This window comes from Legionella maioricensis, assembly GCF_023618015.1.
Classification (GTDB): domain Bacteria; phylum Pseudomonadota; class Gammaproteobacteria; order Legionellales; family Legionellaceae; genus Legionella; species Legionella maioricensis.
In genome coordinates this window covers 57672-115342 of the sequence record NZ_JAJKBJ010000001.1, presented here as the reverse complement: position 1 = coordinate 115342, position 57671 = coordinate 57672, and the positions used below count along the sequence as shown (strand labels likewise).

Here is a 57671-nt window from a genome sequence, read left to right as displayed (position 1 = left end):
CAATTTCAGGTGGTCTTAAAACCGTCTCCATTGGACATTCAAGACAAATACTTGGATTCATTACGCGCTTTAGGCGTTGATCCCCTGGCTGATGACATTCGTTTTGTTGAGGACAACTGGGAGTCTCCTACTTTAGGAGCGTGGGGACTAGGTTGGGAAGTCTGGCAAAATGGTATGGAAGTCTCTCAATTTACTTATTTTCAGCAAGTCGGTGGTTTGATTTGTAAACCCGTTACTGGTGAATTAACTTATGGTCTTGAGCGTATTTCCATGTTTGTTTTAGGGGTAGATAATTTATTTGATTTACCTTGGTGTAAAACCCCTAATGGAGTAGTTACTTATGGTGATGTATTCCATCAAAATGAAGTAGAGATGTCGGCTTATAATTTCGAACATGCAAATGTTGACGAATTATTTAAGCAGTTTGATTATTATGAGTGTGAAGCGCAAAAGTTAATTGCTTTGCAGTTGCCACTTCCTGCCTATGAGATGGTAATGAAAGCATCTCATTCATTTAATTTACTCGATGCTCGTAAAGCGATATCCGTTACCGAGCGACAACGTTTTATTTTACGGGTAAGACAACTGTCAAGAGCAGTGGCACAAGCTTATTATCAGGCGCGTGAGGCTTTAGGCTTCCCTATGCAAAAGGTGTGTGATGGTCAATGATTTTATATTTGAATTAGGTTGTGAAGAGTTGCCTTCAGGAGCAGTCTGGCCCTTGGCTAACGAATTTGCCAATCAATTATTAGCGGCTTTAGATAAAGCACAGTTGCATTATGGCGAAGTAAAACGCTTTGCTACTCCAAGACGCTTGGCTATTATGATTTGCGATTTGCAAACTGAGCAGGAAAGTCAAATTGTAACTCGTCGCGGCCCAGCTGCTGTGGCTGCTTATGATCAGGAGGGAAAACCTACTCCCGCTCTGTTGGGGTTTGCCAAATCATGCGGCGTGGAAATTGATCAGCTGTTAAAGATACAAACAGATAAAGGCGATTGGATGGTTTGCGAAATAAAAAACTCAGGAAGCCAGACAAAAGAAATACTTCCTGGGTTGGTTAGTCAGTGTATCGCTTCTTTACCTATTGCTAAACCCATGCGCTGGGGGAATGGTGAAGAAGAATTCGCCAGACCAGTGCATTGGGCAGTGATGATCTATGGTAATGAACTGCTTGAGCATAACATTCTTGGTGTTAAAACTGGTCGTCAAAGTAAAGGACACCGCTTCCACCATCCCCAGGAAGTTACTATTGAATCCGCTCAAAGTTATGAGTCTCAAATGCGTGACTCTTTTGTAATTGCCGATTTTGCAGCCAGACGCCAAATGATTAAAGAGCAAGTGCAACAATTGGCGGTTCCTTATAATGCAACAGTGATTATGCCAGAAGAGTTAGTTGATGAAGTTACTTCAATCGTGGAATGGCCTCAGGCGTTGATTGCTAATTTTGAAGAAGAGTTTCTTGAAGTCCCCGCAGAGGCTTTAATCGCTTCCATGCAATCTCATCAAAAAACATTCGCCTTAAAGAATCAACAGGGTAAGTTATTACCTCATTTTATTACAGTTGCCAATATAGAAAGCACTAATCCACAGCAGGTGATTCAGGGGAATGAAAAAGTAATGCGGGCACGTTTAAGTGACGCCGCATTCTTTTTCCGACAAGATAAAAAACACCCCTTAAGTCAACATATTCCTGCAACGGAACAAGTGGTATTTCAGGCTCGTCTTGGCAGTTTGCAGGATAAAGCCAGACGAGTAAAAGAGTTAATGGTTTACTTAAGCCGGTCACTGGGTATTTCCCAGCAACAGGCAGAACGAGCTGCTTTATTGAGTAAATGTGATTTATTAACAGGGATGGTTGGGGAGTTCCCGGAGTTACAGGGATTGATGGGATATTATTATGCTCTGAACGACGGTGAAGATAATGCTGTTGCACACGCATTAAATGAACAATACATGCCTCGTTTTTCCGCAGATAATTTACCTGAATCACCATTAGGTATGGCACTTTCATTAGCGGATCGAATAGATACTTTAGTGGGTATTTTTGCAATAGGCCAAAAACCTTCTGGAGTAAAAGATCCATTTAAATTGCGTCGACATGCTTTGGCGGTTGTTCGTTTATTGATTGCAACGCCTGCGACTTTAAATATCGCTACATTGATAGAAGAGGCCATAAAGAATTATGGCGACACATTACCTGAAGATAAGGCATTAATTCTTGAATTAAAACCGTTTATTCTTGAGCGATTACAATCTTATTATCAAAGTTTGGGTATTAGCGTCGATTTAATTCATGCGGTGAGGGCTCGCCAGGATGAATGGCTCTATGACTTAGACAAACGATTAAATGCATTAAAATCCTTTGTTACTATGCCTGAGGCAGCCTCTCTTTCGGCAGCATGTAAGCGCGTTAATAATTTAATAAGCCAGGCAAAAATAACTTCAGCAATGGATATTAATGAACAATTGATAGAAGAGGGAGCAGAGCAAAGTCTTTACGACCATCTGAATAAGGTGACTCAATCAATAGAGTCTTTATATGTTGCGGAAGATTACGGCTCGGTGTTGAAGCAATTGGCCAGTCTTAGAGAGCCTGTAGATGCATTTTTTGATCAGGTGATGGTTATGGTTGATGACGAGCAAGTAAAAAAGAATCGCTTAGCCATTCTCGCCCGTCTACAGAAATTATTACAAGGGGTTGCAGATATTTCTATGCTACAGCTGATATGACTCGTTTAATTCTTTTGGATAGAGATGGGGTGATTAATCAGGACTCTCTTCATTATATCAAAAATGAAGATGAGTTTATTTTAATTCCTGGGGCTGTAGAAGCTATTGTTCGTTTAAAAGAGGCAGGGTATCAAATCGGTATTGCAACGAATCAATCAGGGGTCTCAAGAGGTCTTTATACTGAGGCAGAGCTCAATGCAATACACGATAAAATGATCTTGGCAGTACAAAAAGCAGGTGGTCAAATTGATGCTATAGAATATTGCATTCATTTACCTGAAGAAAGATGTCTGTGTAGAAAACCGCAACCTGGAATGTTATATGCTTTAGCGAAACGGCTTGGTTGTTCGCTAAAGCATGTCCCTTTTGTCGGAGATAGAGTTTCTGATATTCAAGCCGCTCTTGCAGTTGAGGCAGATCCTGTTATGGTGCTTTCCAGCATGACCGATGTTGTCGACCTAAAAGCATATCCCGAAGTACCTGTGTTTCACTCTCTCGCGGAATATGTTGATCAGCTCTTATTAGTGCAATCATGAGTTTTATTACTTCCATTGGATATGAAAACGACACCTTGCGGGAGAAAGCACGTCTGCTTGCAGAACGATTAAATTATCTTTTGGATAAGGATGCTAATCCTTGTTTATTTGTCACCGCTGAAAAACTTGCTTTAAAAATACCGACCTTTTCTCTACTCTTTGCGGATTTTACCCTTGCCGCATGGAATCAAAGACGAGCTGAAGGAAAGACACAAGGCTTGGTTCGAGCCTGTAAACCGACTAAAGGTCTTAAAATAATTGATGCAACAGCTGGGTGGGGGAGGGATGCGGCGATTTTAGCAAGTTTTGGTGCTGAAGTGACCATGCTTGAGCGTCATCCGGTGATGGCCACTTTGCTTGCTGATGCCTTGGAACATAGAGGTATTTTGGATAAAGAAAAAATGCAATTGTCCTTAAAGGAAACAGATGCCTATTCTTATTTAAATCATTTGGCTAGGGAAGATTATCCAGATGTAATTTATATCGATCCCATGCATCCAGAGCGCAATAAATCGGCTTTAGTGAAAAAAGAACTGCAGGCATTACAGCAAATGATTGGGGCCGATCAAGATGCCCTGGCGTTGCTAAATCTGGCCACTACTCGGGTCAAGCAAAGAGTTGTGGTTAAGTGGCCGCAAAAGGCTACTGCTTTATTACCAGCTAACTCTTGTATCGAAGGTAAAACCGTCCGCTTTGATATTTATTTGCCTAAAATCTAGAAACCTTCCCAATAATTCTGAGGATTTGTCATTTCGAACACAGTGATCTTCAAAATGTTCGCGGGGAATGCCTATTTCGTCATGGCGAGCTTTGGCGAAGCAAAACGATGCTTCGTTGACATCCGAGCTGGATTGCTTCACTTTGTTCACAATGACGACTGTTTTTTATCTGGCTTTCAAAATAGTGACATATGCCGCGAACACTAACATTTCCAAATGCAGGCTCCACGCCAGTTGCATTTTGAGATGGGTGCTTCACGGAGTTATTGAGAAGTCACATTAGGTGCGTTTAATTAACCAAATTCTTCAAGCTCTTCCCTTAAGCGTTTTTCTTCAAATAAATCTTCGATTTTTCTTCTTCGTTCTAACTTGGTAGAGGGACTTGATTCAGGGACAATTGTTTCCTTATCACTAAAATCTTCAATTTCATTTTCAAACTCATCAAAACGACGTGCACTCATAGCCATCTCCTTAGCCAAACCAGTCGAATTCCATTTTAGATCAAAAGAATTACATTGGGTTTTTATTTGTCATTGCATTTATAAAAAGCGTATAAAAATTAATGACATACGCATCCTACTATAGTTTTTTGAACTGTGGTTTTCCTATTTAAAATAACAGAAATTAGGCGCTAGGAATAGTGGAATTTTTTGAGCAGTAAAAAAGAGCAATAAGGTAACTTGGCAATGAATACATTGCCAAGTTACTCACAAACTGGTGTTATTGCATTGATAGGGATGTAGACGTATCCAATTGCTCGTCTTCTTGGTTCTCCGCCTCTTGTTTTGCTTGCTTGTTTGCTGCTCTTATTTCATTCATTGTGTTTTTAATTGGAGCGAGATCAACAGCCCCTTTAGGTATCTGAGATATGCTTTTTAGCTCCTCGGCGACTCTATTTGCATTTCCATGAATTCTTTGCAACTCGCTTTCATGACCTTTAAAGAGCTCGTCTGCCCTCATCTCTTTTCCATTGACCATAATCACTATATTATCTGGATTTTTATCAGATTTTGGCGATACTTGGCGCGGAAATCCAGTATTAATAGCTGCTTCGTATGCTTGTCTTGCTCGCTCCTTAGCTACTTCTTCAGGTTCAAAATCCATTTCCAGTTTAATTTTTTCATAACCAGAAGCACGCACCGCCTGTGCCATCAGGGTAAAATCAGCCAGAACATTTTGGCGAGGATCCTGATAATAACCCGGATTGAAAAGAGTTGCACCAAAAAGAGCACTTGAACCCATGTCCATTGTATAAGAACCTGCCTGTCCTGGAACGGGTACGATATCGTATTTTCCAGAAAGAGTTTTTATTGTGCCTATGTCGGCCATAGTAATGCCAGAAAGAACTAATCCATTCGCACTTGCTCCAATGGTTGCAGTAACTGCTGGAGGAGATGGAGGAGGTGTCTCTCCTTTAGCTATTGCATCTTGAATGGCTTTTTGTCGTTTCTGTTCCGCAATATCTATAATTCTTTGTCGCATTTCCGCATTATTTTTATGCAAATTAGCAATAAATAGTAATTCGCTCTGCTCTGCAGCAGCTGCTTTATGCAGGGTGGTTTCAGACTTGGTAGTAGAGTCTTCAAATGCTTTCAGTTGTTTTTTCTGGTTCGCTTCCAGGTCCTTGAGCATATTGCCTTTAACAACATCAATATCTGATGGACTGTTGAGACTTAAAACCTTGGATAAATTGGCTTTGAAATTCTCATCTTTAAATTGCTCTTCTAATAATGCTCGTTCATTTTTTTGTTGTAGTTTGATTGCTTTTATTGCATCGTCTTTTAATTCAGCCATCAGGTCTATCAGGGCTCGTGCTTTGAGTTCACCTGGTACTTTATCTGCCAGCTGTCTAAAAGTAGCTACCGACTCAGTATAGTCTGTTTGGGCTTTATTAAATTCGGGAGAGGCTTTTAAGGCTTTATCAATAGCATCTCTGACTGCTTTGGCCGCCTCTTTATCTTCTTCGGTTGTCAGTTTCTCGCCAGTGAGTTTCTTATGAATGTCTACATTACCAGGGCCTTTGGTTTTTTCAAAAAGATGAACGTCTCGAATGCTGCCCTTAGCCAGGGTATCAAACGCGTCAGCGCTGAAGGTAGTATTTTTGCCAATACCCAAGGCGTCTCTATAATCTGCTTGTAATTTTTTTTGTTCCTCAACAGAGAACATTTTCAAGCGACTGTCTGATTTTAAATGTGGGCCGAAAAGAGGTAAACCATTGTAGAAAGCCATAATACTTACCTATAGATTTGCTTATTTAAAGTATAACACCTTTTTATTAAGTAAAAATTAAATTTAAAAAGATGGTTTATAAAAAAAATTACTGCTTATCTGAAAAAAATGAGAGCAAAGATTGGACTGCTTTATAAGTCAAACTACACAATATTATGAAGGAGTTATAGGCCATAGCCGTCAGAACAAGGGAAAACCCTTGGACGGCTATGGGCTAGTACTTTTACCAGGCAGGGATTGCTGAATCACCAAAGAGGGTTTTGGCTTTTTCTTTTACTTCATCTGAATTGAGTGCTTTAACAAATAATTCCAATTGAGGTCTTTTTTGAGTATCACGTCGAATAACGATAATATTGGCGTAAGGCGAATCTTTATTTTCGGTAAATAAGGCATCGCGCGTAGGGATTAATCCAGCAGGTAATGCGAAGGTAGTATTAATTACTGCTGCGGCAACATCGGGCAGTGCTCTTGGTAATTGTGCGGCATCCATTTCTTTAAATTGGAGTTTCTTAGGATTAGACTCTATTTCAGGAATACCGCTATTGGTGGTATTTTTTAAAGTAATTAAATGGGATTCTTCTAATAATAAAAAGGCACGCATTTCATTAGAGGGATCATTGGGAACAGCTATAACTGAACCCTCGGGCAAGTCTTGAAGTGATTTAAATTTTTTGGAATAAATGCCCATAGGGTAAACAAAGGTTCTTCCTATTGCTTGTAAATTATAACCATGAGAAAGAATAGCTGCTTTTAAATAAGGTAAATGTTGGTACACATTAACGTCCAGGCTGCCATCTTGTAAAGCTTCATTAGGTAAATTGTAATCATTAAATTCTACAATTTTAATGGTTAATCCATATTTTGCTTCAGCGACTTTTTTTGCTGTTTCTATAAGTTCAGTTTCAGGTCCGGCAATAGTTCCTACGACTAAAGTATTAGGTGAGGGTTTATTACTACAAGCGACCAGGCTGACTATTAAAAGTATATAACTTAAAATTCGCATCTTTTAGACTCCAACATTAGTGATGTATGAAACGTTTTGCTAAATAATCTCCCAACATTTGCATCAGTTGGACCATTAGAATTAAAACAATAACTGTTGATATCATGACTCCGGCATCAAAACGTTGATAACCGTAATTAATGGCTAAAGTGCCCAGGCCGCCGGCTCCAACAGTCCCCGCCATTGCTGAGTAATTGACTAAAGTAATGGCAGTTACAGTGACCGCATGAATTAATCCTGATGTTGCTTCGGGAAGTAAAATATGGAGAACAATTTGGCGGGTATTTGCACCCATAGCATAACCAGTTTCTATAAGACCAGTGGATAAACTTTGAAAGACATTATCAACCAGTCGAGCAAAAAATGGTGTCGCGCCGATACTTAAAGGCATAATAGCTGCGTTCATCCCTATAGAGGTACCTACTAAAAGTCGAGTGAAAGGAATGATAGCAACCAATAAAATAATAAAAGGTATGGAACGAAATATATTAATCAAAGCGGACAACATTTTGTGTAGCTTGGGATTGGGCTTAATATATTTGGATGAATAGAGTAGGGTACCTAAAGGCAATCCTAACAAAATAGCAAACAGGGTACTAATGACTACCATATAAAGAGTTTCGCCTGTTGCACTAAGTAAGTTATATACCATCTGGTAGGACATAGCCTAAAATCTCCACAGTTAATTCGGCTCGTTTACAACGTTCAAGGAATGCTTCAAGTAACAATTGATGTGCCGTTAATTCAATAACCAAAACTCCGCAAGTGACTCCATCATAACGATCAATATTAGCTAATAATATATTGATATCTATATTGAGTTCACGACTTGTTTGACTAATAAAGGGAACAGTAGCTTCTTCTCCCTGGAAAAATAAACGAAGTAGTGGATTTATTGTTGCATAATTTGCGAGTCTGCTGGTGAGACATTCCGGCAACTCTGGGCTCAGTTGCGCGTACAGCATATTTCTCGCGAGACTGTCTGGTTTATTAAATACATTCGATAAAGCAGTTGTTTCTACCACTTCTCCATTAACCATTACAGAAAGTCTTTGACAAATTCGCTTAACGACGTCCATTTCATGAGTAATAAGGACTATAGTAATTCCATATAAGGAATTAATTTTTTTTAGTAAGACCAGGATGGCGTCTGTTGTTTCGGGATCCAGGGCCGACGTTGCTTCATCGCAAAGCAAAATTTTAGGAGAACAACTGAGGGCGCGAGCAATTGCTACTCGTTGTTTTTGACCACCACTGAGTTGTGAGGGATAAGCCTCTTTTTTATCGTTTAATTCAACGACGGGGAGCAGTTCTTCAATTTTTTGTTTAATCGACGCCTCATCTATGCCTTGAATCCTCATGGGAAGTGCAATGTTGTCATAGACATTTTTTGAATTTAATAAATTAAAATGCTGGAAAATCATTGCTATTTTATGACGAGCCAAAGCCAAATCTTTTCTTGAAAGATTCATTAGAGATTGACCATCAATGATGACTTCGCCTTCATCAGGGCGTTCTAATAAATTGATACATCTTAATAAAGTCGATTTTCCTGCACCACTTTTTCCGATAATGCCAAAAATTTCGCCTTCTTGAATAAATAAATTAACATCTTGTACTGCTGGCTTGCCTGAAAAGGATTTAGTTAATCCACTCAATTCTATCATTGTTCTAACCTGGGATTGTAGCTGGCGGAAGACTAAGAGGGGATAAGTATCAATGCCCGCTTTAGCCGTATTTTCAAAAAAGAGAACTCTTTTGAGCGTCCGCAAGCTGAGTTTTCAAATCGACGCTTTGTAACAGTATACACAAAGTGCTTTGGTAAACAAAGAGGGTGGTTGCTGTTTTATCCTGAGAGTTTCTGTCTGGGTTATGACAATTGACAATTCTTATCCTAATTGGCACCCTTAGTCCTAATTTTAATACAAGGAGTCGTGGTGATGAAAAAAATCGTTTTGTCTGTTTTTACTTTATTCTCGTTTGCCGTTCACGCAGACGAGTTATCCACTTTTAATGATATCGCTTCAGTAGTAGCAGAAGGTAAGCCGGTTACTTTTGTTATTAATTTCAAAGAGTGTCGCTCCCAAATGCCACTGCCCCTTGTTTCTGCTTCAATAACACCTAATGCGGTAATGATTGTAGCTAATAAAAGAATCACTGCCTCAGACAGGCATTTTACGCTTGATGATCCTATTGCACCGGGTACTCCTGTATTCGATTACAGCAAATTTAATATTGATTCTGAAGGCGGGGCGTCAATAAAAATGACCATGATGAATGCCAGTAATTATGAGGTATTAGTCAGTCATTTGATTCACTGTGAATTGGGTGAAGGATTTAAGGTTTTTGGTTGAAACGAAAGTAGCTCTGTGTAATGGGCTACAGGGTAAGGGGAAAGCGTGGTAGCCTGGATTATATTCAGTTGTAACTCGGAGATTTAGTCCATTAATCTCGGGTTTCAGCTGTCATTTTCACCCGGTCTACAGCAACCATAGCTAAGGAAAAAATCCCGTCGTTGCGAGCATAGCGAAGCAATCCAAACGGAGTTTTATTTGAAATATCGTACTGCTTCGCTATGCTCGCAACGACGGTTAATTTATAGCAGATTTCTCTGCATGTAGTGTTCCTCTTCGGCTTACCTTGACCTGAACGGCATTCATCCAACTAGCTCTTCAACTCTTCCCGATTTTTGAAATGCTCCAACGCCTGAGGATTGGCTAGGGATTGTAAATTGTTTACCTGTTGATTATGAACCACTTGTCTCACGGCTATTTCAACTATTTTGCCGCTAATAGTGTGCGGAATATCTGCCACTTGCAGAATTTTTGCTGGTACATGTCTTGGGGATGCATTTTGTTTGATGGTTTGCTTGATGGTATTGATTAGTTCCTCACCAAGCGTCACTCCTTCGCGTAATTTAACAAATAAAACAACTCGCACATCATCCTGCCAATCTTGTCCAATAACAATGCTATCAAGGACTGAATCTATCTTTTCTACCTGTCTATAGATCTCAGCAGTACCAATACGTACTCCACCAGGATTTAATACGGCATCTGAGCGTCCATAAATTATTAAGCCATGATGAGCAGTTATTTCAGCAAAATCACCATGGGCCCAAACTCCTGGAAATCGCTCAAAATAGGCACGGGTGTATGCTGTTTTCTCTTTATCATTCCAGAATCCTACTGGCATGGAAGGAAAAGGTCTGGTACATACAAGCTCACCTCGTATTTGATGCACTGGCTGCCCGTCTTCATTAAATACATTAACATCCATTCCTAAGCCAATGCACTGCAATTCGCCTCTGTATACAGGAAGAATTGGATTGCCTAAAGCAAAGCAGGAAATGATATCGGTACCTCCTGATATAGAGCTTAGCTGTAACTCAGACTTTATTTGCTCATAGACAAAATCATAGTTTTTAGGTAACAAGGGTGATCCAGTCGAAAGGATGCAGCGTAGATGAGCCAATTTAAATTCGGATTTTGGTTTAACTCCTGCTTTTTCTATGGCCGATAGAAATTTAGCGCTGGTTCCAAAAACGGTAACCTTTTCTTCCTCTATCAAGCGAAACAAACGATTATTTTCCGGGTAAGTAGGGGAGCCTTCATATAAAGTCAGAGTGGCACCTAATGCCAGGGCGGAAACAGTCCAGTTCCACATCATCCAGCCACAGGTTGTGTAAAAGCATAAATTGTCCTGGTCTGTTAAGTCAGTATGTAAGCCTAATTCTTTAAGGTGTTGGATTAAAGTTCCCCCTGCGCCATGAATAATGCACTTGGGTTTTCCCGTGGTACCAGAGGAAAATAAAATATAAAGAGGGTGATCAAAAGGCAAAGAAACAAATTCACAATGATTAGCTGGTTTGATGAAGTCTTTCCAATATAAGGCTTTGGGCATAGCGGACAGGTTGATTTCTTCATCAATATTAGGACAAATAACAATTTGTACTAATGATGAAATTTCATCATTGAGTTGCTTTATTTTCTGCGCCCCATTGTGTTTTTTACCTTGATATTGGTGACCATCACAAATAAAAAGTACTTTGGGATCAATTTGTCCAAGACGATCCAAGGCGGCTTGTGCACCAAAATCAGGAGAGCAAGAGGACCAAATTGCTCCTAAAGAGGTAGTTGCCAGCATTGCAATAATAGTAAAGGACGTGTTAGGCATCAATGCAGCTACTCGGTCTCCCTCCATTACCCCAACTGCTTTTAGTCCCGCTGCGCATTGAGCCACTTCAAGATACAATTGTTCGTAGCTGATAATGTGTTTATTATCATTCTCATTTAAGCTGATTAAAGCAGGGTGATTATCTCTTCGCGATAATAGTTTTTGGGCAAAATTAAATCGTGCTCCTGAGAACCAGCGTGCCTCAAGCATTTCTTTATAATAATTTAGAATCTGATGAGGAGGGGTATCAAAACTTAAATGAAAAAAATCACAGAGAGTCTTCCAGAATGAATCGGGGTGTTTAATGGACCAGGTATGAAGATCTTGATAACTCTCAAAAATTTGCCCATTTTTTTCTGCGGCATAGACCATAAATTGCCACATTCTGGTTTTTTCCGGATGTTTGGGTGTCCATACTATATCGTTCATCAATAGTTCTCTCTTGCAATTTGCTCCCCTTGGTTTGATTTTTTAAGATAAAAGGGAGGGCGGTGATTAATAATATTCAATTACATGGGTTAGCCAGCATTGCATTAGCAACTTTAGACTGATTTTTGCGTCCCAATATCTTACAAATCATGTCTCCAGCGGCCACGATTTTAAATATATCAACCTCTGTATTTATTCCTAAACCATGCATCAAATAAAGTACGTCTTCAGTAGCCACATTACCACTAGCCCCTTGAGCGTAAGGACAACCTCCAAGGCCGGCGACAGAACTGTCAAAACGGTGCACACCATAATGTAATGAAGCATAAATATTAGCTATTGCCTGACCATAAGTATCATGAAAGTGCATGGCTAATTGATTTAGGGGTAATATTTTCAACACTTTATCAAGTACGTTTTGAGTTTGTTTGGGAGTACCTACACCTATAGTGTCTCCTAAAGAAATTTCATCTACGCCCAGATCGATAAGCCGTTGAGTGACATCAGCAACTTTTTGGGGATCGATTTCACCTTGGTAAGGGCAGCCCAGGACGCAGGAAATATAACCGCGGACTTTTACATTATGGGCTTTAGCCAGATCAAGAACCGGTTGAAAACGAGCAATGCTTTCTTCTATAGAGCAATTTATATTGCGTTGATTAAATAACTCACTGGCGGCAGTAAATACAGCGATTTCTTTAGCTCCTACTTCCAGTGCTTTATTCATTCCCCGCTCGTTAGGGACCAATACTGAATAATGAATGTCTGGCGCTTTATCTATGGCGGAAAAAACTACCTCATTATCGGCTAATTGAGGAATAGATTTTGCTGAAACAAAACTGGTGACTTCAATGTGTTTTAAACCTGTTTCACTTAGCAAGTTGATAAGCTCAATTTTGTGATCACTGGATACAAAAGAGGATTCATTTTGCAGACCATCACGAGGGCCTACTTCTATTATTGTCACGTGTTGAGGATAGTCCATAATTATCTCTTGATTGTCCTACGTCTCTAGGAGTCTGTTTCACTTAGCGACAGTAACTCCGCTCCCTCGCTGACTTGGGCACCTACAGCGTAAAATATATCCAATAAGACCCCATCAGCAGGTGCATGAATGGTGTGCTCCATTTTCATTGCTTCCAAAATAATGAGACGTTCCCCAGCTTTAACTTGCTCACCAATTTTTTTAAGGACAGCCACTACTGTAGCGGGCATTGGCGCGGTGAGTTGTCCTTTATGTAATGTGGCTTGAGCGTCTAGTTTATTCCAATGAAAACGTTCAATAGTTATTTGACCTTGCTCGGTATATAAGGTCAATGATTGGTTTGTATTTTCCGTCAGGGCTTTGTAACTTTGATTTTCTATTTCAACTTTCAGGGTGTCATTAGATAGATTTACACTGATTTTATGTTCTTTATTTTTTAATTTGACGCTAAACTGATTTTTAGTTAATGGGGTAATTATTGCCTCTATTAACTCACCGTTATCTTGATATCGCCATGTCCAATGACCTAAAACATGCATTTGCCAGGAGAAGGTTGCTTGCAATAACGGATCTTTAATACTGTCCACGGCGCTCAGGTAATCAAAACCTATAGTCATCAGTAACGCCACTTCCTTATCCGGAGTGGTTAAATCAATTGTTTCTTTGCTTAAAAAATCAGTGCTCAGTTGCGCGTGATAGAATTTAGGATGTTTGCAAATCGCTTTTAGAAAAGGAATATTAGTTTTTACTCCGCCAATAAAGTAGTGGGTCAGGGCTTGTTGTAATCGTTGTAACGCCTCTTCTCTGTTTTGTCCCCAAGCAATAAGTTTAGCAATCATAGGATCGTAATACTTGGTTATTTGTGATGAAAGGGTAACTCCGGTATCAATACGAATCCCTTCCAAGGAGGGTTCTCTTAAAAAATGAAGTTGGCCAATTGAAGGAATAAAGCCATTGAACGGATCTTCTGCATAGATACGACACTCTATGGCGTGACCATTGGGCTGAATCTGCTCCTGAGTCAAAGGAAGTGGTTCATTTGCAGCAATTTTTAATTGCCAGGAGACCAGATCAAGGCCGGTTATCATTTCGGTTACCGGGTGCTCTACCTGAAGTCTTGTATTCATTTCCATAAAATAGAAGTGTTCATTACCATCAACCAGGAATTCTACCGTCCCTGCACCTCTATAATTAATGGAGCGCGCTACTTCACAGGCTGCATCAGCTAGATTTTGGCGCATTGAAGAAGATAAATCAGGTGCTGGGGCTTCTTCAACAATTTTTTGATGTCTGCGTTGAATAGAGCAGTCCCTTTCAAAGAGATGAACGACATTTCCATAATTATCCGCCATGATTTGCAATTCAACATGGCGTGGATTAAGAACCAGTTTTTCGATAATCATGGTGTCATCAGCGAAGCTGGCCATAGACTCTCTTTTAGCTCCAGCAAGGGATTCGCTAAACTCTGCTTCATTATGAACGGCACGCATTCCTTTACCACCGCCACCATTTGCGGCTTTAATTAAAACAGGGAACCCGATTTTTTTTGCGGCGGCCAATAGTTCATCTTCCCCTTGTTCACTGCCGTGATAACCCGGCGTTAAGGGAACTTTAGTTTGCTCAAGAAGTTGTTTGGCTAACTGTTTTGAAGCCATTGCTTCCATGGCCTCAATCGATGGACCAATAAAAATAATACCGGCCTGCTCGCAGGCTTTTGCAAACTTAGGATTTTCAGATAAAAATCCATAGCCAGGATGAATGGCTTGAGCGCCACTTTCCTGAGCCACTTTGATAATTTGCTCTATATTCAAATAGCTGTCTTTGGCTTGTGCCTCTCCAACACAGTAAGCGCTGTCTGCAAGTTGCACGTGGAGACTTTCTTTGTCTACAGAAGAGTAAATGGCGACAGCGTGTATGCCCATGGAACGCGCCGTTTTGATGATTCTACAGGCTATTTCACCTCGGTTAGCAATAAGAATTTTATTAAACATGCAAGCCTCTAGTTCCAGTTGGGGGTTTCTTTATTTAAGAATGCTTTGAGCCCTTGTTGCCCTTCAGCGGAAACTCTTTTACGAGCGATTAGGGATGCGGTATAACGCACTAACTCTTCGTTTATCTTTTTATTCGCTACATCATGAACCAATTGTTTCGCAATTTTAACTGCTTCAGGTGCATTGTTGCCTATTTGTTTTGCATATTTGAGAGTAAATTCTAATAGCTCTTCTTCTGCAACGCAGTGTTGTACTAAATTTAAGTCCATAGCACGCTTCACGTCAAAAATCTCGGCGCTCATGAACAGCATCTTAGCGGCTCGCTCTCCAATGGCCTTAACGACATAAGGGCTAATCACTGCAGGAATCAGGCCTAATTTTACTTCTGAAAAACAAAAACGGGCTGAGGTGGCCGCTATAGCAATGTCGCACGCAGCAACCAGACCTGCACCGCCACCAAAGGCAGATCCCTGAACCATCGCTATGGTGGGCTTGGGGCTTTGATTTAAGGAATACATTAAATTTCCAAGCACCATAGTATCTTCTAGGTTTTCTTCCTCGGTAAACTGAACCATGTTTTGCATCCAGGTCAAATCCGCGCCAGCAGAAAAATGTTTTCCATTGGCTTTAAGGACTATAACTCGAACGTCGGGATTACTAATGGCAGCATCAAGTTGCTGCCGCATTTCAGCTAAAAGATAATTATCAAAGGCATTGTGTTTACTGATACGGTTTATGGTAAGTAAACATATTCTTTCCTGGACTTCGCTGAATAAATCGCTCATGGGAGTATTCCTTACATACGAAACACGCCAAAGCGTGTTGATTTAATTGGTGCGTTTAGCGCCGCAGATAAACTAAGTCCTAAGATCATGCGTGTGTCTTCAGGTGCAATAACGCCATCATCCCAGAGCCTCGCGCTGGCATAGTAAGGATTACCTTGAGCCTCGTATTGAGAACGCATCTCGGTTTTAAAGAGCTCTTCTTCATCCGCCGGCCAATTTTTGCCCTGCTTGGTACATTTATCTCTATTAATCTGAGCCATAACGTTAGCCGCCTGCTCACCACCCATTACTGAAATCCGCGAATTAGGCCAAGTCCAGAGGAATCGGGCATTATATGCTCGTCCACACATGGCATAATTGCCAGCACCGAAACTTCCTCCTACAATAACTGTTAATTTGGGGACGTTGGCGTTGGCGACCGCGGTTACCATTTTTGCTCCATTCTTGGCAATGCCTGATGCTTCATATTTAGAGCCAACCATAAAGCCGGTAATATTTTGCAGGAATATCAGGGGGATTTTACGTTGACAGCATAGCTCGATAAAGTGACTTGCTTTTAAAGCGCTTTCACTAAACAGGATGCCGTTGTTGGCAATAATGCCAATCGGATAACCATACAGGCGAGCAAAACCACAAACCACAGTCGTTCCATAGAGTGCTTTAAACTCGTCAAATTCCGAACCATCAACTATGCGTGCAATAATTTCCCGGATATCAAAAGGCTTTCTTAGATCGGTCGGAATAATGCCATTAAGTTCTTTACTATCATAGAGTGGCTCTACAGTCTCTATACGATGAAGGGGATCAATTTTTTTTCGGTTTAAGTTACTCACAGCAACACGTGCTAAATGGAGCGCATGGGCATCATGTTCTGCATAGTGATCTGCAACACCGGAATGTCTACAGTGCACTTCCGCGCCACCCAGTTCTTCTGCACTAATTACCTCTCCTGTAGCTGCCTTAACCAGCGGGGGACCGCCAAGAAAAATAGTGGCCTGCTTTTTTACCATAATGGATTCATCTGCCATCGCAGGAACATAAGCGCCACCCGCTGTGCATGAGCCCATAACGACCGCAATCTGAGGGATATTTTGAGCTGACATTTGTGCCTGATTATAAAAAACACGGCCAAAATGCTCGCGGTCAGGAAATACTTCATCTTGAAGAGGTAAAAATGCACCACCTGAATCCACCAAATAAACACAGGGCAGATGATTCACTAGGGCAATTTCCTGTGCCCTTAAATGTTTTTTTACTGTTAAAGGATAGTAAGTTCCGCCTTTGACTGTGGCATCGTTTACCACGATGACGCATTCAGTACCAGCAATGCGGCCTATCCCCGTAATAATCCCGGCAGCTGGAACCACATCTTCATAGACTTCATAGGCCGCAAGTTGAGAAAACTCGAGAAAAGGGCTTCCTGGGTCTAACAATTGCTGTAACCGCTCCCTTGGGAGTAGTTTGCCATGCTGGAGATGTCTGGCTCGAGCTTTTTCATCACCACCTAAGGCAATTTGATTGACTCTTGCACGCAGCTCGTCAACCAGGGCTTGCATGGCCTTTTGATTGTCTTTGAACTCCTGGCTGTTCGTATTGATTTGACTAATTAACGTGGCCATTTTTGTATCCTTACCGTATCAATATATCGCTCAAAACGATGACAGTCCAGATTACCCAAACAATAGCGATAAAATGGGGCATATCATGACCTTTAATCACCCTGTAAAGAAGCGCAGGGATTCCAGTGATGACTATTGGCATTAGCATCAGAACCAGAATTTTTCTAATGATAAGTCCCCAGCCTGTTTGGCTGAAAATAGGCGTTAAGTGGTAATTGACATAAGTGAAAAACATATCGATATAAACGATAAGAAGATGCGCGTATCGCGCAAAAATTACTACCAAAATACTGAGTAACAGGTAAATGAGACTGTGTCTTAACATGTACATCCTTTCTTATTATTTTATTGTTCGCGCCTTTTTATCTTATTTCCATAGCCTTTATGTAGCAAAGCGTAATACGGGAGCGATACAACCTTATTCCCGTATTACGCCAGGTAATGCTTCAGTTATTACCTCAATCTATAACAATTCAATTGCCATAGCCGTGGCTTCACCGCCGCCTATACATAAAGATGCGACGCCGCGTTTTTTACGTTGCTGCTTTAATGCATGGATCAATGTGACCAGGATACGTGCACCCGAAGCACCTATGGGATGGCCTAATGCGCAAGCACCACCGTGAATATTAACCTGTTCTGGATTTAATTCAAGCTGAGTTATTGCTGCCATAGCAACAACCGCAAAAGCTTCATTAATTTCAAAGAGATCTACATCATTTTGATTCCAGCCTGCTTTATTCATCACTTTGCGAATTGCATCAACTGGAGCAGTAGTGAACCATTCAGGAGCTTGTGCATGGCTAGCATGAGCAACGATTCTTGCTAAAGGTTTTACCCCACGTTTTTGCGCATTTGCTGCACTCATTATTATTAAGCTGGCAGCTCCATCGGAAATAGAACTGGAGTTCGCTGCGGTGACTGTTCCGTCTGATTTAAACGCAGGTTTGAGCTGGCTTATTTTAGCCAGTTTTGCTGCATCAGGCCCCTCATCCATACTGACAGTAACATCGCCTTTGCGAGTATTGAATGTTACGGTAGCAATTTCTTCAGAGAACGAGCCATTTTCCATCGCTTTAAGTGCTTTAGTCATCGATTGAACAGCATATTCATCTTGTTGTTCTCTGCTGAACTTAAAATGACTGGCCGTAGTTTCTGCAAAACATCCCATTAGCTGCCCTCTGTTGTAGGCATCTTCAAGTCCATCAAGGAACATATGATCTTTTAATTCGCCATGGCCCAATCTATAGCCCGAGCGCGCTTTAGCTAACAAGTAGGGGGCATTACTCATGCTTTCCATCCCACTGGCCAAAACGACATTAGCGGAGCCTGCAAGAATTAAGTCATGAGCCAGCATGACTGCTTTCATTCCAGAACCACACATTTTATTAATGGTTGTAGCGCCTGTAGAGTTAGGGATGCCGGCTTTAATTGCAGCCTGTCTGGCCGCTGCCTGACCAATACCAGCTTGTAATACACAACCGCTGATTACTTCATCTATTTCTGCGGGTGACATTCCTGATTGGGATAATACGGCTTGATGTGCTACAGCACCTAATTCCGGGGCTGAAAGAGAAGATAAACTTCCTAACATTCCACCCATAGGCGTTCTTTTTGCCGCAACGATTACTATATCATTATGTTCCATATCCCTATTCCTTATGCTGTTTCTTTAAAAAGTTCACGTCCAATTAGCATTCTTCTGATTTCAGAAGTGCCAGCTCCAATTTCATACAGTTTTGCATCCCGCAACAATCGACCGGCAGGATATTCATTAATATATCCATTACCGCCCAATATTTGTATTGCCTGTAGTGCCATTTGCGTTGCTTTTTCAGCCGTATATAAAATAACTCCTGCTGCGTCTTTGCGACTGACCATACCCTGATCACAGGCTTTAGCAACGGTATATAAATAGGCTCTACACGCACTAATCTCCGTATACATATCAGCTAATTTGCCCTGAATGAATTGAAATTCACCTATAGGCTGGTTAAATTGTTTTCTCTCATGCACATAGGGTAAAACAAGATCCATACAGGCTTGCATGATACCCACAGGGCCTGCAGCGAGGATGGTGCGTTCGTAGTCAAGGCCGCTCATGAGTACTTTAGCGCCTCGATTTATTTCGCCCAGTATATTTTCTTCTGGAACTTCACACTCTTCAAAGACTAATTCACACGTATTTGAACCACGCATTCCCAATTTATCCAGCTTTTGAGCTGTTCTGAATCCAGCCATTCCTTTTTCAATAAGAAAAGCGGTAATACCTTTACTTGCAGCGTGCTTATCCGTTTTAGCATAAACTACCAATACATCAGCATCTGGACCATTAGTGATCCACATTTTAGTGCCGTTCAGAATGTATTTGCTTCCTGATTGACGTGCTTGCAATTGCATGCTGACTACATCAGATCCTGAATTAGATTCACTCATTGCCAGAGCGCCAATATAGGCTCCACTAATAAGTTTAGGCAAATATTTCTGTTTTTGCGAACTGGTACCATTTAAATAAATTTGATTAACACATAAATTGGAATGTGCTCCATAACTTAAACCTACGGAAGCAGACGCTCTGGATATTTCTTCCATAGCTATTGCATGAGCCAAGTAGCCCATGTTAGCGCCGCCATATTCTTCGCTGACCGTAATACCCAGTAATCCCATATCCCCTAATTTTTGCCACAGGTGATTAGGAAAGGCATTCTTCTCATCGATTTGAGCTGCAATAGGCGCGATTTCTGCTTGGGCAAACTGATAGACACTGTCTCTTAACATGTCGTATGTTTCGCCTAATTGATAGTGTAACCCTGAGTGCATGGATGACTTCCTGTTACTTATTGATAAATAACGTTAGACTATACCCAATCGAATTAAACTTGCAACCCCAAACTGCCATTGAAGGCCAATCTCGCAAGAAAAAGCCTCCCGCAAAATGCTCATGTACCTGGTGTACACCGCGCTTTTTCGGGAGGCTTTTTTGTTCGACCTTGGCTCTTCCCCTGGCAGTTTGGTTTTCGTTGTTGAAGAATGCTTATGTACCTGCGGCTCATAGTGCTTTTTCGTGAGTTTTATCTTTCGATTTTGCTTCATTAACCGTTCACGAGTATGCATTTTGTCGATGACGACTGTTTTTTAATCTGGTTCTCAAAGAGTGCCATATCCTGACGACTTACGTTTGGTTCTATCTTGATGTTTCTATTTTTAATAATGATCCTTTACCTGATTTAAAAAATCACCTAATCTAAGGTCAAAAGCTTAATCCTTATGGATTGCTGTTGGTGCTATCCTGGATTCACTGCGGTTGTGATTGGTAATCGATTTAACAGTGAAATCAGGTTTATATATAAGGAGAGTTGCTCATGCGTAAACTGGTACTCTGGGGGCACGGTGTAGAGGAATATCGTGAAATGTTTGATTTATCTCAAGATGAGATGAATTCCAATATTTTAGAATATGGCTGTGGACCTAGCGCGGTTAATTACCAGCAAACCCAAAAAGATCATAAGGTAGTCAGTTGTGATCCTTTCTTTGTATTGGATAAAGATACCTTGTCTTCTAAAGCCATAATGATTTTTGCTGATATGGCTGAACAGGTAAAAAAAGAACAGGAGCGATTTGATTTTACCCGCAGTGGTAGTTATGAAAATCTGGTAGCAGAAAGAAAAGAGGGTATGAAGCAATTTTTTGCAGATTATACTGCCGGAAAAGCTCAAGGAAGATATCTTGGCGTTGCTGATTATCATTTGCCCTTTGCCGATTTTTCTTTTGATTTTGCTCTAAGTTCGCATTATTTATTTGCTGATCTGGACGACCAGACTGTAGCGTTCCATTTGGAAGTTATTCGTGAGTTGGCCCGAGTTGCAAAAGAGGTCAGAATTTTCCCCTTGATTGATAGAGAAGGAAATACATCCGAGTTTCTTGGACCTGTATTGTTGGGGCTGCAGCAGGAAAATTATGGGGTAGAAGTCAGAGAAGTGGCTTTTCACTTACATAAAACGGGTAATGCCATGCTTAGAGTATGGGCACAAGAGTGTCTTATTTAGTTTTTAGAATTCGTGGGGACTTGGTATCTTTCGGTTTGTTCCAGAGCGACTCCCCACTTGTTTGAAATATGACAGAAAGTATCTTCTTACATCAGTAGGATTTTTATTTAACATCAGATAAAATCTCTTTCCCTATTCATTAAAACCTTAAAGAAACCATCTTCCAAATCTATATCACGTCAATAAATTCAGTTGCGGAGTAGTTTATGTATTCATTGTTACGTCCTTTGCTTTTTAGATTGGAAGCAGAGAGAGCCCACGATTTTGCTTTATCAGCTTTGTCTTATCTGCCTCAAGTTTACTTTAGAAAACCACAAGGGAGGCCTGTTAAAGCAATGGGATTGGATTTTCCTCATCCTGTAGGTTTAGCGGCTGGTCTGGATAAAAATGGAGAGTACCTCGATGGATTGGCAAAAATAGGATTTTCTTCCATTGAATTAGGCACGGTAACACCCAGGCCGCAAGAGGGTAACCCTAAACCCCGTTTATTTCGCTTACCTGAGGCTCAAGCAATAATTAACCGAATGGGTTTTAACAATCAGGGCGTAGATGCTCTGATAACTCATGTAAAGAAGGCAAACTATAAGGGAATATTAGGGATCAATATTGGAAAAAATAAAGATACTGCTTTGAATAAGGCAGCTGACGATTATCTTTATTGTTTACGTAAAGTATATGAGCATGCATCCTACATCACCATTAATATTTCTTCACCTAATACTCCAGATTTACGCCAGCTACAACAAGGGGAGTATTTTGCTGATTTATTATCTCAATTGCAGGTCGAACAAATTAAATTATCCGATCAATTCCAACGTCATGTGCCATTGGTAGTTAAAGTATCTCCGGATGAGACTGATGAAACGTTAAAACAAATGACCGAGATTATTTTGCATCATGGTGCGGAAGGTATTATTGCTACCAATACCACCTGTTCGCGAGAGTTGGTTAAAAAAATGCCTCATGCTGAAGAGCAAGGCGGTTTAAGTGGTAGACCTTTAACCGACTTATCTAACCAATGCCTACGGCTGTTAAAACAATATGTGGGAGATGACCTTACTTTAATCGGGGTAGGGGGGATTGATAGTAGTCTCAGTGCTCAGGAAAAGCTTAATGCGGGAGCATCACTAGTGCAGGTGTATAGTGGTTTGATATATCAGGGACCGGGTTTGGTCTCGCGAATAGTATCAGGATTAAAGAGCCTTTAATGGAACAAGATGATGTATATTACTAAAGATTTGGCAGCGCGAATGGAGGGGTGTATTAAGCAAAGTCATATTGAGGTTACGAAACAATACGCTCAGGGCAGGATACTTGAAATTAATGAGGGGGCTGCCTGCTTCTCCGGTTTTGACTCTTTTTTATCACAGGTAGTAGGGTGGGGGTTTGCCACTAAATCGAAACAGTTTAAAGCCGAAATTGAAACTATAGAACAATTTTATAAATCATTAGGACATTCACGTATTGATATTGAGTTATGTCCCTTTGCAGGAAATGATTTAGCCGTGTTTTTAAATCAACGAGGTTATGGTGTTACCGAATTAAGTAATGTGTCGGCCCTGGATTTAAAAAACTATAAGATAATGGGTAATTTTGAAGAGGACTTCCTTATAAGAGAAGTACAACAACATGAATTGGGTGAGTGGGCAAAAAGGGTGGCTTCAGGTTTTGGTTACCCTGAAGCCCAGGAACAATTTTCTCATTATGCTCGGGCAAAAGGTATTAAAGCCTTTGCTGCTTTTGACCAAGATAAGATAGTTGCCGGGGCGACCATTGCCATGCATGGTGATGTCTGCGATTTAGGCGTTACCAGTACCATGCCTGCTTACAGAGGGAGGGGGTTGCAAAAAAAACTGTTGTTCACGCGCTTAAATTTTGCCAAACAGCATGATCTGGCATTAGCAACCGTGACTACTGAACCAGGTACTATCTCTGATCTGAATATTCAAAAAGCAGGCTTTCACTGTGCATATACAAGGATTAAGATGACATTTGGAGAGTTGTAACGGAATTTCTGAAATAAAAGGCACATTTCTAATTAACTCATCGCGGTATTCAGTGATCCTGATTCCTTTTTAGCTTTGAGTATCATTAAAAAAGAACTGTCATTCCAGCCAATGTGGAATGACGGCCAATATAATAAATCTAATTTGAGCGCTTAGGAGATTTCACACTCTCATTACGCTTTTCGGGATCGGTCGATGCCGCTTCGGAAGAAGGAGTCTTCGGTTGCTTTTTTCCATGAAGTGTATATCGATTATATCCAACTAATGCTTTATTATCAGCTTCTTTTTCACCAGAAAGCGCTTCTTCCTCAATTGTTTGCTGAGTTGTAGCTAATTGCGGAAGAGGGCCCTTCTGAGTTGCAAACACTCGCTCAATAATCCTTTGTTTCATAGCATAACCGGCTTCAATTTCACGTAAGTGGCAAGGTTTTGTATTTGGATTAGGTACAGAATATTTGCTAAAGAGCATCACGGGAATATAAATCTCAGGCATAAGAGAAACCTTAGCTTGAAAGTCAAAATTAAAATAAGGCTTTAATTGTTTGTTTTCGAAATCAATGGCTTGTACTAACAAGGACATGCTACCTGGACCATTCGGCTCATAAGTAATTAACAGGTCTCCCAGTTTTACAGTATGGTTACCATATTGGACGATAACGGCAAAATCTTCATCACCATATAAGTAATCATCAAGTTCCTCTCTTTTGATTTGTTGTAGACTTTTTACATCAAATAAGGCGCCATTAAATACTTCACTGGCATAATGTTTTTTAGCATCACCTTCGGAGGGGGCCACGTAAGGATAATCAATCGCAGGGTACTGCTCGGGCTCACTCAGTGGAGAATTATTCAGGTGAAATATGAGATGCCAGGTGGATGCACTTATACCAAAAGCCTGGCAGATTTTTGAGCTGGAAGTTAAACTTGGATCTTTGGCAAGACATTCATTAATCGCTTTTATATTATCTAACACTAGATGGTTTAGAGTTCGTTCAGGCTTAACGTTACCTCTACGCCGGTTTCGCCTGGCGGGAATAGCAGCAACTGGAGAATCAAAATCATCCAGAATACTATTGATCAACTTTAAGAACTCATTTTTAAGCGGATGTTCCACAATTTCTTCTTTCTTGGGCTTACCATACAACAAGGTCTGACAGGGATTCTCAAAAAAAATGATGCTGGAAGGCATCGTTTTTGGATTGTATTGTGCTAGTACAGTTTGAAGTAGTTCTTCTTTCGCCATTTTAGTCATAGTATTAGAGCTGGCAATCTGGGATGCCACATCATGTAATAACTGTTCTTGTAGATTACGCTGACTGCCTTTACTATGACTCGCAATAGATGTCTGAAAACTGGCGAGAAAGTGTTTCATTGCTTCAGGACTTTCATAGGCTTCTACAGGTACTAAGCGTACGTTTTTTAAATACGTCCATTCGAGGTTTACATCACTTAGGTCAACATTGCGAAGATCCACATTAATCAGTTGAGCAAGAGTTAAATCCGCATTGCGCAAATTAGCCCCACTAAGCTTGGCATTGGTTAAATCAGCTCCCTTTAAATTGGTATGGTTTAAATTAGCATGAGTTAAGTCCGCATTCCGTAATAAACACTTTTCTAAGCGGGCATGAGTTAGGTTAGCACCTCGCAAATTAATGTCGGACATATCCGTATTCGTATAAGGGTTACTGAACCTTGCATTGACAAGCAGCGCATAAGATAAATTCCTAGCGACCAGTTTAGCTCCATTAAATTGAATACCAGTCAAAATGTTAACGAAATTCCGGGGATGATTCGCCTCGAACAGCTCAAGAACCTTGTCTGGCATTTTTGACTGAGTCTCGGTAACTTCAACAATCAGCCCCAAATGATTACGGGTTTGCTTATCTAAATCCAAAGCCTCCATGGCATCAACTAAGCCAGCTGGTAACTCGCTGCTGTCACGTGCGATGGCATAGCAAATTTTTTCCTCATTAGTCAATGAATTATCATTATTTGCAACTTTGGTTTTTAATTCTTTATATCTGGGGGTTTGTTGATAAACAGTAATAAATTGATTACCCTCAATACCGCTGGCTTGACTAAGATACTTAATGATGTTTTGCGGCTTAGTAATATCAGCAATGGCAATATCGCTTAATCGCATTAATGCCTTCGAAGTTTGTTTCACTATCAATAAATCAGTTAAGGATAATTGAGTTAAGATCTGGAGTTGGAGTTCTTCTGGTAGCCCAAGAAATGCACTATTTTCTAAATCATCTAATTCGAACAATTGAGTGCGAGTCTCTGCTTGTTGCCCGAAATGATACTGACCAGTATTAGGGTTATTCCTGGAGCCTTCTATAGATTGTTTACCTTTCATTTCTGCTGATACCCTTATAGGATCTCTCATATCATAATCCCTTATGAACATGGATTGAGTTGAATGCTCCACCTCCAATTAGTGGATAATAATGTATATAGATTCGCTCCAGCACTATAAATGTAAAATTATGGATAAAATATACGCACATTGGCCGATATTTTAATATTTAATCCTTAAGACAATATTAAGGCATTATATGCTTGATGAAAGAAGTCATTTTACCTGGAGGATTGGATCGCACCGTTCGCAGCAACTACGGGGATTTTTCTCTTAGTTTGATATGAATGTAACGAAGGATAATGAGGAAAATAGAACATTGGGCTCGAGCTGAATAAGAGCTTTGCCGTCCTCGATGAAGATCGCTTTAGCGAGAGCTAAAGAGGATAATTTCTAAAGTGCTGCTATCATCATGATTTTTGAAAAAAACAATCAATTAGATTAATATATGATCATGTGCATATATTTTGGTACAAGGCATGCCTTATCCCGCTGATTTTTATTACACTGAAAGCTCCGGTGAGCCGTTATTCAGTGCTACCCCTCAAGGTTCCCTGGATGTAAATCAGCTCGTAAAAAGTAAACCTTATTGGAAAAAGTATTCTTCTCAAAGTAAAAAACCTAAATCATTAATAGTGGCAGATTGGACTATTTATAATTCCTCCAAAGTCAGAATTGATGAAATTAAAGCTAAATTAAATCAACTAATGATTGACGGTTTTTCTATTTATATTTGGCAAAATGGAATCGTTGAGAAACTATCTAAAACCTCTATAGATCGCTTAAGTAATAATGATGTCCAGCAAAAAATGGCCCCTGCTTTTCCCGGTAAGGTGATTGACTGTGCTATTAGGCAACATCCCAATCTACTATCGATTTCCAATACCTGTATTCTAGATGATCATGCAATGGAATGTTTACTTTCAGGAGTAGATTCTTTACCAAGAGGGATTAATTTAGATCGGTTATGCTCAAATCGATCAGACGCTGTTAGGAATAAGATTTATTCTATTTTACAGCAGGCGACTCCACCTGTTGAAGAGATTATATCCAGTAATTTTTCATCGGATGATGGATTTGAAAGTAATTCAGCACCAAAAATGCCAGTTCAAAAAGAATTAGAAGTTAATTTTCCCTTAGCAAAACCTGGTAGAAAATATAGGGAATTGACATTAAAAAAAGATGAGGTACAAACATTATTGGAAAAAAAAGTAGTCACTACTGCTAATGAAACATTCGAATGGCCCCAGCTTCGAGAGATAAAAGAATTAAAGATAGATTCACCAGGTTCTTTCTTAACTCCTGAAAAATTACAAGAAGTTTTCCTTGAGATAAAAGAACTTAAATCCGTTACTCTACGATATTTAGAGCATGATTTGGACTCTGAAATATCGTTTAATTTACCCCAGCTTGAATATGTAGATATAGCTGCCACGCCTCCTTTACTTGTATCACGATTATTAAGCTCTCCCAAATTAAAAGCAATTACGTTCGCTGGAAATCGACAAGTACAAACTCTTGAACCGCGCTCATTTTCATTCCCATGTTTAGAATACGTATTGTTGTACAACTCAAGTATTTCCGGATCGGACTTAAGCCGGTTATTAGCTGATACACCCAACTTAAAAATATTATACCTTCATCAATGTTCTGACTTAGCCAATTTTGATGTGGGTAGACTGAATAATCTTGACGAATTAAAAATCGTCTCTACCGATGTTTCGCTGCCTACTTTGTATAAAATTTTTCTTAATGCTCCTAATCTTAAAAATCTTGATTTATCTGGGATCTTACTAAAGAATTTAGATGGGTCTAAATTGAGTTTATCTGCCTTGGAAACACTTAGATTCGCCCCATCCGCTATTATTAGCCCAACAGATTTGCAACAACTTCTGTCTGCAACACCCAACCTTAAAACCCTGGATTTAAATTATGCCTCAACTCTGGATAGTTTAGGTTTTTCTGGTTGTAATTTAAGGTCATTAGAAACATTAAACTTAAATGGTAGTAACATTTCCGGCGTAAATTTAAAACAATTATTGATTAATGCTCCTAATCTACAACAGTTGGATTTAAATTTCTGCCGTAACTTAAACGATTTAGAAGTATTAGATATTAATTTATTAAAATTGAATGAGTTGTCTTTAAGTTTTTCCACTATTTCGGGAGTAAATCTCCATAAATTGTTAAGGAGAAGCCCAAATCTACAAACTTTAGATTTAGTCAAGTGTAATCTATCTTCTTTCGATGCCCAGGATTTAAATTTGGCATCTCTTACAAAACTGAATTTGCATGGGGTTACGATTCCTACGCCCCATTTAGAGCGCTTTTTAGCTGGCACACCTAATCTTAAAACGATTCACTTAAATGGTGTTACGTTTAGTGATTTTCGTAAAGATTGTTTCTACCTGCCTTCTTTAGAAGAGGCATTCCTTTCTTCTGCGACTATCTCTATAGCAAACCTGCAACAATTTTTAATGAGTACTCCCAATATTAAAACTCTAACTCTAAATGAAGTGGAGTTGGGCGATTTTAAAAGCACAATGGTTCCCTTAAATCATTTGGAGAAATTATCTTTAGCATGCTCTGAGATTTCTTCAGAGACTTTATACCAATTATTACTCAGTGCCCCTAACTTAAAGGAGGTTCATTTAACTGATTGTCAAAATGTTTCTCCAAAAATCCTAGAGTTGCTTCACTCCAGAAATGTACTGGTTTTAGACGGTATCAAAACTCCTGAGCTCGGTCCTGAGTCTAATAAAAATGAAACTCTTATTTTAAAAGATCCAACTCATAATAGGTCTTCTTTTTTCCACCAAAAACCCACGTCACAGGATTTCGAATTTCGTTTTAAAGGAACGAATAAGAGTTTAAATCAGGGCATGGTAATTGAGAAGCTGTCGCAATATTTACATTTAACCAATCAGCACAGAGAACGGATTTTTGAGTTACAAGACGGAATATGTTCTTCCTTAGTTCATTTATTTTTAAGTAAAAACAAAGACGAATGGAATTCCTTAATGGGTCGTGTTAACGCCTGGAACGGCCATTTGGATACTTTAAACAGAGATAAATTACTCCATAATGATTTTAGGGAGATATTGGATTATGTGGAGGAGTACCAATTCAAGTTCTGCTCAGCGCCAAAGCAATATTTAGGAGATGCTTTAGATGAGTTTTTGATGCAACACGCTCAAGGTTCCTTCTTTTTCAATAATCCCTGGCACGTTATTGGTGTCAAAAGCCTGGGAAGAGGTACGTGGGAAATTTACGACCCCAATGGTGTCGAAGGTCCTAAAACAGTAAGCAGTAGGGATGAGTTAAAAGCTTTAATTAAAAAGAGTCTTGGTGAGTTAGTTTCTGTACAAGGCTCTTATACTATTAAGACCCCGTGTATTACAAACAGCAATGTTTTTTTACAGGAGGGTGGGCTATTAGCTCTTATTGACTCTTCTCAGGCTGATTTATTATTGCAAAATTTACCGCCGGCCAGTCATTACTCATTCGATGCATTAGAGGGATTACTTATCCGAAATACCGAGGGGAAGCCTGCGTGGGCTTTAGCAATTAAGACTCCCCATGTGGCGAACTATACCTTAAGTTTATTGCAGGAGTTTTCAAAAAAGAATAAAAATTTTATTGCTCAATTGCATCAGAGTATGGATGCATTATCCTCTTTTGAGCGTCACGCTTGTATCGAAGCATTGAGTACTTTGACGTCCTCTTATTCTCAGCTCCCGTCCTTTGTTGCTGATGTGACGGTTCAACTACGTGCTCGTGAGGCGAGTGATTATTCGCGTCAACTGGAAACCTGGAATCGTGACAAGCCGCCTAAGGTGTCTTTGTCTGAATACTGTCAGAATTTAGTTGCGGTTGATGAACATAAAAAACGCTTGGTGGAGCTGAATTCTGCAGGAGAGGTGAAAGCACTGCAATTGGCTGTTTTAAATCATTGTCTTTCTGTGTCTCGCCCTGTGTATTGTATTAATTCTCCGGATGATTTGGTGTGCTCAGCCCCTTTTATACGTCGTGAGGGAGAAAAGGGTATTTTACAGAAAGGACCTGGTGGTCCTTTTTATGATTTTCTAATGAAGCCAGTAGATGTCGCAAATCCGCCAGTGGTTTTAGTCAATTATGATGCGTTCAATGCGGATGACATTGTACGTTATAACAGTTTGCTTGACCAAGAGCGTTTAGCAGATGGAACCCCTTTATCTGCTCACGTACAGGTGATTGGTTTTATTAATCCCAATAAGCCTGGATGTTATCAGGGGGCTGATTTTTATTCCCGTCTTGATAAGAGAGAAAAGTGTCCTCTTTCCGAAGAGGCCCTAATGAATCGATTGCCCCAGTTTCCCAAAGAGGTTGTTCTTGGGGAATTGGCCGAAGAGAGTACGGTGATTAATTTAGGTGCGGCCGGCGATTGGGAGGAGCGGTTGCTAGGACGTTGGCGTATTAAAAAAGACGTTTTGGAGTTTGAAGAAGGGGCTTTAGAAAAAGCTTTAGCGCTTGGGAAGCCGATTCAAATTCAAAACGGGTTATGGGGCCGTGCACGTTTTCAGGAAATGTGGCATGAGATGATGATTCGCGGCGAAATTCACCATGCAGGCCGGATTATTAAAATTCCTCCATCTCAACAGTGGAGCAGGACTCAAGGTTATGAATGGAGCAAATTAACTCCCCATGTGGCCTTTACCTCGGGTCTTAAAGTAGACAGTCTCCTGTTAAATCCCAAACAATTAAGTACTTATTTTCGTCAATACCAATGCTCGAATGAAGAGGCTGCGTTAGATACTTTGCCTGGAGTTTTAGAACAGTGCTCTGGCAGTACTCTTGATGTGAATCTCACCCGGAGTTTAACTGAAGATGAATGGGGTTTATTACTGAATGAGTGCATCAGACATGAGGTAAAACTGCAGTGTCATGTAGCCCCTGGAGTGAGCTTGCCCCCTTCTTTAGTTGATGAGTCGGTATTGACTAAACCTATTCGTAAACCTTGGGACAAATCCGTTCAGGGTAATCCCCTGATAATGACCAGTAGTGATTCTTTGGCTACGGTAAGGATGCTTACTAAGCATGATAAAGAGTGTCAAATTATTGATGTTTCAGAGTGTGAGGCTGCAGGTTTACTGATGAATCTGAATGGGAGACTGAATCCCAATACCTTGCGTTTTGAATTCCAGCAAAAAATCAGTGCAGTTTTGGCGGGATTAGCCGACCATAAAAAAGTGGTATTGCACGGCCATTTCTCAGCAGAGTTGATGGATGATTTTGCTTCTTTGCTCTTGTCTTCTAAAAAGTTAGATGGGCAATTGGTGCTGGTGGGTGATGAGTCCACCACTTCATTTAATTATTGTTCTAATGTGCAGCATCATGATGTGACTTTAGAGGAAAAGTTGAGCCTTCTTAAAACCCGGTTTAAGGCTACGGCCACTGAGTTGCAGTTGCTTACTCCTTATTATGAAGAGTCTTACAGCCGATTGGTTGCGCGCATCACTTATTCACGTGCTTTTCCTAATGAGGTGGGGCGAAATCCTTGGCAGGGAATGGAGGATTTACCACGGACCTTTAGGCCTAGTGCTTTTGATGCGGCAAACAGCAAAGCAAAGGCAGACGCTTTTATTCAAAAACGATTGAATGAAGTGAATGCGGTTTTAGCCCATTCTCCTTATGTTTACCTCACAGGCCCCACTGCGGTAGGTAAATCCACCTTCATAAGCGAGCATTTCGCAGCACAGCCCAATATCACCTTGTATCAGAGTGAGTCGCGCATGCGGGACTGGGCACTAGACGATTCCGCTAATGAGGCCATTCTGTTCATTGATGAGGCGAATATTACTCCTAATAAATGGAGTAATTTTGAGGGCTTATTCGATGTTCCGCCAGGAATTGTCATTGAGGGTACATATTATCCGTTGACTGCTCGCCATAAAGTGGTTTTTGCGGGTAATCCCTTAAGTTATGGTGGGGAGCGGCAGTTATCGCCCTTTTTTACTCAGCATGGAAATGCCGTGGTTTTTGAACCCATGCCTTTGGAATTTATTTACGAAAAATTGTTAAAGCCGGTATTTGTGGGGACGCGATTAGAACACGATACGCTGAAGATAGTCACCCCTATTTTAGATATCTATCGTTTTATGGGGCAATATTCTCATGATGCGATTCGTGAACTTCAAATGATGGCTTTATTTGTAGTGTCTTACGCGCATCAGCACCCAAAAGCCAGCACGCAAGACTGTATTTTAGCATCGCGACATTATGCCTATCAATTGGCACGTACTCTGGTTGCTGAGTCTCATCGCTCTGAGCTTGATGCTCAATTTAAACCGCAACAGAGTTTGCCTCAATCGCCCTTGGTGGTGAGTCCTGATTTTCTCATTACCCCTTCCAGGGACGCAGCTGCCCGTCGGTTGCATGACTTATTAGACTTACGGGATTTAAGACGCACGACGCTTAATGAAACGCAAAAATACGGTGGGGTAGGGGGGATTATATTAGAAGGCGACCCTGCTTCGGGCAAAAGTGAAATGGTAATTTCCTCTTTGATTGCAAGAGGTTATGTACAGATTCATGATTATGAAGGCGAGCCTAACCTTAACGGCCCCAATAAAGCATTTTATCGCATGCCGGTTAGTATGCAAATTGCAGATAAGAAAAAGCTGTTATTAAAAGCGTTTCATGAAGGGGCGGTTGTTGTCGTGGATGAAATTAACAGTGCACCCATGATGGAGCGTCTGCTTAATGATTTATTGATGGGTAAAACACCCGAAGGAGCCCCGCCTTTAAAACCAGGATTTTTAATCATCGGAACTCAAAATTCAGTGAATATGGCAGGACGTCGTCTTACGGGTACGGCCTTAGCACACCGTTTGATTCATTTGAGTTTACCTCCTTGTCCTCATGCTGAAAATAAGGCTATTTTAATAGCGAAAGGAGTGAAGGAACGGGATGCTGAGCTATTGGTGAGGGCATTTGAAACCAATTTGGCAAAAGCGCGCCTGGAGCACTTGACCCCTGAGCCCACTTTCCGAGATGTATTACGTGTTGCTCGAAATGTGATTAACTCTTATTCAACCTCTATAGAGGAAAAAGACCAGATTTTAAAAGAACCTATTCAAGATCCAAGCTTACAAATTCAAGATCCAAGCCTACAACAGAAAGAACTTATCCAGTTATATGAGCAAATAGAGAAATTATTTAGCTACGGGACGATGCTGGTTGAAAAAAATGAGGTAAAAAGCATTGCAGAAGGAACTAAAGCTCAAAATTTAGCTAATGAATTAAAAGCCATTGCCGGTTTATTTACGAGCGATGGAATTGGTTTGGAAGACCAAGAGACGTGCCGGAATCTATTTCGCAGTGCGTTAAATGATGGATACACCAAAATGGGAACACACCGCGAAATCTGGAAGCCTATCTTAATTAACATAGCCATTGCGGCTACCCTTGTTGGTTTATTTTTAGTACTTGGTAAATTGGCAGTAACAGGAAGTGGATTTTTTTCTCAAACAGAACGTCAAAAAACAGTCAAGGAAATTCAAAAATCATTTGATGATTGGGAGGTTGTGGCATTGAATCAACATGAGGTAAGTTCTTCGCTCAAACCTTGATAAGATTGATTCGAGACTAACTTCAGCGAGGCCCCAAAGGGGGTATTTCTAAATTGCTGCTACAGTTATTCAAGAATATTGGCACTTGGGCTGAATAAGAGTTACAATTCCACACATTTTGCCCACCTTAGACCCTATAATTAATGACTAATAAAGTACCTGTAAAAAACGGCTATTTATATAAACGATTGTTCTCTTACGTCAAACCTTTTTGGCCAATACTGCTTTTGGGCATATTCGCCAACATGCTTTATTCCGGTATAGACGCAGGCTTTACTTATATGACAAGACCCTTCTTGGATAAGGGGTTTATCCATTTGGATATGGACTTCGTTAATAAAATCCCTCTTATTGTTTTAATAGGTATTACTCTTAGGGGGATAGTCAGTTCTCTGGGAAGTTACTGCATGACCTGGGTGGCTCGCTCAGTGGTTAAGGTCTTAAGACAAAGAGTCTTTGCTCATATTATCCGTTTACCTGCAGATTTTTATGATGAAGCAACTTCAGGGCAGATGCTCTCGAAAATTCTCTATGATGTGGAGCAAGTGGCTCAGGTTAGTGCTGATGCCCTAACTGATTTTGTCCAAAATGTGTGCTTGGTTATTGGCCTTATCACGGTAATGATGATAATCAATTGGCAATTGTCTCTGATGTTTTTATTGACGGTTCCTTTTGTCGGTTTAATTGTTAATTATACTAATAAACGAGTCAGGCGAATTAGTCATAAAGTCCAAAAAACGATGGGTGAAGTTACTGAAATTGCCAGTGAAGCAATCGAAGGATATCGTGTAGTACGTATTTTTGGCGGAGAAAAATACGAAATAGGAAAATTTAATCAAGCGACCGAGCGTTCTCGGCAAAATGATATGAAAGTTGCAGTGAGTGACGTAGTTAACGTATCTGGCGTTCAGTTCGTTATCGCGCTTGGAATTGCCATGATCGTTATGGTGGCTATTCAATTGTCTACCGTAATTGTCATCACTGCGGGTTCATTTTTAGCGATTATTGCAGCCATGTTGCAGTTGATTAAACCGATGAAAAGGCTAACTACTTTGAATGTCACCATTCAAAGAGGATTAGCAGGGGCAGAAAGTGTTTTTAATTTATTGGATATGCCTATTGAAGGGGATGAGGGGGCAGTTTTAGCGACGCACAAAACATCCGGTGAAATTGAGTTTAAACAAGTGTCCTATGCCTACAGACAAGGTAAAACAGTATTGCATGATGTAAATTTTACCATAGAGTCAGGTACCTCTGTTGCTCTGGTTGGGCATTCAGGAAGTGGTAAAACAACTGTAGCCAGTTTATTACCACGGTTCTATGAAGTGACTCAGGGTATGATTACTCTGGATGGTATGCCAATAAATGAGCTCAGTTTAGCCAGTCTGCGTGAGAAGATGGCGCTAGTTAGTCAAAATGTGACTCTTTTTAATGATACTCTGGCTAATAATATTGCATACGGTCGTTTTGATGTGACGCGGGAACAAATTATAGCGGCCGCTAAATTAGCCTATGCCGATGAGTTTATTTGTCAGTTACCCCAAGGATATGACACTCGTGTAGGTGAAAATGGCGTATTACTATCCGGTGGACAACGGCAAAGACTGGCTATTGCCCGCGCTATATTAAAAGATGCCCCTATTCTTATCCTTGATGAGGCTACTTCTGCTTTGGATAGTGAGTCTGAGCAATACATCCAGGCGGCTTTAGAACAGGTTATGAAGAGTCGAACTACCTTAGTGATTGCTCATCGTTTATCAACGATTAAACACGTCCATAAAATTGTCGTAATGCAGAATGGTCGCATTGTCGAGCAGGGTAGTCATCAGGAGCTGCTCGATTTAAATGGTCATTATACCCAGCTTTATAAAGTACAACAGTTAGGTTTGGTTCATGAGGAAGCCGTAGTTTGATGCCCTTAACTCTTGATAAATTATGGTACGGTAAACACCCCTTACAATGGGTGCTGCGACCCTTGTCTTGGGGGTATCAATTTATTACTCGAGTCAGACGTTGGTATCTACAACATTTTTGCCAGGTTAGTTGTCCTGTGCCGCTTATCGTGGTGGGTAACTTGACAGTGGGTGGGGTTGGTAAAACCCCTTTAGTGATTGAATTGGCAAAAAAAATGCAGCAAAAAGGTTTAAGGGTTGGGATAGTCAGTCGTGGTTATGGTGCAAAAATTCAGCATTATCCCTATGAGATTCAATTAAATGATTCTGCGGAGCAGGTAGGGGATGAGCCTTTGATGATCGCTCAAAAAACCCATTGTCCTGTAATTATCTCTCCTGCACGTACTGAGGCAGTAGACTATCTTTTAAAAAAACATCAGGCCCAGATTATTATTAGTGATGATGGATTGCAACATTATAGAATGGGGCGAGCTATTGAAATTGCGGTTATTGATGGAATAAGAGGTCTAGGTAATGGCTTATGCTTACCCGCAGGGCCATTAAGAGAATCAGATGCACGCTTAAAACAGGTGGATTTCATTGTCGTTAACGAGGGCATTTGGGAAAATGCTTATCCAATGAATTTAATACCTGGTAAAATAATAAAACTGTCTACTCAAGAAGAAATTAATCCTGATTCTATAAGTGGCACAATTGCAGCTGTTGCGGCTATTGGAAATCCACAACGTTTTTATTCCACTTTGAGTCAATTAGGGATAGAATTCAATTCGTATTCTTACCCTGATCATTATCAGTTTAAATCCCATGATTTAAACCATTCGGAGTCTTTAATTATCATGACGGAAAAGGATGCCGTAAAATGTCGTTCCTTTAATTCCGATAGGCTGTATTATTTGCCAGTGGAGGCCCATTTGAATGATGCATTTTGGCAGGCACTGTGGTCACATCAACAATTAAAAGGTTATTGCTAATATGATGCTAATTAGAATTTGGTCTGTCTTATTTTTCATAATTCTATTTATTAGTACGGGCGTATATGCAGTTGAAGGAACAGAGATAGAGCCTGAGAAAATACTTCAACCGGTTGAGCCTACGGTGGGAAGTTGGACTTTTTCTGGTATGGTTACCAATGAAAGTGGTGAACGATACGGTTATTTCTTTCAAATCCAGCGACAGGGTTCTGATTTTCATGCCAAAACAGCTTTGATTGATGGGCAAACAAATAAGTTGGTATTATTTTATGAAGGCAGTGAGAAAATAGATAAATCGACCCAGCTTAATTGGCATGTAGGACGTTCTTTTATTCGTTACAATCCGATTAATGATAGTTGGGTTTTTGGAGTAAAAGCTGAAAATGAAAAAGGCTTTAATTTTAAAGTAGATATGCTAAAACAGGCTAATGTTAATAATGCCCATGAGACTTTAGTATTACGTCCAGGAGTAGAGTTACAAGCGTTGCAGACCAGTCGTTTGAATGGCCATGTGCAAACGGGCACAGGAAATAAAGAGCAGTTTGTTACTGGAAACAATGCCTGGTTTGGTAAATTATGGTTTAGTAAACACCAAAAATCATCACATGATATTAGTACTACCTTTTGCCGGCTGAGCGATGATAATGGATTTTATTCCGCTAATCTTAAAGAAGCTGATGCTACCGGTGCCGCTGTAGCTGGTTGGCGAGATGCTTTAGGCAACAAGGTAAAAATGTCGCAATTTCTTTCCATAAAATCCATAGCCAAAGATCAGTGTTTGCTTAGTCTAGGGCTGCCCAAGCTGAATTTAAAGGTATTAAACACATTGCAAGAGGTAGATAATTCTCCGCTTTCTATCGCAGGATTTTCCAAAGAAAACCCCAGAGGATTTTGTTTTGTCACAGAACAATCCTTTGCACAAATGGAAGAGCCAATCGAGGAAGCTGCCGCTGCCGCGAGTTAAAATGTAGCTTATCAATAATACGCTAATGGCGTAAAGAAGTAGAGTTGCCTTGATGGGGTACCGCATCAAGGCAACTCTTGCTTTCTAGTGGATTTTTATATTTGATAAATCTCATTCAGAGCCTTGGGCTATACTTAACGTTATATTATAGTTTTTGAGAATCTGGGATGAAAATCGCAGTAATTTTATCGAATGTAGAATACATCAACATTCCTTTTGGCCACTTACATCAACTTGATAAGGCTGGCATTTATAATATAATTATTTTGCTCAATGAAGATGAGTTTAGAAAGGCGCATACAACCAGGTTTGTGGTATTTGATCATATGGAGCCTAAGACTGTTATAGAACATTATCAGTCTCAAAGTGACCGGCTAAAAATTGAGGTTATAAACACTGGGGTAGCAACTACAGAGGAAGAAAAACTGGATTTTTACCTTAAGCAGGCAGAAGGACAATATAAACTCAATCTCTTTCTCTGTAAAGAATCCATGCCGTGGGTAAATGAGGAATTAAGTGCCAAGTCCCCAGTTATAGAAACTACTGAATATTCGTTTATTCCTTTTTTTAAAAGTACTGTTCAAAAAAAACTGCCTTTATTTCAAAGCCCTTGCTCTTCAGAGCAAGCGATTAAACTCCTGGAACACGATTTAAATCCTTGCCTTTGCTATAAAATGGCTTACTTTGATTTGGTACATTATCAATGGCTGTTTAATATTTTTGTTGAATTAATTACCCTTAAAATAAAATTGCGTGAAGGTGAAAACGCTGAATTTTCACCTCAGCTGAGTAAGTTAATTAAGGAGTTCAATAAAAATATAATAGACCTGGAAAAGGCAAAAATCACCTTCGAAAAAACTCACAAAAAAGCGTATGGAACACTTGGTGAACCTGATGTAATCACTCGATGGCAGCATGATAAGAATGTGAAAAATAAGATGGGTCTTGAGGATAGTTTTCCCAAATTGATAGGCAAACTAGTTAAGCTCTATGGCAAATTGACATCGCAAGAAAATCTTTATACTCCGTTGAGTGAAAAAGAGGAGGTTATTGATCATATCGAAGGTAAGGCCTTTGGCAAGTGAAGGGGCTAAATAATATTCTTTTGCTTAATCCAATAATATATTTTCTTAGATTGAGGACTACAGTTAACCACATCAAGATAATAAGTCAGGATTAAGAACTAAAGAGGGGGCGGTGGTATCTCGTGTTGCTTTTTCTGGAAGAAATTGAGCGAGTATACTGGCCAAGACCAAGGAAATGGGAATGATTAAAAGAGCCGTTTGATAATCTTTTAAGGTATATAGACCGGGTGTAGTGCTGAAAAGATCCAGTAAATAGCCGATAAGAGGTTGAAAAAGAGGTGCAGAGAGCATGGCCAGAGTATTAGTAAAGCCAGTGCAGGTTGCTAAGGACTCTGGAGGAGCCAACTCATTTGAGATGGAGTAAGCCAGCATGTAAGCTCCGCAGCAAAGTCCTATAGCGAAGAGTACAAAACCGATCAAAATTATATTATGGATGGGTAAATATAACGTGATAAGTAGTAAGGCTGCGGTTGATAAACATGAAAAATGGATTAATGGTTTGCGGTTAGTGAAGCGAATTGATAATTGACCAAAAAGAGGGCAACTCAAGCCAGCTCCCAATAATATCATAGATGTCAGAATGCTTGCTGTTTTAAGGCTGCAATCCAGTTTTAATTGTAAAAAGGGAACTGCCCACATGGCGCCAAAAACGGTGATAACCGAGAACTCCAAACAAACAAATAGTCCATTAGCCCAGGCTAACTTATTTTTTAAAATCAAAATGAGTTGTTTTTTATAGTGAAGATGAGTAGTGACTACCGGTTTATTACTCGGAATGTATTTCCAGCATAAGCGAGCAATCAATAGCCCTAGAATGCCCGCACCAACAATAAAATAGCGCCAGCCAAAATGACCGATGAATGAACCCATACCGATCATTCCAAAGACAGTAAGAGTAAATCCTAAAGTTTCAGATACTCCTATCATAAATGCATATTGTTTCAGAGGATAATTCTGCCGCAGCACATTGGTCAGCCCCACAAAAGCAAAAGAAGAGCCAGCGCCAATAATCAACCGCCCTAGAAACAGGGTCAGTACTGACTGGCCAGAAGCAAACAGAAAACAACCTGTCGCACATAGGACGGCATTTACAGATAATAGGGTTCGGGCATTATAACGATCGAAAAGCAGTCCTACTGGAATCTGAAAAGAAGTATAAACATAGTAAAAAGCACTACTTAAAATACCTGCACACAGCGCTGAAAGTTTTTGCTCGTGCATGATAGAACCAATAATAATTCCTGAAGATAATTGCAAAAAGAATTGGAATAATAAGAAGGAGACTCCAACCAGCCAAATGATGGTTCTTGATTTATTGGAAGTCATTGTGTTTGTTAATGCCATCATATCCTCAGAAAAAAAGCGAATATATAGGACATTAAGAGTGGTGTAAATTTTTTTACGTTATTTTTGAGAGAAAATAGGGGTAAAACTCTATCGATAGGATAATATACATTATTTTGCTATATTAATAGATAATACCAATCGAAAGAAGTGGCTTATGAATTTAAGAGACTTGAATTATTTTGTGGTTTTAGCAGAGTTAAGACATTTTGGTGAGGCTGCTAAACGTTGCTACATCAGTCAACCTACTTTAAGCATGCAAATTAAAAAGCTGGAAGAAACCTTGGGAGTGGCATTATTCGAGCGAAGCAACAAACAGGTTTTTTTAACTGATGAAGGCTACGAGTTGTTATCTAAAGCTAAAAAAATACTTATCCTTTGTGAAGAGATGAAAGCAATAGCCCAACATTCACAAGATCCTTATGCCGGTGATTTACATTTAGGGGTTATTCCCACAGTCGCCCCTTATTTACTTCCTGCAGTGATGCCCACCATCAAAAACACTTTTCCTAATTTAAAAATATGGTTGGTGGAAGAGCAAACCCATAGGTTAATAAGTAAGCTGGAAGGAGGGGAGATCGATGCTGCAATCATGGCTCAGCCGGTTGCGAGCAATTTTGCTCATCACCATTTGTTTAAGGAAGCTTTTTATTTTACCTGTGCTCATAATCATCCTTTAGCTCAATCCCGACATATTGCAATTAGCGACTTGGCAAATCAGCAAGTCATGCTTTTAGCCGAGGGACACTGTTTACGTGATCAAGCTATGGCTGTCTGTCAAATGGCTAAGGCGAATGAAGTGGCTGATTTTACCGCCACCAGCCTAGAGACACTAAGATTAATGGTACAGGCCGGAATGGGAGTAACTTTATTACCTGCACTAGCTGTAGGTACTGAGTCTTCTGATTTATTAAAATGTATTCCCTTTGAGGAGCCGGTTCCTACTCGTACTTTAGCTTTGTTTTGGCGCTCGGGTACCCCAAAAAATAAATGCTTGCGTGCTCTGGCAGATCTTATAATTCAATTAATTACGCCCAAATTAAAATCAATTTTAAGCTAATTTATGTATTTTGATTAACATGCCTACTTGCGGGTGATCGAGAAAATAAACCTGACTGCCTTTTAACCGTTGTTTTTGTGACACGACAAAAGAAGATTGAGGATTATTCGGAGGTGATAATTGTAAATCCGCGTCGAACAGATAGTAGTTGCTTTGACGCACACGAACCGTGCCCTGCATTTGCCATCCATTATGACTGATATTAGGTAAAGCAACACTGTTTTGATTATTACTCGGCTGTTTCCATGAATAATGACCCAGGACTTGGTAATGAGATTTTCGACTGAGTAAATAATATTGATCGCGTAATCCTGATTTTGACGCTGGGAGTAACCCATAAGGCTTGGTTGAATCGGCTTTAAGAGTAATTGCATTGTTGCTGATTGGAATCAATGGCGAGTCTAAGGCCAGCTTACTGTTTTTATCGCCATTTTGCGGGTAGGCAAAAACAATCAAATCAACTTGGTAGCTTGATTTAGCCAGAGCGAAGCAAGAGTATAAAATACTGATTGTTAATATAAATAATCTTAACATGGCTTCCTCATTTTTATTTTTTTGTATTATAACCATCTAGTCGAAATAATACATAGAAGAAAATAGATTAGTGATTTAAAAATTTAGGTCACGGGCCCTTATGATATATTGCATCAGTTGCAGCCGTATTAGTGCAACGTAATATGAGAATAGTTTTTATATAAGTTCTGAAGTTGTTTTGAAACCCGTATTTCGTTGTGCTAATACGGGTTACGATTATAAAAAATCTGGTGCTCCCTCTGGCTACGCTCGTAATAGACCAATTGATGACATTTAAGCTACCTTTCTAACGTCGTATTACTCAACAACAATTTTGGGGAATTTATCTGCATAATTGATTGGTTTTTTTGCCAGTTCAATAGCAGAGCGTAGCGCTGTTTTGATAAATGCATCCGTTAATTCATCATGTGGTTGAGTTGCCGTAGGTATCCCTTCATCACATTGTTGGCGGATACGGCTGTCTAGAGGCAATTGTCCTAATAAAGTACTGTGGTGGGTATCGCAAAGCGCAGCTGCTCCGCCTTCTCCAAATATTGCTTCTTCATGACCACATTGGCTGCAAATATGGGTAGACATATTTTCGATTACTCCCAGTACATCAATCCCTGTTTTAGCAAACATAGTAATCGCTTTTTGAGCATCCAAAGTAGCTACATTTTGTGGCGTAGTAACGACTATAGCTGCGGTAAGAGGAATTTTTTGTACTAAAGTAAGTTGAATATCTCCAGTTCCTGGCGGTAAATCGATAAATAAATAATCTAATTCATCCCAAAGGGTGATATCTAACATCTGGATTAACGATTTGGCAAGCATTGGTCCCCGCCAAATTAATGTTTGATCACTGCCTGTAAGGTAACCAATCGACATCGCCTGTATTCCATGGGCTTGTACTGGCAAATAAAAATCCCCACTAATTTGTACTGGATCAGTTTGCCCTAACATTAAAGGCATACTGGGGCCATAAATATCCGCATCCAAAATGCCAACTCGAGCACCTAATCGAGCCAAGGCTGTCGCCAGGTTAACCGTTACCGTAGATTTTCCCACGCCTCCTTTACCAGAGGCAACAGCAATGGTATTTTTAACGCCCCGCAACCCTTTGCCCACCATTTGCGTTTTGTGAGCTCTGATAAATTGATTAATTTTGAGCGTAATTTGGTGATTAGGGAATTGATTTTGCAAACTGACAAGCGCCAAAGCCTTAAAGTTTTTTTCTAATAAACTACTGGGAAACCCGGCTGTCAGATTAATGAGAAGCTCACTGGGTGTAGACTCGACATGATACTGTAAATTCATTTCTTTGCCATTTAAGCCTAGCAAAGGATCTTTTAATGAGTCTAAAAGGTTTGTTACAGTGTGTTCCACAGTCATTTGATTAACCTTATTAATACAAAAAAGAGCATGATAACGCAGGAATTAATGAATCACTAGTCAATCAGTGCTGCTTCATATTGCCAGGTTACCCAATGACCGTTATTCAGGTAATAAAGTCCGCACTGTATGGGAAGATCGGTTCGGCTGGATAAATAATATCCATACTCATTTAATTGTTCCTGATGTTTTTTTGAGGCAATCAAATCTTCTTTTCCGGTTTTAAAATCAATAATCCAAAGTGCTCCATTGTCTTCAAAAGTACGATCTATGATGCGGGTGACTAAGTTGTTCTGAACCTCTACCAGTAATTCATATTCGTTTCGTTCTTTATGATGCCTGGCTATAATCCATGCTCCTGTTTCATTATGAAACATTTGGGTTATTTGATCTTGTAATGTGGATAGAGCTACTTGTTGCATCTCTTGATTAAAACCGAGTTTTTTAAATTCGTCTCGCGCCAGATTCCAAGGCATTTGCTCTATAGTTTGGGGATGATGATCGCAGATCCATTGTAAGAACCGATGAGCTACTATACCGATCAAACGGGGAATACCTGCTGATAACTCAGGCACAGGGGCATTTAAAGGAGTCATTGAGGGTAATTTATTGTGACTATAAAACCCCAGAGGAAGTTTCGTTAATTGTGGTAAAGAAAAAGTCGTGTCTTCAGAAAGAGCTGTATGCGCGATATCAAGGAATTCCTGATGTTTGAGCAGACTACAAAAAGATCCTTTGGATGACTTTGACGAACTGTCCATTAAATATAATCGGGATTTCGCACGAGTAACGGCAACGTATAACAGCCTTTGCGACTCATAATGGTTTTTTTCTTCCTCTAATTGACTTAAATAATCATATAAAGCACAACGTTCCTGATGGGCTGCCTGGATCGGTGATACGAGCAATAAATTGCCATGGTTTTGGGTGGGTATCTTAAGCCATCGCAACATGGGATTATCTCCTCGATTGGGTTGAGCTCCTAACCCAGGAAGGAAAACAGTATCAAATTCTAACCCTTTGGATTTATGAATGGTCATTATCTGTAAACGGGAGGGGGTGGCTTGTTGGGAGTAGAGTTTATTGAATTCCATGAGGAACTCATGCATATCCGGTAAGCGACCTTCTTGTTCATAGCGATCCAGCAGTGCCCATAGCTGATCTAAATCATTTAACTGGCTTTGATTTAAGATGTTTTCAACATGCAGTTCTTTTAGCGTCTGTGCCACCCAATCAGATAATCTACCTCGATATCTTAGTGACAGCGCTTGATGCATTACCTGAAGAAAAAAGCCAGCGCGAATACGGCCTTCTTCACTTAGTTGTTGAATTTTATCCAGTTGTAACAGGGCGTGATAGATGGATTTATTTTTATTAAATTGAGCAATAGAGAGAATATCATTTAGCGATAAGCCACAATAAGGGCTGTTAAGCATTGCTAACCATGAGAGTCTGTTTCCCGGTAATAATAAAGCGTGAGTCAAAGACCAAACATCGCGTAAATGTTCTAAATTTGCTAATAAATCAATATCAGTACCTTGATAAGGAATTTGATGTTGTCTCAGCAGGTTAATAATTTCAACCAGATGCGTTCTTGAGCGTACTAAAATGGCTAAAGTTTGATCGGGATTATTTTTTAATTCTTTATTGATTAAGTGAATCAGGTTTTCAGCCTCTTGTTCCCGATTTTTAAATTGCAGAGCATGAATGGCACTCAGCTGTTTATCTTTAATGACATTTACCGAAGGATGAAAAGAAACAGCTCCGGACTCTATATCGACTTGCTGCGGGAATATTTTTGAAAAATGATGATTGACCCAATTAACAATTGTTTCTGTAGAGCGAAAATTGCAACGCAGTTCGAGCGATTTAAGCTGTACGGGACCAATACCTTGTTCTTTGGCGCGAAAAAATAATCCTACTTCTGCTTGTCTGAAACGGTAGATAGATTGCATCGGATCACCGACTACAAACATGGTTTTTCCATCATTGCTTTGCCAGCCCTGGACCAGTTTTGTCAGCAACTCAAATTGCGTAATGGACGTATCCTGAAATTCATCAACTAACAAATGATGTATGGCATTATCTAAATATAATGCCAGGTCGGTGGGGTTATCTTCATCACCTAAAGCAGTCAAGGCCTGTTGGGAAATAGCTGTAAAATCAACTTCATTATGCTCACTAAAAAAAACATGGAGATGACTCACGAGAAGAGGGAGTAAGACAAATAAAGCCTGAAGGACCTCCCATTGTTCCTGATCGTATTCTGGTTTAGGTAACTGACTCACCTGCAATAAGGAGTTAAGAAAATCCGGGTGATCATTTAACTGGGTTAATAATTCTTTGCTGGCTGCTTTAAGCCTGCGGTAATCGGCATCAGCGCATATACCTTGTTTTAAACCGACATGATGATCAAAGCTTTTACGAAAACCGTTGTCACCTACGAGTAGTGTTTTGCTTAATGCTGCAGCAATCTCTTGGTTGATTTGTTGGAAATCATTCCACTCCTTTAATAAATATCTTGGTGAATCAGGATTATTTTCTATAACAGCCAACTCGCGCGTTAGCTGGGTTACCTCTGCAGCCAAATGGAAGGGAAGACTCTGTTTGCAGCGAGTCAGCTCATGTTGTTCTATGTGACGCAAGGCCTGTTCAAATGTTGATTTTTTTTGTGCTCTGGCTTGAAACAGCGGGGATAACCACTGATCTCTTTGCGACAAAAGTGTTTTAAATAAACTCAGCAGCCGTTCTTGTTTATTATCCACATGCAAAAGCAACGTTTTTATTGCTTGCTGGTACTCGGGAGTTTCAATAGCAAATTGAATACAACGCCGAGCAGCATTGAGATAATGGCTTTCCGGGGTATCAGTAATTTGAGGGTAAGCTATTTGTTTTTCCAATAAGGGAATGGAATGGTTAATACTTTGGCATAATGAGTCTATAGTTATAACTTTTAATCGATTAGGCTGGTGGAGCAAATCCCATTGATACTGTTCACTACGACTTAATGCCTGTTTTGCAAAATCCAGGGTCATTTGTTGATGAGGACTGGCGGCTTGTTGGTCAGATGCCGCCTGTTGTAAGGCTAATACGATACGCTCACGCATTTCACTGGCTGCTTTGCGAGTAAATGTTAAAGCAATAATTTGTTCTGGGGCAGTGACGGTACTTAATAAACGCAGAAACCGCTGGGTCAGGATTTCTGTCTTTCCTGACCCGGCAGGAGCCTGTACTATGAATGATAAACCAGGGTCAGTGGCTTGACTCCGCTGTTCGCTATCTATAAGGGTCATTCACTTATTCCAGCACAACTTCTTGAGCAGGCGGCCTTAAATTGTAATGGGAGCTCATGCAATGCCCATAGGCTCCTGTATTGGCAATTAACAGAACGTCCCCTTCTCGGGTGACAGGTAATAATCGATCGTAACCAAGAGTGTCTCCTGATTCGCAAATGGGGCCAACTATATGAGAAAACCCCGCCTTTTCTTCATGAAGGCGGCTTAAATTAACAATTTCATGGTAAGCGCCGTAGAGAGACGGTCTGATTAGAGAATTCATCCCTGTTTCAATCCCTATAAACTTAACTTTACCTTTTTCTTTGCATTGGGTTACTTTGGCAAGAATAACCCCGCTTTCCGCCACAAAAAAACGGCCTGGTTCAAGCCAGATTTGTAATTGAGGGTATCTCGATTTTACTGCAAGTAAGGAAGCATCAAGAGCACTGAAATCCAGTGGATGCTGTCCAGGCTTCTCAACAATACCCAAGCCGCCTCCCAGATTAATAGAACGTACTTGAGGAAATTGCTCTGTTAAGGACGCTAACATCAAAGCAGTTTGTTGCCATAATTCAGGAGTGAGAATTCCACTTCCTGAATGAGCGTGTAATCCAATGACCTGGATGTTATGTTTTTTGGTCAATGCCAGGATTTTTCCTACATCACTTTGAGTAATACCAAATTTTGATTCGTTACCGCCTGTGGAGACATGTTTATGATGACCAGCTCCTGACCCCGGATCTATACGCACGATTACTTCACGGTTCTTAAATAATTCAGGCCAGGTTTCCAGGGGATATAAACTGTCTATGGTGACATAATAGCCTTTCTTTAAAGCATATTCATACTCGGATTTCGGAGCAAAATTAGGGGTAAACAAAACTCTTTCTTTACTGATGTTGGGAAAGAGTTCTAATACTAAGTCCAACTCCTGAATGGAAACACATTCAAAACCAATTCCTTCTTTTTCCAGGGTTTTTAAGATGGAAGCATGTGGATTTGCTTTGATGGCATAAAATAAAGTATCTATAGATTCTAATGCCAATAATTGTTTTGCTCTGTTCGCCTGAGTTGGGCTATGGTAAACATAACAAGGGGAATAAAGAGCACTGGTCGTTAGTAAACGATCTCTTTCGGTTTCCCACCAGGGAATGTTACGTTTATTAGGTTTGCCAAATTCCTCATGCCAACTTTTAGAATAATAATAAATTTGTGGGTTGCTCTCGATAAGCAAATGATGGAGTTTTTGGCATAATTTATCTGCATGAGATTCATCAACTACGAAAGTCAGGTTTAAGTCATTAGACGCCAGTGACATCAAATAAATTTGTTTGGCTTCAAACACCTCCAGCGCTGGGCCAAGATGGGGCAATACAGTTCTGATATGATGTCCAACAAGGCTTACGGCACTGCATGGTTCAATCAACTTGGCTCTGCCAAATTGATTTAATTCAGCTAAGAGGGCATTGATTGCTGGCCGGTCATAAAATTTTGCATTAGTGTCTAATGATAAGGTGACGTTAAATTCAGAAGAAGATAATAAGTCTACTGAAAAGCCGTGTTTTTTAAACGCAGAAAATACATCAGCCAGAAATCCTACTTGTTGCCACATGTTGAGCGTATCGATTGAGATCAATAAGATACTGTGTTTTACCTGAATGGATTTAATTAAAGGAGAGGATTCATCGGTATCTTTCGTAATGAGCGTCCCAGAATGTTGAGGCATATGAGTATACTTAACCGTCATCGGAATATTGGCGTTTCTGACGGGCGGAATACAATTGGGATGCAGTACTTTGGCACCCATAGAAGCAATTTCCTGAGCTTCATCGTAGTTTAATTGTTTTAATAAACGAGCATGGGGGAGTTGATGTGGGTTTGCAGTATAAATTCCAGGTACATCAGTCCAAATTTCACATGAAGTAGCTTGTAATTTTGCTGCAAGAAGGGCTGCGGAAGTATCCGATCCGCCTCTTCCTAGCAATACGGTTTCACCATGAGCATTCGCAGCAATAAACCCTTGGGTAATAATTGCCTGAGCTCCCGTGGCCAAAAACCTTTCTACTAATTGCGGATCGTATTCATGGTCACAACGAGCGGAAAGAAAATTAACCGCTTCTCCGCCAAGAGTAGGGGTGCTGATTAATAGTTCCCGAGCGTCATACCATTGATTGGAAATCCCTTGGTTTTCCAGGAATGCATGGCCAAGACGGGTCATCATCAGTTCACCCAGACTCAAAATTTGAGCGTGGGTTTTGGCTGGGGCCTGTTTTAATAAAGCAATACCGGTTAGCCATTGTTGCAACTGATGGAGATCTGCGGCAATCAGTTCAGGATTGACTTCAAGTTCTTCGGCAAGATTCAGGTGACTGTTACGAATGTCGGTATAAATGCTGTGATGTTCGTCTAGCAGTGCGGCGTCTATGGCTTTTTCAAGCTTATTAGAAATTTGGGTCAATGCCGAACAGACAATGACGGGTTGTATTCCGGCACTTATATGCTTTTTAGTAATGGCCGCAATATTATTCCAAGTGTTCCGAGTTGAAACACTGGTTCCACCAAACTTCGTAACTATTTGTTGCATGATAAGATTCCGCACAAAATTAATGCACATTAGCATGGACTAAAGTGTCTGCACAAGTATTTATAACTATATTAGGACTTACAAAAAAACCCAATCATTTTGTTAAAAAAATTTTTAACTACACCATGTAAAGTCTCTTAACTACGTTATCTGGAGACACATCCAAGTAGTCTCTTGCTTCCTGTCGCCGCATCCACTTCATCTCGCGCCACCTCAAGCCCACGTCATCTTGATCCAACCCTAATCTCGAGCACTAGCGAGAGATCTCCTGACATGGGCACCGTGCTTACTTTGGGAGATCCCTCACTTCGTTCGGGATGACGTAGTATTGCTCGGGATGACGTAGTATTGCTCGGGGTGACGTAGTATTGTTTGGGATGACGTAGTATTGTTTGGGATGACGTAGTATCGTTTGGGATGACGTAGTATCGTTTGGGATGACGTAGTATCGTTTGGGATGACGGAGTTGAGGGGAGGGGGAAATGGTATGAGTCAAGGTTCTGGAAGAAATAGTGATTAGGAATAAATTTCCCTTTGGGGCTTAAATTAACCATGATGCATCTTAATGGAGCATCATGAATTTAAATTTGTTATCCATTGAATATATTACAAAATAATTCTGATTAATCGTTTGAAATTAGGGTAATTTCATTTATTATCGGAAGAATTAATCCGAATTGGAAGTACTTATAATTTAAGGAGTGTGGAGTGAAGAACATGCACAAACCCATAAGAACGCTGGTTAGTGTTGCAGTAGTTGGAATTTTAAGCGCCAGTGCTGCTCATTCTGGGGGATTTTCGCTGTATACTGAAGGCACCGGTTCTGCTATTGGAAATTATGCTGCAGGTATTGCTGCTGAAGCCGCTGATGCGTCTACGGGTTGGTATAACCCCGCAGGTTTGGCATTAATTCACAAGCAACAAATGGTCGGCGGTGGAGTGGGTGTTTTCCCTTCATCAAAATTGACTGGGACAAGTACATTTACTACAACCGGACTTCATAATTTTGTGCAATCTTATAATGGGCTGAATGGTGCTGAGAATGCATTTGTTCCTTCATTCCATTACGCATTGCCTTTGGGTGAGAATGCTACTTTTGGTTTAAGTGCTGTTTCTCCTTTTGGCTTAGCAACCGACTGGGATAATTCAGCCGTTCGTTATCAAGCAACTTTTACCGAATTATTGACCATGGATATTTCACCAGAAATTGGTGCAAGAATTAGTGAACATTTTGCTGTGGGCGCTGGAATTGATTTCCAATATGCTCGGGTGAAATTTAATCGTATGCTTGGGACTCCAACCTTATATGCACCTTTTAATCCTGCTGCTGTGGATACATTAAGTTATAATAATGGTAACTCCATCGGCGTGGGTTTTCATACTGGTGTGATGACTATGTTTAATGATCAACATACTCGTGTTGGTTTGAATTACCAATCTAAAATGAGACACAAATTCCATGGGCAAAGTAGATTAACAGGAAACATGGCGTCTCCTGGTATCGTACTGGGTCTCCCTAACTCTGTTCTTACAGCCAATCCCAGTTCGGTTTTCAAGAACAATGAGTTAAGCAGTAATCCTGTAGATTTACCTGATATAGTGACTTTAAGTGCCTACCAGGATGTCAATGAAACCATTGCTTTACTAGGTTCTGTTGTTTATACCGCATGGAGTTCATTTAAGTTTGTTGAGTTGGATAATGTTGCAGCACCAGCGATTAATCCCAATACAACGATTAATTTGGTGAAAGTTAATAGTGTTTCGCCGCAAAATTATTCAGACGTATGGCGTTTTGCTGTCGGCGCTAACTATAGAGTAAATCCAGCGTTGATGTTACGTGTAGGCGGTGGATATGATGCTACTCCTACTAATAACATTGATAGAGATGTTCGTTTACCTGATTCAAATCGTTGGGCATTATCTGTAGGTGCTCATTATCAGGCTCGTCCCAGTATTGGGGTTGATGTAGGTTACACGCATTTATTCGCAAGTGATCCAGTGATTAACCGTTTTGATAGACTGAGCTCAACCTCTACATTTACTGTAAATGCGACTGGTAATGCCTATGCAGATTTAGTGGGTGCACAAGTGGTTTGGACTATTGATCAACCAATAGCAGCAGCAACAAAATAATTGTCAGTTGATAAAAAAGCCACGTTTAGCGTGGCTTTTTTTTACATTTATTTTTATCGAAAAGTATAATTGCTGCCTTATTTTAAATATCTGTCTGATATTTACATGAATGTGACTGTTTGATACTTCCCAGGATTACTGTCATATTAAACTAAGGAATTTTTTCGTCATCCTGAGGAGCTTGCGACGAAGGATCTCCTATTCAGGAGATCTCTCGCTATGCTCGAAATGATGTTTTTTCTTAATTTAGGACGGTGCTCTCCAAGCTGAGGCCGGTATGATTTATTTATCGCAAGCCCAGGAAGCAATGAATGTTCTATGATCTTTATGGCAGGATTTTTTATTATTAATTCTTATTGATGGTTGCTTCCCCAGGCCCGTTTATAATTACGGTATAACCTTGATTTTCTATTCGTTTTGGAGTGATATCGCCAGTGTCCAGATCCATAGTTACAGTTCCTATGTCTATTGGAGTAGGTTTATCCGTTGCCACTTTAATCAGAGCGGTGCATTTGCCATTAGTAGTATGACCATAACACGCCATTCTTACCATATTCCAATAAACTTGACGCGTGGTATGTGCAGGAGTTGAATAAGGAGAAGGGATAGTGCCTGCAACATAGGCATTTGATTCTTCATCAGTATTATTGTGTGTTGTTAAATAAGCAGGTGCTGCTAAAGCAGTGGCAGCAACCAAATTCAGGGCTATTGCCGATAAACTTTTAAGCATTAACTTCATCAATTTCTCCATTAAGATTGTAGGCGGTTGGCAGTAACCAACCGAGATTACTATAGGTTATTGTCTATCATGAGGCAAGCATTAAACTTTATTTACATGTAATTGTTATTCTTACCAACAAAAATAGTTATTTCTCATCGTACTCTTAAACGTTTATTTCAAAATCCGAGCTATATCTTTGGCAAAATAAGAGATAATAAAGTCTGCTCCAGCACGTTTTATCGCGGTTAAACTTTCTACGATGGCCTGCTCTTCGTTGATAAGATGATGTTTTGCCGCCATTTTTATCATGGAATACTCCCCACTTACTTGATAGGCACAAAGGGGCACTTCAGAAAAATGTTGTTTGAGTTTATAGATGATATCCAAATAGAATCCTGCAGGTTTAACCATAATTATATCAGCTCCTTCATCAATGTCTAAAGCTGTTTCTCTTAAGGCTTCAGCGCTATTGGCAGGATCCATTTGATAGGTTTTTCGGTCACCAAATTGCGGTGCTCCCTGGGCGGCTTCCCTAAAGGGGCCGTACAGACAAGAGCAGTACTTGGCACTATAACTTAATATGGGAATATGATGATATCCGGCCGAATCTAAAGCGAGTCGAATGGCACCGACCATACCATCCGTCATGCCACTGGGCGCGACCCAATCCGCTCCTGCCTCAGCATGGCTTACTGCCTGCTTGCCAAGCAACGCCAGGGTTTGATCATTATCTATACGTTCGCCCTGCAGGACGCCACAATGACCATGATCGGTATATTCACAAAAGCACAAGTCAGAAATAATTAATATTTCTTTATTTACCGAGCGAATTTTTTTTATGGCTTTTTGAATAATTCCATTTTTGTTGAATGATTCGCTGCCACAGCCATCTTTGTGGTTTGGTATGCCAAAAAGTAATACTGCCGGAATGCCTAATGCGCTTAGTGTTTCAATTTCTTTAGGAAGGCAATCAAGACTGAGTTGAAATTGACCGGGCATGGCATTGATCTCTTTAGCCTCAGTTAATTGCTCGCTAATAAATAAGGGGGCTATAAATTGTTGAACATGTAATCGGGTTTCTTTCATCATGGCTCGAGACATTGGACTGCGTCGCAAGCGGGTCATTCTAAGAGGGATATTATAGTGACTCATCAATTTTATCCTTAGGAACTGTAATTTATTAAACTGCTCTCAATGGGGCTCATTATTTACTAGAGGTGTATAAAATATCAATACCGCTGCTCTTGGTACTGCTACTGACCTGAATACTATAAAATTTATTAAGTAAGTATTTTAAGGTGAGCACATTCGGATCGGATTGGGATAAACCCACGTTATAACTTAAATAAATTCGTTTGGATATCGATTTGCCTACCACAACTGCTGTGGAATCACTGATTTGATTGGTAGCCAGATTGTAATTGCTGGTTGTCTGCACGTTCAAATCAAAGCCCAGATTCTTTTTTAATTGTTCTAACAGTTGCGCTCCATTGGTTCCACTGCCCAGATTCATTGAGGATATGGCAGCCAATAATAACTGCCCGCCCGCCTTATTGGCTTGACTGGCAGGGCGACCCAAGACCAGCATGGATAGAATATCAGCTTGAGAAAGAATAGACGGATTGGAAAATAATATGATTTTAGGATCCGTTAAACGTCCTGTTACTTCAACTCCCACGCTTATATTACCGCGGACATTCGCGTTTTGAAGATTATTATTATTAAAATCGAACGATTGATTTGTCCCTGAAGTGGAGGCCGTTGTTGTATCAATTTTTTTTGAGGCTCGTAAGTTAATTCCGGGATTATCCAGCCGCCCACCAGTAAAAATTAATTCTCCTTGCTCAATTGCTAAATCCTGGCCATAGGCTTTATATTCCCCTTTTTTAACATTTAATTCGCCAGTTGCATTTACAGGACCTTGCGGTAGCTTCTTTAAATTGACTGTTCCCGCCAACGTAGCATGCAATCCTTTGAAGGTCAGCTCTACTTCATTACCCATTTCTACACGCAAATCCAGGTTTGTGTTAAATGGAGTAGGGGGGGCTTCATTTTTAGTTTTAAAGACCACATCCTCAGATAAGGCGATGCTGTTTGAAAATGTTTGTGGTTTTATTTGGGCAAAGGGAACTAAAATCGAGCCGGAAATATTGAGGCCTGAAGGGGTGAAATTCAAACTCATTTGAGGCGAGATATTAATCTGATATTCTTTGGTGTTCATGATTTGAAAATCGGTGCCTTGCAGCGAGAGAGCCCCCATAAAAGAGGTCGTTAGTGGCCCCTGTCCTTTAAGAATTAATTTTTTATTTGCAGAAATTAATGAGCCTTCAACTTCCCAGTGTTGTTTTTTTGCATGGGCAGTAAAATCAATAGAATTTAAATGAATACCTAATCCGGGTAAAGCCACACTTGCTTGATTCAAGGTGAGTGTACTCTCAATGATTTTTTTACCCCAAGTTCCTGTCGTTTTCAGTGAAGCTGTTAAATGACCTTTGGGGTTACTGATGTCCGGGCTAATATTTTTTAAAAAATCAAATGAGTTTAACAGCAGTGTCAGATTAGCAGATATGGGTTGATTGTCTGATAACCCTTTCTCAAGATCAAACTTGGGTAGCTTAAAGATTAAGTTTAATTTTTTGTTTTCATCTATGGCTAATGAGCCCTTTCCGCTCAATTGTTGGGGAGACAGAGTCGCATTTAATGTTCCCCCTTGAAATTTGAGTGAGGGAATAAGACTGTCTTCAGGCATCTGATACTGGCCAGGGTTTATGGTCAGTATTATATTGCCTTGATTGCTCTCTTTAATTACTCCTTTGGCAGTTAGGCTGGTATACAATCCTTCATGTTTGGAAGACGGGTTTAAGGTTTGCGATAAATTAGCATCAAAATTCCATTTCCAGGGAGCGGAGCCATGAATGTTTGCCGTTAATTGCCAATTGTCCTTGGACGTCTTGTATATTTTAGAAGTCAACTCAATGTTTAGATTAGGTAAGATACCAGAAAGATTGATTCTTCCTTCTGGACTATTGGCCGTATTTTCTGAGTCATTTTGCCATTGAAGATCGCGCCATTTAATGATTTGATTGAGCTGAGATAATTCTTTTAAACTTCCTTTTAAAGAGATGTTTGCCGGACCATGGAACTCACCTGTCCATTGCAGTTGATTGAGCTCGCCACCTATATCTAAAATTCCTGTAAGGCTCTTTTTTGTTTTGGGGTGGGGATTAAGTTTTATTTTACCTGATAAAGCATAAGGAGATTGGGTTTCAATTTGCAGCTGAGTGCCAATGGATTGAGTTGCATAATCAAAGTGTAACGAATTAATAATCAAACGTTGTTCATTCAGTTGTCCGTTTAATTTAATTTTTTTAAAGAGGGTTGCTGAAGTGGCCTGTTGTATTTCAAGGCTGTCAGCCTTGAAACTATCGATCAGAATTTGACGGCGCAGTAAATAACGAGGCTGCCAGTTAAAGGTTAATTGATTAATTTTTATTGTGGTTTTATCGATTTCATAATCAAGACCACCGATTGTAAATTGCTTCAATAAATTACCGTTTAAATGATGAACTTTGATGGTGCCAGGAAGATAAAGCCCACTTAATTTAATTAGTGTATATAAACCAGGGGTTGTGGATAGGAAAAAAGACAAAAGAGCCACTGATAGTATTAAAAACGCCAAGATACTATAGAACGTCCTTCTGATTAATTTCCTCATAAATCTGGCCCCATACTAATGACCAATCGTGGATTAGTGCCTTCCCTTTGTAGTCGATTGGTTACTGCTTGTGCTAATCCTATTTTAATAGGTCCAATAGGTGAAACCCACATTAAACCACCACCTGCATCATATCGGATATTCCTCGGCACCGGATTATATACATCTCCTGAATCAACAAACCCTACCAGGAACCAATTTTTTTTAACTTCTTTTTGAATTTCAAAGCCACTATACGTGATTATTTTTCCGGGACCTATGGAATTCAAACTGAATGCTTTCAAATTGTCTGTTCCTCCCAAAAGTAATGCCAGTGATAAAGGGAGTTGATTAATATTACTTGTTGCGGTAACCCCTTGAATCGTATGCCCATAGAGTCGAAGACGCCAGGGCTCTATCATGAATGCAGCTTTTGCATCTATAGAGGTTTGGGCAAAACTGATTTTAGACAGAGTGAGGTGACTGGCTCCCAGACCATTTAAAGTAATACTATAACCTGATGGCGAAAATAGAGGGTTGGTGGTGTTATTGAATGTAAATGCAGCCTTTGGATAGAGCATGAATTGCTCGGTATTGGGTTGCAATGAGTAGTGAAAACTCTCATACAATCCATTCACTGATAAAACACGCTTGAAATGCTCTACATTATGTTGCTGGGCCAAGGATAAAAGGAAGGCATTACTATAGCCGCTATTATAATTTAAACTGGAAAAATTGCCTGTAAGACTGTATTGATCCGCCACAGGGTTTTTACCGGGGACTATATATTGAGCTTGCAGTGCGTTCTGAGTAAACGAGCCCTGAGCCAAGGCATTAAATTTATGTCCCTGGCGATTGACCGGTATGATATTAAGACCAGCTCTACCGCGAACTCCTGTATCTGTTCCATAACCTGCACCCAAGGTATAAGTATATTTTGATACAGGCTGTAAATGAACAAGAACAGGAACTGATTGAACATCGGAGATCTGCGGTTTAACAAGTACCGAACTAAAATAACCGCTGTTGGATAGATAATTATTAAATTTAAGAATTTGATCAGTAGAATATGCTTGTCCTTCTTTAAAGGGCACGAATCGATGTAATAAAGCAGGGTCTATATTCGTTGGATCAAATTGCACTTGACCAAAATAATAGAGTGGCCCCGTGTCAAAAATAAGCGTAATTGCGGCCGTATTTTTATTTTCATCTACTAAAATTTCAGCCTTTTGAAATGTTCCATGTAAATAGCCTAAGTTCTCTGCAGTATTGACCAGGCTCTGCTTTGCCTGATTATAAAGTTCAGTAAACAGAGGTGATCCTACATGCAATGGTAATTGCTTTACTGTTTTAAGGAGGATGGGATTCTGCGAGCCCTCTCCAGTCAGTTCTACTTTAAGAGATGAAATATGAATTTGGGGGCCGGGATAAATGGTAATGGATATTTTTTGATGACTTACTATCCGAAGAGCGACATCTGCTTTGAAATAGCCGAATGGTTGAATGGCTTTTATTATTTGATTGCGTAATTCATCTGGGCTGATTTCACTTAATGGTTTTAATTCTTGTAATTCATTCAAGCGTTTTTCAACATTAGCAAGCACCTTACCGCTTACTCCATTAATGTCCAGAGAAAGCAGTTTGGCATTTGCTGCAATTAAAGGAAAACAAACAAGAATAATGATGAGGCAGACTAATTTCTTCATGTGGCCATTGTACTATTAAGTAGCATCCGCTGCCTCCATGTTTTTTAGGTGATAAATTAAATCCAAGGCCTGTCTAGCCGTCAACTTATCTGGGTCAATTCCAGCCAATTCAGCTAAGATGGGGGAGGCGGGTGGGGCCTGAATTGGATGTGTAGTAACAGGCACTTTCGCATCTTGCATATGGTTTAAATGAGCATGCGCCAGCTTTAAAACTTCTGCTGGGATACCCGCAAGTGCAGCAACCTCAAGGCCATAACTGCGATTGGCAGGCCCCGCTTCGACCCGATATAAAAATATAATACGCCCGGTCTCTACAGAAGCCTGCAAATGAACGTTGCGAATACAAGGCCATTGATCCGGGAGATTAGTAAGTTCGAAATAATGAGTAGAAAATAAAGTGTATGCTTTAATTGCTGTCGCCAAATAAGCACAACTGGCATAGGCCAAAGCCATGCCGTCATAGGTGCTTGTACCGCGTCCGATTTCATCAATCAAAACAAGACTTTCTGAGGTCGCTTGTCTTAAAATGTGCGCCGTTTCAGTCATTTCCACCATAAAAGTGGAGCGTCCTGAAGCCAGATCATCGCTGGCACCTATACGCGTAAAAATTCTATCAATAGGGCCTAAAGTGGCAGATTGTGCGGGAATAAAACTGCCTATATGAGCCATGAGAACTATTAAGGCGGTTTGTCGCATGTAAGTAGATTTTCCACCCATATTAGGACCGGTGATTAATAAAATATTTTGATCAGATTTAAGATGGAGATCATTGGCAATGAATTGTTCCTGCAGTAATTGCTCAATAACCGGATGACGTCCTGATTGAATAGAAATACCTGTCTCGGGCACTAGTCTAGGGCAATTCCAATTGAAACTTTGCGCCCGCTCCGCCAGGGTAGCCAATACATCTAATTGTGCCAATGCCTGAGCCAGGTGGGTTAGTTCACTGATATAGGTCTGAATTTCAATCAGCAAATTATCATACAACCATTTTTCCCGTGCCAAGGCTTTAACCTGGGCGGAAAGAACTTTTTCCTCAAATACTTTAAGTTCAGGAGTGATGTAGCGTTCTACATTTTTTAATGTTTGTTT

Annotated in this window: 39 protein-coding genes (2 of these 39 cut by a window edge); 15 read left to right on the top strand and 24 right to left on the bottom strand. The window is 40.2% G+C overall.

Annotated features, from left to right (window positions below):
• The 4 genes in view from glyQ to LOX96_RS00380 are tightly spaced (each overlapping or abutting the next) and all read left to right on the top strand, a layout consistent with a single transcriptional unit that may run on beyond the window.
• On the top strand, positions 1-669 hold the 3' portion of the coding sequence (gene glyQ, locus LOX96_RS00395) for a glycine--tRNA ligase subunit alpha (protein WP_250419954.1). Its footprint begins 237 nt before the window's first position; the window shows 669 of its 906 coding nt (coding positions 238-906); the start codon falls outside the window, past its left edge; it ends in the stop codon at positions 667-669.
• Positions 659-2731 carry a glycine--tRNA ligase subunit beta gene (gene glyS / locus LOX96_RS00390; RefSeq protein ID WP_250419957.1) on the top strand — a complete coding sequence of 691 codons (2073 nt, stop codon included), beginning with the start codon at positions 659-661 and terminating at the stop codon, positions 2729-2731. The genes glyQ and glyS overlap by 11 nt, the downstream gene beginning before the upstream one ends.
• A complete protein-coding gene (gene gmhB / locus LOX96_RS00385; RefSeq protein WP_250419959.1) occupies positions 2728-3267 on the top strand; it encodes a D-glycero-beta-D-manno-heptose 1,7-bisphosphate 7-phosphatase in 540 nt (179 codons plus the stop codon). The genes glyS and gmhB overlap by 4 nt, the downstream gene beginning before the upstream one ends.
• A complete protein-coding gene (locus tag LOX96_RS00380; protein ID WP_250419962.1) occupies positions 3264-3986 on the top strand; it encodes a class I SAM-dependent methyltransferase in 723 nt (240 codons plus the stop codon). The genes gmhB and LOX96_RS00380 overlap by 4 nt, the downstream gene beginning before the upstream one ends.
• 293 nt (positions 3987-4279) lie before the next feature.
• On the opposite strand, the gene LOX96_RS00375 is transcribed toward LOX96_RS00380, so the two are convergent.
• The 5 genes from LOX96_RS00375 to LOX96_RS00355 all read right to left on the bottom strand — a co-directional run bounded on the left by LOX96_RS00375 (position 4280) and on the right by LOX96_RS00355 (position 8885).
• A complete protein-coding gene (locus LOX96_RS00375) occupies positions 4280-4447 on the bottom strand; it encodes a PA3496 family putative envelope integrity protein (RefSeq protein WP_250419965.1) in 168 nt (55 codons plus the stop codon).
• 259 nt (positions 4448-4706) lie between these two features.
• Positions 4707-6215: a hypothetical protein gene (locus LOX96_RS00370; protein WP_250419967.1), complete on the bottom strand. Its 1509-nt coding sequence runs from the start codon at positions 6213-6215 to the stop codon at positions 4707-4709.
• A 223-nt stretch (positions 6216-6438) separates the two neighbouring features.
• Positions 6439-7218 (bottom strand): MetQ/NlpA family ABC transporter substrate-binding protein, encoded by a 780-nt coding sequence (locus tag LOX96_RS00365; protein ID WP_250419969.1) that lies wholly within the window; start codon positions 7216-7218, stop codon positions 6439-6441.
• A 16-nt stretch (positions 7219-7234) separates the two neighbouring features.
• Entirely contained in the window at positions 7235-7882 is a 648-nt protein-coding gene (locus LOX96_RS00360) for a methionine ABC transporter permease (RefSeq protein WP_250419971.1), read from the bottom strand.
• Complete coding sequence (locus LOX96_RS00355) at positions 7860-8885, bottom strand: methionine ABC transporter ATP-binding protein (RefSeq protein WP_250419973.1); 1026 nt, start codon at positions 8883-8885, stop codon at positions 7860-7862. The genes LOX96_RS00360 and LOX96_RS00355 overlap by 23 nt, the downstream gene beginning before the upstream one ends.
• A gap of 273 nt (positions 8886-9158) precedes the next feature.
• Between LOX96_RS00355 and LOX96_RS00350 the strand changes: the two genes are divergently transcribed.
• Positions 9159-9572 carry a VirK family protein gene (locus tag LOX96_RS00350; protein ID WP_250419975.1) on the top strand — a complete coding sequence of 138 codons (414 nt, stop codon included), beginning with the start codon at positions 9159-9161 and terminating at the stop codon, positions 9570-9572.
• Positions 9573-9882: 310 nt separating this feature from the next.
• On the opposite strand, the gene LOX96_RS00345 is transcribed toward LOX96_RS00350, so the two are convergent.
• The 8 genes from LOX96_RS00345 to LOX96_RS00310 all read right to left on the bottom strand — a co-directional run bounded on the left by LOX96_RS00345 (position 9883) and on the right by LOX96_RS00310 (position 20023).
• Complete coding sequence (locus tag LOX96_RS00345; RefSeq protein ID WP_250419977.1) at positions 9883-11823, bottom strand: acetoacetate--CoA ligase; 1941 nt, start codon at positions 11821-11823, stop codon at positions 9883-9885.
• 76 nt (positions 11824-11899) lie between these two features.
• Positions 11900-12808 (bottom strand): hydroxymethylglutaryl-CoA lyase, encoded by a 909-nt coding sequence (locus tag LOX96_RS00340; RefSeq protein ID WP_250419979.1) that lies wholly within the window; start codon positions 12806-12808, stop codon positions 11900-11902.
• Between the two features lie 26 nt (positions 12809-12834).
• Positions 12835-14799 carry an acetyl-CoA carboxylase biotin carboxylase subunit gene (locus LOX96_RS00335; RefSeq protein WP_250419980.1) on the bottom strand — a complete coding sequence of 655 codons (1965 nt, stop codon included), beginning with the start codon at positions 14797-14799 and terminating at the stop codon, positions 12835-12837.
• An 8-nt stretch (positions 14800-14807) separates the two neighbouring features.
• On the bottom strand, positions 14808-15584 hold the full coding sequence (locus LOX96_RS00330) for an enoyl-CoA hydratase-related protein (RefSeq protein WP_250419982.1): 777 nt from the start codon (positions 15582-15584) through the stop codon (positions 14808-14810).
• An 11-nt stretch (positions 15585-15595) separates the two neighbouring features.
• On the bottom strand, positions 15596-17203 hold the full coding sequence (locus tag LOX96_RS00325; protein ID WP_250419984.1) for a carboxyl transferase domain-containing protein: 1608 nt from the start codon (positions 17201-17203) through the stop codon (positions 15596-15598).
• A gap of 10 nt (positions 17204-17213) precedes the next feature.
• The gene (locus LOX96_RS00320) at positions 17214-17528 is read right to left on the bottom strand and encodes a hypothetical protein (RefSeq protein ID WP_250419987.1); all 315 of its coding nucleotides are present in this window, start codon (positions 17526-17528) and stop codon (positions 17214-17216) included.
• A gap of 138 nt (positions 17529-17666) precedes the next feature.
• Positions 17667-18851: an acetyl-CoA C-acyltransferase gene (locus tag LOX96_RS00315; protein ID WP_250419989.1), complete on the bottom strand. Its 1185-nt coding sequence runs from the start codon at positions 18849-18851 to the stop codon at positions 17667-17669.
• A gap of 11 nt (positions 18852-18862) precedes the next feature.
• A complete protein-coding gene (locus LOX96_RS00310) occupies positions 18863-20023 on the bottom strand; it encodes an isovaleryl-CoA dehydrogenase (protein ID WP_250419992.1) in 1161 nt (386 codons plus the stop codon).
• A 542-nt stretch (positions 20024-20565) separates the two neighbouring features.
• Between LOX96_RS00310 and LOX96_RS00305 the strand changes: the two genes are divergently transcribed.
• The 3 genes from LOX96_RS00305 (at position 20566) to LOX96_RS00295 (ending at position 23255) form a co-directional block, all read left to right on the top strand.
• Complete coding sequence (locus LOX96_RS00305; RefSeq protein ID WP_250419995.1) at positions 20566-21249, top strand: class I SAM-dependent methyltransferase; 684 nt, start codon at positions 20566-20568, stop codon at positions 21247-21249.
• Positions 21250-21455: 206 nt separating this feature from the next.
• Entirely contained in the window at positions 21456-22457 is a 1002-nt protein-coding gene (locus LOX96_RS00300; protein WP_250419998.1) for a quinone-dependent dihydroorotate dehydrogenase, read from the top strand.
• Positions 22458-22469: 12 nt separating this feature from the next.
• Positions 22470-23255, top strand: coding sequence for a GNAT family N-acetyltransferase (locus LOX96_RS00295; RefSeq protein ID WP_250420162.1), 786 nt, complete (start codon positions 22470-22472; stop codon positions 23253-23255).
• A gap of 139 nt (positions 23256-23394) precedes the next feature.
• Here LOX96_RS00295 and LOX96_RS00290 read toward each other — a convergent pair whose 3' ends face one another.
• Positions 23395-25644 (bottom strand): pentapeptide repeat-containing protein, encoded by a 2250-nt coding sequence (locus LOX96_RS00290; protein WP_250420001.1) that lies wholly within the window; start codon positions 25642-25644, stop codon positions 23395-23397.
• A gap of 449 nt (positions 25645-26093) precedes the next feature.
• Between LOX96_RS00290 and LOX96_RS00285 the strand changes: the two genes are divergently transcribed.
• The 5 genes from LOX96_RS00285 to LOX96_RS00265 all read left to right on the top strand — a co-directional run bounded on the left by LOX96_RS00285 (position 26094) and on the right by LOX96_RS00265 (position 38157).
• Entirely contained in the window at positions 26094-33224 is a 7131-nt protein-coding gene (locus tag LOX96_RS00285) for a hypothetical protein (protein WP_250420004.1), read from the top strand.
• Between the two features lie 143 nt (positions 33225-33367).
• The gene (msbA, locus tag LOX96_RS00280) at positions 33368-35137 is read left to right on the top strand and encodes a lipid A export permease/ATP-binding protein MsbA (protein WP_250420007.1); all 1770 of its coding nucleotides are present in this window, start codon (positions 33368-33370) and stop codon (positions 35135-35137) included.
• Positions 35137-36108 (top strand): tetraacyldisaccharide 4'-kinase, encoded by a 972-nt coding sequence (gene lpxK / locus LOX96_RS00275; protein WP_250420010.1) that lies wholly within the window; start codon positions 35137-35139, stop codon positions 36106-36108. Before msbA ends, lpxK begins: the two co-directional genes overlap by 1 nt.
• 1 nt (position 36109) lies before the next feature.
• Positions 36110-37072 carry a hypothetical protein gene (locus LOX96_RS00270; RefSeq protein WP_250420013.1) on the top strand — a complete coding sequence of 321 codons (963 nt, stop codon included), beginning with the start codon at positions 36110-36112 and terminating at the stop codon, positions 37070-37072.
• Positions 37073-37239: 167 nt separating this feature from the next.
• Complete coding sequence (locus tag LOX96_RS00265) at positions 37240-38157, top strand: hypothetical protein (protein WP_250420015.1); 918 nt, start codon at positions 37240-37242, stop codon at positions 38155-38157.
• A gap of 72 nt (positions 38158-38229) precedes the next feature.
• Here LOX96_RS00265 and LOX96_RS00260 read toward each other — a convergent pair whose 3' ends face one another.
• On the bottom strand, positions 38230-39504 hold the full coding sequence (locus tag LOX96_RS00260; RefSeq protein ID WP_284498259.1) for an MFS transporter: 1275 nt from the start codon (positions 39502-39504) through the stop codon (positions 38230-38232).
• Positions 39505-39658: 154 nt separating this feature from the next.
• On the opposite strand from LOX96_RS00260, the gene LOX96_RS00255 reads away from it, so the two are divergent.
• Complete coding sequence (locus tag LOX96_RS00255; RefSeq protein ID WP_250420018.1) at positions 39659-40561, top strand: LysR substrate-binding domain-containing protein; 903 nt, start codon at positions 39659-39661, stop codon at positions 40559-40561.
• On the opposite strand, the gene LOX96_RS00250 is transcribed toward LOX96_RS00255, so the two are convergent.
• From LOX96_RS00250 to LOX96_RS00235, 4 genes are all read right to left on the bottom strand, one after another.
• Positions 40553-41095 (bottom strand): CsiV family protein, encoded by a 543-nt coding sequence (locus tag LOX96_RS00250; RefSeq protein WP_250420020.1) that lies wholly within the window; start codon positions 41093-41095, stop codon positions 40553-40555. The genes LOX96_RS00255 and LOX96_RS00250 overlap by 9 nt on opposite strands.
• 297 nt (positions 41096-41392) lie before the next feature.
• The gene (apbC, locus tag LOX96_RS00245) at positions 41393-42466 is read right to left on the bottom strand and encodes an iron-sulfur cluster carrier protein ApbC (protein ID WP_250420023.1); all 1074 of its coding nucleotides are present in this window, start codon (positions 42464-42466) and stop codon (positions 41393-41395) included.
• 56 nt (positions 42467-42522) lie between these two features.
• Positions 42523-45759, bottom strand: a complete 3237-nt coding sequence (locus tag LOX96_RS00240) for a UvrD-helicase domain-containing protein (protein WP_250420026.1) — start codon at positions 45757-45759, stop codon at positions 42523-42525.
• Positions 45760-45763: 4 nt separating this feature from the next.
• A complete protein-coding gene (locus LOX96_RS00235; RefSeq protein ID WP_250420028.1) occupies positions 45764-48325 on the bottom strand; it encodes a bifunctional aspartate kinase/diaminopimelate decarboxylase in 2562 nt (853 codons plus the stop codon).
• Between the two features lie 708 nt (positions 48326-49033).
• On the opposite strand from LOX96_RS00235, the gene LOX96_RS00230 reads away from it, so the two are divergent.
• The gene (locus LOX96_RS00230) at positions 49034-50458 is read left to right on the top strand and encodes an OmpP1/FadL family transporter (protein ID WP_250420031.1); all 1425 of its coding nucleotides are present in this window, start codon (positions 49034-49036) and stop codon (positions 50456-50458) included.
• A 346-nt stretch (positions 50459-50804) separates the two neighbouring features.
• Here the strand turns inward: LOX96_RS00230 and LOX96_RS00225 are convergent, their stop codons facing one another.
• The 5 genes from LOX96_RS00225 to mutS form a co-directional block, all read right to left on the bottom strand.
• On the bottom strand, positions 50805-51197 hold the full coding sequence (locus tag LOX96_RS00225; protein ID WP_250420034.1) for a hypothetical protein: 393 nt from the start codon (positions 51195-51197) through the stop codon (positions 50805-50807).
• Between the two features lie 153 nt (positions 51198-51350).
• The gene (hemB, locus tag LOX96_RS00220; RefSeq protein WP_250420037.1) at positions 51351-52331 is read right to left on the bottom strand and encodes a porphobilinogen synthase; all 981 of its coding nucleotides are present in this window, start codon (positions 52329-52331) and stop codon (positions 51351-51353) included.
• Positions 52332-52383: 52 nt separating this feature from the next.
• The gene (locus tag LOX96_RS00215) at positions 52384-54894 is read right to left on the bottom strand and encodes a translocation/assembly module TamB domain-containing protein (RefSeq protein WP_250420040.1); all 2511 of its coding nucleotides are present in this window, start codon (positions 54892-54894) and stop codon (positions 52384-52386) included.
• On the bottom strand, positions 54891-56579 hold the full coding sequence (locus LOX96_RS00210; RefSeq protein WP_250420043.1) for an autotransporter assembly complex protein TamA: 1689 nt from the start codon (positions 56577-56579) through the stop codon (positions 54891-54893). Before LOX96_RS00210 ends, LOX96_RS00215 begins: the two co-directional genes overlap by 4 nt.
• Before the next feature lie 15 nt (positions 56580-56594).
• Positions 56595-57671, bottom strand: partial view of a DNA mismatch repair protein MutS gene (mutS, locus tag LOX96_RS00205; protein WP_250420046.1) — the final stretch only. Its footprint extends 1461 nt past the window's final position; only the last 1077 of its 2538 coding nucleotides appear in the window; the start codon falls outside the window, past its right edge; it ends in the stop codon at positions 56595-56597.

Coding starts and splice junctions, on each gene's coding strand:
- glyS (WP_250419957.1), top strand. CDS start 659: ATGGTCAATGATTTTATATTTGAATTAGGTTGTGAAGAGTTGCCTTCA.
- gmhB (WP_250419959.1), top strand. CDS start 2,728: ATGACTCGTTTAATTCTTTTGGATAGAGATGGGGTGATTAATCAGGAC.
- LOX96_RS00380 (WP_250419962.1), top strand. CDS start 3,264: ATGAGTTTTATTACTTCCATTGGATATGAAAACGACACCTTGCGGGAG.
- LOX96_RS00375 (WP_250419965.1), bottom strand. CDS start 4,447: ATGAGTGCACGTCGTTTTGATGAGTTTGAAAATGAAATTGAAGATTTT.
- LOX96_RS00370 (WP_250419967.1), bottom strand. CDS start 6,215: ATGGCTTTCTACAATGGTTTACCTCTTTTCGGCCCACATTTAAAATCA.
- LOX96_RS00365 (WP_250419969.1), bottom strand. CDS start 7,218: ATGCGAATTTTAAGTTATATACTTTTAATAGTCAGCCTGGTCGCTTGT.
- LOX96_RS00360 (WP_250419971.1), bottom strand. CDS start 7,882: ATGTCCTACCAGATGGTATATAACTTACTTAGTGCAACAGGCGAAACT.
- LOX96_RS00355 (WP_250419973.1), bottom strand. CDS start 8,885: ATGATAGAATTGAGTGGATTAACTAAATCCTTTTCAGGCAAGCCAGCA.
- LOX96_RS00350 (WP_250419975.1), top strand. CDS start 9,159: ATGAAAAAAATCGTTTTGTCTGTTTTTACTTTATTCTCGTTTGCCGTT.
- LOX96_RS00345 (WP_250419977.1), bottom strand. CDS start 11,823: ATGAACGATATAGTATGGACACCCAAACATCCGGAAAAAACCAGAATG.
- LOX96_RS00340 (WP_250419979.1), bottom strand. CDS start 12,808: ATGGACTATCCTCAACACGTGACAATAATAGAAGTAGGCCCTCGTGAT.
- LOX96_RS00335 (WP_250419980.1), bottom strand. CDS start 14,799: ATGTTTAATAAAATTCTTATTGCTAACCGAGGTGAAATAGCCTGTAGA.
- LOX96_RS00330 (WP_250419982.1), bottom strand. CDS start 15,584: ATGAGCGATTTATTCAGCGAAGTCCAGGAAAGAATATGTTTACTTACC.
- LOX96_RS00325 (WP_250419984.1), bottom strand. CDS start 17,203: ATGGCCACGTTAATTAGTCAAATCAATACGAACAGCCAGGAGTTCAAA.
- LOX96_RS00320 (WP_250419987.1), bottom strand. CDS start 17,528: ATGTTAAGACACAGTCTCATTTACCTGTTACTCAGTATTTTGGTAGTA.
- LOX96_RS00315 (WP_250419989.1), bottom strand. CDS start 18,851: ATGGAACATAATGATATAGTAATCGTTGCGGCAAAAAGAACGCCTATG.
- LOX96_RS00310 (WP_250419992.1), bottom strand. CDS start 20,023: ATGCACTCAGGGTTACACTATCAATTAGGCGAAACATACGACATGTTA.
- LOX96_RS00305 (WP_250419995.1), top strand. CDS start 20,566: ATGCGTAAACTGGTACTCTGGGGGCACGGTGTAGAGGAATATCGTGAA.
- LOX96_RS00300 (WP_250419998.1), top strand. CDS start 21,456: ATGTATTCATTGTTACGTCCTTTGCTTTTTAGATTGGAAGCAGAGAGA.
- LOX96_RS00295 (WP_250420162.1), top strand. CDS start 22,470: ATGTATATTACTAAAGATTTGGCAGCGCGAATGGAGGGGTGTATTAAG.
- LOX96_RS00290 (WP_250420001.1), bottom strand. CDS start 25,644: ATGAGAGATCCTATAAGGGTATCAGCAGAAATGAAAGGTAAACAATCT.
- LOX96_RS00285 (WP_250420004.1), top strand. CDS start 26,094: ATGCCTTATCCCGCTGATTTTTATTACACTGAAAGCTCCGGTGAGCCG.
- msbA (WP_250420007.1), top strand. CDS start 33,368: ATGACTAATAAAGTACCTGTAAAAAACGGCTATTTATATAAACGATTG.
- lpxK (WP_250420010.1), top strand. CDS start 35,137: ATGCCCTTAACTCTTGATAAATTATGGTACGGTAAACACCCCTTACAA.
- LOX96_RS00270 (WP_250420013.1), top strand. CDS start 36,110: ATGATGCTAATTAGAATTTGGTCTGTCTTATTTTTCATAATTCTATTT.
- LOX96_RS00265 (WP_250420015.1), top strand. CDS start 37,240: ATGAAAATCGCAGTAATTTTATCGAATGTAGAATACATCAACATTCCT.
- LOX96_RS00260 (WP_284498259.1), bottom strand. CDS start 39,504: ATGATGGCATTAACAAACACAATGACTTCCAATAAATCAAGAACCATC.
- LOX96_RS00255 (WP_250420018.1), top strand. CDS start 39,659: ATGAATTTAAGAGACTTGAATTATTTTGTGGTTTTAGCAGAGTTAAGA.
- LOX96_RS00250 (WP_250420020.1), bottom strand. CDS start 41,095: ATGTTAAGATTATTTATATTAACAATCAGTATTTTATACTCTTGCTTC.
- apbC (WP_250420023.1), bottom strand. CDS start 42,466: ATGACTGTGGAACACACTGTAACAAACCTTTTAGACTCATTAAAAGAT.
- LOX96_RS00240 (WP_250420026.1), bottom strand. CDS start 45,759: ATGACCCTTATAGATAGCGAACAGCGGAGTCAAGCCACTGACCCTGGT.
- LOX96_RS00235 (WP_250420028.1), bottom strand. CDS start 48,325: ATGCAACAAATAGTTACGAAGTTTGGTGGAACCAGTGTTTCAACTCGG.
- LOX96_RS00225 (WP_250420034.1), bottom strand. CDS start 51,197: ATGAAGTTAATGCTTAAAAGTTTATCGGCAATAGCCCTGAATTTGGTT.
- hemB (WP_250420037.1), bottom strand. CDS start 52,331: ATGAGTCACTATAATATCCCTCTTAGAATGACCCGCTTGCGACGCAGT.
- LOX96_RS00215 (WP_250420040.1), bottom strand. CDS start 54,894: ATGAGGAAATTAATCAGAAGGACGTTCTATAGTATCTTGGCGTTTTTA.
- LOX96_RS00210 (WP_250420043.1), bottom strand. CDS start 56,579: ATGAAGAAATTAGTCTGCCTCATCATTATTCTTGTTTGTTTTCCTTTA.